This window comes from Trichocoleus sp. FACHB-40, from assembly GCF_014695915.1.
Classification (GTDB): Bacteria; Cyanobacteriota; Cyanobacteriia; order Cyanobacteriales; family FACHB-T130; genus Funiculus; species Funiculus sociatus.
In genome coordinates, this window is the sequence record NZ_JACJPF010000039.1 from 1 (window position 1) to 57217 (window position 57217).

54 protein-coding genes (1 of these 54 cut by a window edge) are annotated in these 57217 nt (G+C 45.2%); 29 read left to right on the forward strand and 25 right to left on the reverse strand.

All coding sequences use genetic code 11. The features are described 5' to 3' along the window. Positions 1-293: 293 nt before the first annotated feature. Positions 294-656 carry a hydroxyisourate hydrolase gene (uraH, locus tag H6F63_RS06165; RefSeq protein WP_190635770.1) on the reverse strand — a complete coding sequence of 121 codons (363 nt, stop codon included), beginning with the start codon at positions 654-656 and terminating at the stop codon, positions 294-296. Between the two features lie 594 nt (positions 657-1250). Between uraH and H6F63_RS06170 the strand changes: the two genes are divergently transcribed. Continuing rightward, entirely contained in the window at positions 1251-1466 is a 216-nt protein-coding gene (locus tag H6F63_RS06170) for an NAD(P)H-quinone oxidoreductase subunit O (RefSeq protein WP_190418120.1), read from the forward strand. A 75-nt stretch (positions 1467-1541) separates the two neighbouring features. Here H6F63_RS06170 and H6F63_RS06175 read toward each other — a convergent pair whose 3' ends face one another. Further along, entirely contained in the window at positions 1542-1712 is a 171-nt protein-coding gene (locus H6F63_RS06175; protein ID WP_190635772.1) for a hypothetical protein, read from the reverse strand. 40 nt (positions 1713-1752) lie between these two features. Here H6F63_RS06175 and mdh point away from each other — a divergent pair, with 40 nt between their 5' ends. After that, positions 1753-2730, forward strand: coding sequence for a malate dehydrogenase (gene mdh, locus H6F63_RS06180; protein WP_190635775.1), 978 nt, complete (start codon positions 1753-1755; stop codon positions 2728-2730). 140 nt (positions 2731-2870) lie between these two features. Here mdh and H6F63_RS06185 read toward each other — a convergent pair whose 3' ends face one another. Then, positions 2871-2990 (reverse strand): photosystem II protein Y, encoded by a 120-nt coding sequence (locus tag H6F63_RS06185; RefSeq protein ID WP_190418116.1) that lies wholly within the window; start codon positions 2988-2990, stop codon positions 2871-2873. 97 nt (positions 2991-3087) lie between these two features. Beyond that, a complete protein-coding gene (locus H6F63_RS06190) occupies positions 3088-3624 on the reverse strand; it encodes a gamma carbonic anhydrase family protein (protein ID WP_190635778.1) in 537 nt (178 codons plus the stop codon). A 115-nt stretch (positions 3625-3739) separates the two neighbouring features. Between H6F63_RS06190 and H6F63_RS06195 the strand changes: the two genes are divergently transcribed. Together H6F63_RS06195 and H6F63_RS06200 are read left to right on the forward strand one after the other, a co-directional pair. Then, positions 3740-4249, forward strand: coding sequence for a TIGR02652 family protein (locus H6F63_RS06195; protein ID WP_190418112.1), 510 nt, complete (start codon positions 3740-3742; stop codon positions 4247-4249). Positions 4250-4278: 29 nt separating this feature from the next. Then, positions 4279-4719: a VOC family protein gene (locus H6F63_RS06200; protein ID WP_190442105.1), complete on the forward strand. Its 441-nt coding sequence runs from the start codon at positions 4279-4281 to the stop codon at positions 4717-4719. A gap of 93 nt (positions 4720-4812) precedes the next feature. Here the strand turns inward: H6F63_RS06200 and H6F63_RS06205 are convergent, their stop codons facing one another. Both H6F63_RS06205 and H6F63_RS30400 read right to left on the reverse strand, forming a co-directional pair. Continuing rightward, positions 4813-10284 carry an ATP-binding sensor histidine kinase gene (locus tag H6F63_RS06205; RefSeq protein WP_190635780.1) on the reverse strand — a complete coding sequence of 1824 codons (5472 nt, stop codon included), beginning with the start codon at positions 10282-10284 and terminating at the stop codon, positions 4813-4815. Positions 10285-10640: 356 nt separating this feature from the next. Further along, entirely contained in the window at positions 10641-10763 is a 123-nt protein-coding gene (locus H6F63_RS30400) for a hypothetical protein (protein ID WP_277876354.1), read from the reverse strand. Between the two features lie 195 nt (positions 10764-10958). Between H6F63_RS30400 and H6F63_RS06210 the strand changes: the two genes are divergently transcribed. The 7 genes from H6F63_RS06210 (at position 10959) to H6F63_RS06240 (ending at position 17010) form a co-directional block, all read left to right on the forward strand. Next, a complete protein-coding gene (locus tag H6F63_RS06210) occupies positions 10959-11717 on the forward strand; it encodes an energy-coupling factor ABC transporter permease (RefSeq protein ID WP_190635782.1) in 759 nt (252 codons plus the stop codon). Positions 11718-11720: 3 nt separating this feature from the next. Beyond that, positions 11721-12083 carry a PDGLE domain-containing protein gene (locus tag H6F63_RS06215; protein WP_190635785.1) on the forward strand — a complete coding sequence of 121 codons (363 nt, stop codon included), beginning with the start codon at positions 11721-11723 and terminating at the stop codon, positions 12081-12083. 16 nt (positions 12084-12099) lie between these two features. Beyond that, positions 12100-12873: a cobalt ECF transporter T component CbiQ gene (gene cbiQ, locus H6F63_RS06220; RefSeq protein ID WP_190635787.1), complete on the forward strand. Its 774-nt coding sequence runs from the start codon at positions 12100-12102 to the stop codon at positions 12871-12873. Positions 12874-12898: 25 nt separating this feature from the next. Then, positions 12899-13708 (forward strand): ATP-binding cassette domain-containing protein, encoded by an 810-nt coding sequence (locus H6F63_RS06225; protein ID WP_190635790.1) that lies wholly within the window; start codon positions 12899-12901, stop codon positions 13706-13708. A gap of 210 nt (positions 13709-13918) precedes the next feature. Beyond that, entirely contained in the window at positions 13919-14746 is an 828-nt protein-coding gene (map, locus tag H6F63_RS06230; RefSeq protein ID WP_190418099.1) for a type I methionyl aminopeptidase, read from the forward strand. Between the two features lie 121 nt (positions 14747-14867). Continuing rightward, complete coding sequence (locus H6F63_RS06235; RefSeq protein ID WP_190635792.1) at positions 14868-15512, forward strand: Uma2 family endonuclease; 645 nt, start codon at positions 14868-14870, stop codon at positions 15510-15512. 97 nt (positions 15513-15609) lie between these two features. Beyond that, complete coding sequence (locus H6F63_RS06240; protein ID WP_190635794.1) at positions 15610-17010, forward strand: amidase; 1401 nt, start codon at positions 15610-15612, stop codon at positions 17008-17010. 244 nt (positions 17011-17254) lie between these two features. On the opposite strand, the gene H6F63_RS06245 is transcribed toward H6F63_RS06240, so the two are convergent. After that, positions 17255-18340, reverse strand: coding sequence for an EndoU domain-containing protein (locus H6F63_RS06245; protein ID WP_199297772.1), 1086 nt, complete (start codon positions 18338-18340; stop codon positions 17255-17257). A 197-nt stretch (positions 18341-18537) separates the two neighbouring features. Between H6F63_RS06245 and H6F63_RS06250 the strand changes: the two genes are divergently transcribed. Next, positions 18538-20334 (forward strand): tetratricopeptide repeat protein, encoded by a 1797-nt coding sequence (locus tag H6F63_RS06250; RefSeq protein ID WP_190635796.1) that lies wholly within the window; start codon positions 18538-18540, stop codon positions 20332-20334. A gap of 33 nt (positions 20335-20367) precedes the next feature. Here H6F63_RS06250 and crtW read toward each other — a convergent pair whose 3' ends face one another. Beyond that, positions 20368-21141, reverse strand: a complete 774-nt coding sequence (gene crtW / locus H6F63_RS06255) for a beta-carotene ketolase CrtW (protein ID WP_190635798.1) — start codon at positions 21139-21141, stop codon at positions 20368-20370. A 369-nt stretch (positions 21142-21510) separates the two neighbouring features. Next, on the reverse strand, positions 21511-21714 hold the full coding sequence (locus H6F63_RS06260; protein ID WP_190442138.1) for a chlorophyll a/b-binding protein: 204 nt from the start codon (positions 21712-21714) through the stop codon (positions 21511-21513). Between the two features lie 266 nt (positions 21715-21980). Between H6F63_RS06260 and H6F63_RS06265 the strand changes: the two genes are divergently transcribed. Further along, positions 21981-22802, forward strand: coding sequence for an SDR family oxidoreductase (locus H6F63_RS06265; protein WP_190635800.1), 822 nt, complete (start codon positions 21981-21983; stop codon positions 22800-22802). A gap of 248 nt (positions 22803-23050) precedes the next feature. On the opposite strand, the gene H6F63_RS06270 is transcribed toward H6F63_RS06265, so the two are convergent. Next, entirely contained in the window at positions 23051-25441 is a 2391-nt protein-coding gene (locus H6F63_RS06270) for a CHAT domain-containing protein (RefSeq protein ID WP_190635802.1), read from the reverse strand. 123 nt (positions 25442-25564) lie between these two features. On the opposite strand from H6F63_RS06270, the gene H6F63_RS06275 reads away from it, so the two are divergent. After that, positions 25565-25783 carry a hypothetical protein gene (locus H6F63_RS06275; protein WP_190418085.1) on the forward strand — a complete coding sequence of 73 codons (219 nt, stop codon included), beginning with the start codon at positions 25565-25567 and terminating at the stop codon, positions 25781-25783. Between the two features lie 71 nt (positions 25784-25854). Here H6F63_RS06275 and ilvC read toward each other — a convergent pair whose 3' ends face one another. Continuing rightward, positions 25855-26880 (reverse strand): ketol-acid reductoisomerase, encoded by a 1026-nt coding sequence (gene ilvC / locus H6F63_RS06280; protein WP_277874018.1) that lies wholly within the window; start codon positions 26878-26880, stop codon positions 25855-25857. 161 nt (positions 26881-27041) lie between these two features. Here ilvC and H6F63_RS06285 point away from each other — a divergent pair, with 161 nt between their 5' ends. The 3 genes from H6F63_RS06285 (at position 27042) to H6F63_RS06295 (ending at position 31096) form a co-directional block, all read left to right on the forward strand. Further along, positions 27042-27977: a DUF4349 domain-containing protein gene (locus H6F63_RS06285; RefSeq protein ID WP_190418081.1), complete on the forward strand. Its 936-nt coding sequence runs from the start codon at positions 27042-27044 to the stop codon at positions 27975-27977. Between the two features lie 668 nt (positions 27978-28645). Beyond that, the gene (locus tag H6F63_RS06290) at positions 28646-30157 is read left to right on the forward strand and encodes a SagB/ThcOx family dehydrogenase (protein WP_190635889.1); all 1512 of its coding nucleotides are present in this window, start codon (positions 28646-28648) and stop codon (positions 30155-30157) included. A 552-nt stretch (positions 30158-30709) separates the two neighbouring features. Then, positions 30710-31096 (forward strand): response regulator, encoded by a 387-nt coding sequence (locus H6F63_RS06295; protein WP_190635804.1) that lies wholly within the window; start codon positions 30710-30712, stop codon positions 31094-31096. 143 nt (positions 31097-31239) lie between these two features. Here H6F63_RS06295 and H6F63_RS06300 read toward each other — a convergent pair whose 3' ends face one another. Beyond that, the gene (locus tag H6F63_RS06300; protein ID WP_190635807.1) at positions 31240-31791 is read right to left on the reverse strand and encodes a class I SAM-dependent methyltransferase; all 552 of its coding nucleotides are present in this window, start codon (positions 31789-31791) and stop codon (positions 31240-31242) included. An 87-nt stretch (positions 31792-31878) separates the two neighbouring features. Next, entirely contained in the window at positions 31879-33270 is a 1392-nt protein-coding gene (gene mnmE / locus H6F63_RS06305) for a tRNA uridine-5-carboxymethylaminomethyl(34) synthesis GTPase MnmE (RefSeq protein WP_190635809.1), read from the reverse strand. 176 nt (positions 33271-33446) lie between these two features. On the opposite strand from mnmE, the gene H6F63_RS06310 reads away from it, so the two are divergent. Further along, positions 33447-34412 (forward strand): mechanosensitive ion channel domain-containing protein, encoded by a 966-nt coding sequence (locus H6F63_RS06310; RefSeq protein ID WP_190635811.1) that lies wholly within the window; start codon positions 33447-33449, stop codon positions 34410-34412. Beyond that, a complete protein-coding gene (locus tag H6F63_RS06315) occupies positions 34387-35523 on the forward strand; it encodes a mechanosensitive ion channel domain-containing protein (protein WP_190635813.1) in 1137 nt (378 codons plus the stop codon). Before H6F63_RS06310 ends, H6F63_RS06315 begins: the two co-directional genes overlap by 26 nt. A 165-nt stretch (positions 35524-35688) precedes the next feature. Here the strand turns inward: H6F63_RS06315 and H6F63_RS06320 are convergent, their stop codons facing one another. Both H6F63_RS06320 and H6F63_RS06325 read right to left on the reverse strand, forming a co-directional pair. After that, positions 35689-36186 (reverse strand): hypothetical protein, encoded by a 498-nt coding sequence (locus H6F63_RS06320; protein ID WP_190635815.1) that lies wholly within the window; start codon positions 36184-36186, stop codon positions 35689-35691. Positions 36187-36715: 529 nt separating this feature from the next. Then, positions 36716-36892, reverse strand: coding sequence for a hypothetical protein (locus tag H6F63_RS06325; protein ID WP_190635818.1), 177 nt, complete (start codon positions 36890-36892; stop codon positions 36716-36718). Between the two features lie 69 nt (positions 36893-36961). Here H6F63_RS06325 and H6F63_RS29895 point away from each other — a divergent pair, with 69 nt between their 5' ends. Continuing rightward, positions 36962-38785 carry a family 10 glycosylhydrolase gene (locus H6F63_RS29895; protein WP_190635820.1) on the forward strand — a complete coding sequence of 608 codons (1824 nt, stop codon included), beginning with the start codon at positions 36962-36964 and terminating at the stop codon, positions 38783-38785. Between the two features lie 47 nt (positions 38786-38832). Here the strand turns inward: H6F63_RS29895 and H6F63_RS06335 are convergent, their stop codons facing one another. Then, positions 38833-39288, reverse strand: a complete 456-nt coding sequence (locus H6F63_RS06335) for a hypothetical protein (protein ID WP_190635821.1) — start codon at positions 39286-39288, stop codon at positions 38833-38835. A gap of 367 nt (positions 39289-39655) precedes the next feature. Further along, positions 39656-42265, reverse strand: coding sequence for a DNA mismatch repair protein MutS (gene mutS / locus H6F63_RS06340; RefSeq protein ID WP_190635823.1), 2610 nt, complete (start codon positions 42263-42265; stop codon positions 39656-39658). A 439-nt stretch (positions 42266-42704) separates the two neighbouring features. Here mutS and H6F63_RS29900 point away from each other — a divergent pair, with 439 nt between their 5' ends. Together H6F63_RS29900 and H6F63_RS06350 are read left to right on the forward strand one after the other, a co-directional pair. After that, positions 42705-43028 (forward strand): polymorphic toxin type 24 domain-containing protein, encoded by a 324-nt coding sequence (locus tag H6F63_RS29900; protein ID WP_190635825.1) that lies wholly within the window; start codon positions 42705-42707, stop codon positions 43026-43028. 5 nt (positions 43029-43033) lie between these two features. Next, a complete protein-coding gene (locus H6F63_RS06350; RefSeq protein WP_190635827.1) occupies positions 43034-43510 on the forward strand; it encodes a hypothetical protein in 477 nt (158 codons plus the stop codon). An 82-nt stretch (positions 43511-43592) separates the two neighbouring features. Here the strand turns inward: H6F63_RS06350 and H6F63_RS06355 are convergent, their stop codons facing one another. The 3 genes from H6F63_RS06355 to H6F63_RS06365 form a co-directional block, all read right to left on the reverse strand. Next, the gene (locus H6F63_RS06355; RefSeq protein WP_190635892.1) at positions 43593-44717 is read right to left on the reverse strand and encodes an AI-2E family transporter; all 1125 of its coding nucleotides are present in this window, start codon (positions 44715-44717) and stop codon (positions 43593-43595) included. A gap of 98 nt (positions 44718-44815) precedes the next feature. Continuing rightward, entirely contained in the window at positions 44816-45259 is a 444-nt protein-coding gene (locus tag H6F63_RS06360) for an NUDIX hydrolase (RefSeq protein WP_190635828.1), read from the reverse strand. Continuing rightward, positions 45249-45722 carry a hypothetical protein gene (locus H6F63_RS06365; RefSeq protein ID WP_199297774.1) on the reverse strand — a complete coding sequence of 158 codons (474 nt, stop codon included), beginning with the start codon at positions 45720-45722 and terminating at the stop codon, positions 45249-45251. Before H6F63_RS06365 ends, H6F63_RS06360 begins: the two co-directional genes overlap by 11 nt. 142 nt (positions 45723-45864) lie before the next feature. Here H6F63_RS06365 and folD point away from each other — a divergent pair, with 142 nt between their 5' ends. The 3 genes from folD (at position 45865) to H6F63_RS06380 (ending at position 48417) form a co-directional block, all read left to right on the forward strand. Then, positions 45865-46737 carry a bifunctional methylenetetrahydrofolate dehydrogenase/methenyltetrahydrofolate cyclohydrolase FolD gene (gene folD / locus H6F63_RS06370; protein ID WP_190635831.1) on the forward strand — a complete coding sequence of 291 codons (873 nt, stop codon included), beginning with the start codon at positions 45865-45867 and terminating at the stop codon, positions 46735-46737. Positions 46738-46940: 203 nt separating this feature from the next. Then, the gene (gene crtE / locus H6F63_RS06375) at positions 46941-47870 is read left to right on the forward strand and encodes a geranylgeranyl diphosphate synthase CrtE (RefSeq protein ID WP_190442172.1); all 930 of its coding nucleotides are present in this window, start codon (positions 46941-46943) and stop codon (positions 47868-47870) included. A gap of 91 nt (positions 47871-47961) precedes the next feature. Then, entirely contained in the window at positions 47962-48417 is a 456-nt protein-coding gene (locus H6F63_RS06380; RefSeq protein WP_190442174.1) for a divergent PAP2 family protein, read from the forward strand. Between the two features lie 66 nt (positions 48418-48483). Here the strand turns inward: H6F63_RS06380 and H6F63_RS06385 are convergent, their stop codons facing one another. From H6F63_RS06385 to H6F63_RS06400, 4 genes are all read right to left on the reverse strand, one after another. Beyond that, on the reverse strand, positions 48484-49086 hold the full coding sequence (locus H6F63_RS06385; protein ID WP_190442176.1) for a hypothetical protein: 603 nt from the start codon (positions 49084-49086) through the stop codon (positions 48484-48486). A 195-nt stretch (positions 49087-49281) separates the two neighbouring features. After that, a complete protein-coding gene (locus H6F63_RS06390) occupies positions 49282-49611 on the reverse strand; it encodes an MgPME-cyclase complex family protein (protein WP_190442184.1) in 330 nt (109 codons plus the stop codon). Between the two features lie 158 nt (positions 49612-49769). Further along, complete coding sequence (locus H6F63_RS06395; RefSeq protein ID WP_190635833.1) at positions 49770-50495, reverse strand: pyridoxine 5'-phosphate synthase; 726 nt, start codon at positions 50493-50495, stop codon at positions 49770-49772. Positions 50496-50634: 139 nt separating this feature from the next. Then, positions 50635-51111, reverse strand: a complete 477-nt coding sequence (locus H6F63_RS06400; RefSeq protein ID WP_190635835.1) for a CRR6 family NdhI maturation factor — start codon at positions 51109-51111, stop codon at positions 50635-50637. A gap of 356 nt (positions 51112-51467) precedes the next feature. On the opposite strand from H6F63_RS06400, the gene H6F63_RS06405 reads away from it, so the two are divergent. Together H6F63_RS06405 and H6F63_RS06410 are read left to right on the forward strand one after the other, a co-directional pair. Then, complete coding sequence (locus H6F63_RS06405) at positions 51468-51827, forward strand: LuxR C-terminal-related transcriptional regulator (protein ID WP_190635837.1); 360 nt, start codon at positions 51468-51470, stop codon at positions 51825-51827. Between the two features lie 138 nt (positions 51828-51965). After that, positions 51966-52424 carry a Fur family transcriptional regulator gene (locus tag H6F63_RS06410; RefSeq protein WP_190442193.1) on the forward strand — a complete coding sequence of 153 codons (459 nt, stop codon included), beginning with the start codon at positions 51966-51968 and terminating at the stop codon, positions 52422-52424. 126 nt (positions 52425-52550) lie between these two features. Here the strand turns inward: H6F63_RS06410 and H6F63_RS29905 are convergent, their stop codons facing one another. Then, positions 52551-55787 carry a pentapeptide repeat-containing protein gene (locus H6F63_RS29905; RefSeq protein ID WP_190635839.1) on the reverse strand — a complete coding sequence of 1079 codons (3237 nt, stop codon included), beginning with the start codon at positions 55785-55787 and terminating at the stop codon, positions 52551-52553. Between H6F63_RS29905 and H6F63_RS06420 the strand changes: the two genes are divergently transcribed. Together H6F63_RS06420 and H6F63_RS06425 are read left to right on the forward strand one after the other, a co-directional pair. Continuing rightward, positions 55767-56120, forward strand: a complete 354-nt coding sequence (locus H6F63_RS06420) for a hypothetical protein (protein ID WP_190635841.1) — start codon at positions 55767-55769, stop codon at positions 56118-56120. The genes H6F63_RS29905 and H6F63_RS06420 overlap by 21 nt on opposite strands. Before the next feature lie 220 nt (positions 56121-56340). After that, positions 56341-57217: the 5' portion of a hypothetical protein gene (locus H6F63_RS06425; protein ID WP_190635843.1), read on the forward strand. The gene runs 1037 nt beyond the window's last position; 877 of the gene's 1914 nt are visible here — the first part of the coding sequence; the start codon lies at positions 56341-56343; its stop codon lies beyond the right edge, outside the window.

Here is a 57217-nt window from a genome sequence, read left to right on the forward strand (position 1 = left end):
AGTAACTGGTTTAGCCTTTCTCTATCTTGTTCTCGTGGCAGGTTGTTGTTCATGGAAGCGATATTCTATCCTTTATGTCCCCTTTGTCAATACCCCTCTACCTGAATCCTTACGCTACAAACTGTAACTAATCGTTAATTTTTAGAAAGTTGCGTGGTTTGAGTTGAGATGAGGAAACCCAACACTCTTTTTTACATTTGTTGCTTAAGGCTTGCGCTTAACCCAAGAGTATGCGTCTATAATCTACTATTTAAAACCAAAATATGTAAAACAAACGGTAAATTTGGCGGCAGTTAGCTGCCACGATAGGTACTATACGCCCAAGGCGACGCGAGTAGTGGAACATGGTAATGGGCGGTTGGATCGGCGATACCAAACTGTACCGGGACGCGATCTAAAAAAGGTGGCGTAGCGATCGCATCTGACTTTTGAGCAAAGTAGTCCCCGACTGCAAACACCAACTCGTAAACACCTATCACCAATTCACCTTCAGATAGCAGCGGCCGATCGGTGCGTCCATTAGCATTAGTACATACTTTTTTTAGTAATTTTTTTTTCCCACTTTCCGGTTCCAGCGACCATAATTCTATTGCCATATTACTAGCTGCACAGCCCTGAGTGGTATCGAGTACATGAGTCGTGAGACTAGCTGCCATAGTTTTACCAAAAAGTTAAGAGTTAGAGATATTTTATCAATTAAAAAATAAAATACACGCTTGTTAACCCTAGCCCAGCTTGTATAATACCGTACTGTTTTCTAGCACTAACTTAAGAGCCGTGAGATTTATTTCATTTTAAGAAACTTAAAGCCGTTGAAACTCTTTTGAAATCAACTTTACCTACTAACCGCGTAATCTATTTTAGGGACTATAACAATCATATAGCGGTTCTCGGTTGTGTGAGGTACAGTCTCAAAACTGGAAAGCTTGATAATACTGGATTTTGGCGTACCTCACTCGTATAAGAACCGCTATATTTTAGTTGTGAGCCAGCATTTCAGATACCCGACTTCTTTAAGAAGTCGGGTATCTGGCATTCACGAATCATTTAGGACTGGTATAGTTCCGGGTAAGCTTAAGCTTAACCCAGTGATTATCATACTTTAGCGTTTTCTGGCAACCTACTGAATGTAGGAAAAAAATGTGACTTGAAAACTCCATAAATTCCATTTTAAACTTTTAATTCCCTTGTCCGGATGATTCTCGCGTCCTCACAGACCTTAAAATAGTGAAAAACATAGAGAAAAGAGCATGGCAGTAAAGAGTGGCGATTTAGTCCGCGCAGTTCGCGAGAAGTTGGAAAACAGTCTGGAATCTCAAGCTAGTGACTCCCGCTTTCCACCCTATATATTTGAAACCAAGGGTGAAGTTGTACAAGTGCGGGGTGACTACGCACTGATAAAATTTGGTCAGATGCCAGCACCTAACGTCTGGTTGCGTATGGATCAGCTCGAACCGTTCAAGTAAACTTAAATCCTAATCCCATTTTACTTTTGTGAGGCTACACGTTTGATCCCCCCAACCCCCCTAAAAAAGGGGGGGCTAAGAAAAGCGATTACTGTAGCGGGAAAAAAGTGAGAAGGTGTAGCTTAAAAATATCTCTGTGGATAGATGACTGGTGTAGTAGCGGTGAAACAGGGCTGATAAAAATTTCTCCAAAGCGATCGCATCTACGGTAAAATCCGCGACGGTCAGGCTGTCGAAACGGGTCAAAATATTACAAACTAAACCCGTAGCGATCGCGTGTGATTATATGCCCTTTTCTCCTTTCTCCCCAACTCCGGCGAGTCATTTGCACCGCGTCTCTATCGTCGGCGGTGCTGGCAAGGTTGGGAGTACCCTAGCTCAACGGATTGCCGAAAAAAATCTCGCAGACGTGGTATTGCTAGATGTGGTTGATGGTTTGCCCAAGGGGATTGCCCTGGATTTGATGGAAGCGCGGGGGATAGAAGCTCACGATTGCCAGATTTCGGGTACGAGTGACTATGCAGATACAGCAGGATCTGATGTGGTGGTAATTACCGCAGGTTTAGCGCGCAAACCGGGAATGAGTCGGGATGACTTAATTAAAACTAATGCTAGAATTGTAGTGGAAGCGGCGAAAAATGCGATCGCTTACTCCCCAGACGCTATCTTAATCGTCGTCACCAATCCCCTTGACGTGATGACCTATCTAGCCAAGCAAGCTACAGATTTACCGCGCGATCGGGTTATGGGTATGGCAGGCGTTCTCGATTCCGCCAGATTTCAAACCTTTATCGCAATGGAATTAGGAATTTGCAGTGTCGATATCCAGGCAATGGTTCTCGGCGGTCACGGAGATTTGATGGTGCCATTGCCTGCTTACTCCACCGTCAGAGGCATTCCAATTACAGAACTGATGGATAGCGCCACGATTGAGCGATTGATACACAGAACCCGCCAGGGTGGGGCGGAGATTGTGGAATTGATGCAGACTGGCGGCGCATACTTTACCCCCGCTTCCTCAACCTGCTTAATGGTAGAAGCGATTTTACAAAACCAGTCGCGCCTGATTCCGGCGGCAGCGTATCTTCAGGGCGAATATGGATTGCAAGATGTTTTTATCGGAGTTCCCTGTCGCCTGGGACGTGGCGGTATCGAAAGCATTTTGGAACTTCGTCTGTCTGAAGCTGAACGTGATGCCCTCCATACTTCCGCGAAATCTGTGCGCGAGAGTATTGAGCAAGCGATCACTATGCTTAAACGGTAGGGTGTCCCTTGGCGTTTGAACGATTTTAACCCCAAGGGTAGGTTGCCTCGTAAGCACCTGAGAAGGTTTCAAGTTGAACTCTTAAGTGACCAAACCTGTAGGGTGGGCAATGCCCACCCTACGCAGATGAGTTTTGTTTACTATCTGTTAAGAAAACCTTGGATTTGTTTCAAGGCATACGGAAGAATGTTAAACGCAGCCCAACTAGCAGCCAGGATGACAGGCAGTAGAACCACTGCTATACGCAAATCGATATCCATTCTCAGTTCCCTCGCTTGATGCTTGAAGATTTTTAAAAAATTCTCATTTTTAATTGTTATCCGAACCGGGTCAGTTTTACACACCAACGCCAAACAATTAGTAAAGCGTTGCAAATCCCAGATCCGTACCCTTACCTGCGTGGACTAAGGCTAACTTCTGATAGCTCCTCGCGTGTTCGATAAGTTCTGCCGCCTCCTCTGGAGAGACATCGCGCGATCGCTTCGCCGGGACACCCACCATCAGCGACAAAGGCGGCACATCTTTAGTCACCACGCAGCCAGCACCGATAATACTACCAGCACCCACTCGCACACCGTCCAGCACCACAGCACCAATCCCAATCAGGCATCCTCGCTCAATATGAGCCGAATGAATCACCGCGCCATGCCCTACAGTAACCCAATCTTCCAAAATGGTTGGTTTGCCCGGATCGCCATGTAAAATAGCACCATCTTGGATATTCGTTCCTTCTCCAATTTCAATGCGCTCAATATCCGCCCGTACAACCGCCCCGTACCAGATGCTAACCCCAGAGGCAATCTTTACCCAACCCATAACAACAGCATTCGGCGCGACAAAGGCAGCTAAAGAAAGATCCGGACTAGACCAATAAGAGGAAGAGGTTGGAAACATTTGGCGTTCGTTGTTCACAGGCTCAATCAATGGACAGAATGCCCACAAGCACTCCAACAGATATAATAAAGCCACTGCGACTGTTGCATAGAGAATATATGCCGATACGCATTACATGATGAATCCAGGTTTACAGTATCCCATCTTCGGCGCGGAGATTCACTGCCCTCACTGCCGCCAGACAATTCCAGCCTTGACGCTAACTGATACCTATCTGTGTCCGCGTCATGGAGCCTTTGAGGCAGACCCGAAAACTGGTGAACTGGTTCATCTACAGTCCGGGCGTCACTGGCGCAGGTGGAATGATGAATGGTACAGGCAGCATACGCATCCAGACGGAATTCGGTTTGAAATTCACGAAGCGCTAGACCGACTCTATACCCAAGGCTACCGGGCGACGCGGGTTATTATTGCCAGTCGCTATCGGGAGTTGATTAGCGCTTACCTTGAGCGCAGTACGCCTTGGCGGGGTCAATCAGACCCGCCACGACCGAGGCTTTATGGCTTGCCAGTTGAGTTTAGTCCGGAACCAGAAGAGGAACCTTGCTGGGAAGTGATTAATTTCGATTTGGAAAAAGAACCGGGTATCCCTGTGCGATATCCTTATTTTCGGTTGTTTGAGTGATCAAGCGATTTTAGATCCAAAATTGAAAGATGCACCACGCTTCGATCAGGACGGCGAATATTCATCGCGCGATCGCATTCTACGAGCAATTAGGCTTTACAGTATGCGATCGCTTCACTACTGGCTACACCCTCGCCTGCTGGATGGAGGGTAGTCTTGGACGTATCGAACTGATCCAAATTCCGGAACCGAAACCAGCCCCCGACGCTTTTGGAGATGAGCATTACGTCGGTTACTACCACTTATCCTTTGATATTACCAACGCCGCATCTGACCTTCCGGCCTGGTTAATCTCGCTTAAAGAACGCTTTGACGAGGCAGCAAAAAATAATCCAGAACAATTTGAACCACTGAAGGTGCTTTTAGAGCCGACACAGCAAATGATCAGCGATCGCGTCTACGAAGTCGCCTTTATTGCCGATACCGATGGACTCCCCCTCGAATTTATCCGAGTTTTGAGTAACGCTTAGAGGAAAATTTTCAACGCCGAGGTACGCGCCATATTCGCCTAGAGGAACACAAAGGAAATTTGGCGTTGCTGATTTTAGATAGATAGCCCATTTCTACCCATTTATCGGGATAGAAATAACAAACTCCGAGCCATACCCTAAAGAAGAATTCACCTCCAACGTCCCCTGGTGTTTTTCTTCAACAATTTGGCGGGCAATAGACAATCCTAAACCCGTTCCTTGACCAACAGGCTTGGTTGTGAAGAGGTGATCGAAGATTTTTTGTTTCACTTCATCAGAGATACCACCTCCATTGTCCTTAATTTTAATCAAAGCTCGTTCCCCCTTTTCGCTCACAGCAGTTTGAATAGCAATTTGGTTGGGTAGGGATTGAATCTCACTAAAGCTACGTCCCTTACTTTGTTCTTCTAGAACATCAATGGCATTTGCCAAGATATTCATAAATACCTGATTTAGCTGTCCAGGGAAGCATTCGACTAGAGGCAAATTTCCATACTCTTTGACAATTTCAATTGCAGGGCGGGTTTCATTTGCTTTTAGACGATGCTTGAGAATCAGGATAGTGCTGTCGAGCCCATCGTGAATATTGAAAGGAACTGGGCGATCGCTATCTGCCCTCGAAAACGTTCTCAAACTTGTACTGATACTGCGGATGCGATCGACTCCCTCCTTCATCGAGCCAATCAATTTAGGCAAATCTTCTCGCAAATACTCCAAGTCTATATCCTCAATTTCTGCTTCAATTTCCACTCCGGGAACGGGAAACTTTTCTTGATAAAGGTCGATTAAGTTAAATAAATCCTGTACATAATACTGAGCAGGTTGCAGGTTTCCTGCAATAAAGCCTACAGGATTGTTGATTTCGTGGGCTACCCCTGCGACTAAATTTCCGAGAGCAGACATCTTCTCATTTTGTACCAGTTGCAGTTGCATCTGTTTGAGATCGTTAAGATAAAGCTCTAGTTTTTGAGCATACTCCTGAGATTGCTGATACAGACGAGCGTTCTGTAAGGAAATTGCCGCTTGGGAGCAGAGGATGTTGAGAATGCCGACCTGATCGCCCGTGAATGCCCCAGTTGTCAAATTATTTTCCAAGTACAGAATTCCCATCATTTTGCCTTGATGGAGAATCGGAGTACACAGAATGCTCTTAGGTTGCTGCTGCTTCATATAAGGGTCAGAAGCAAATGTTAATTGAGTCGTCGCATCATCGAAAACTAGGGTTTCTTTAGTCCGTTTGACGTAGTTAATGATAGTTGGGGGAATTTCTTGGCTCTGCCCAATCAAAACATCTTGCAAAATGCAGTCTTGGCGAGCGCTACAGTGAACGGCGATCTTCCAATTTCCCTCTTCGTTTAAAATTAATACTCCTGTTTGCGCTCCGGCATTTTTCACCACCACTTGCATCAGCGTAGAGAGCAACTGATCGAGCTGAATTTCGCTAGAGAGAGCTTGAGAAGCTTTGATAACTGCTGGTAAATCTATTACTGTGCTACTCGTACTCCCAGCAATTGTTTGGTTTTTGGTAGAAGATGAGGTGCCATTGGAGATAGCCCCTGCCTCGAACGAACGAGTTTTATTCTGTTGCAGAATCGGAGCAAGCAGTTGAGGGTAGCGTTCTTCTAGATCGTCAATCTTTGCTTTAGCCTCCCAACGAGAGTAGCAATAGTAGGCATCAATTAGATAAAGTTGAGCAATTTTTTCTTTCCCCCATTGTAAATAAAATTTTGCAGCCAGCTCGTTTGCTAAAGCTTCTTCATTGAGGTATTTGTTTTCTTTAGCTAGAGCGATCGCGCGATCGTAAAAATCCATCGCCTCAACTTGCTGCCCTAAAATGCGATGGCGCTCTGCCTCCACCAAATAGAACTTATGCAAGTGATTCATCGGAGCATAATCTGCCCATCGCTTACTTTTTGCCTGATTTTCTGCTACTTTTTCGAGCAGTGCCGCTTGTTTTTCTGCATCAGCCTCGGCATACACCGCTAAGTACGTTAGAGACCCGTAGAAATAAATTAGCGAATACTGAAGCCCTGCTGTTAGAGCATCCGAATATTGCTCTGCAAGCACGGCATTTTCCAGTGCTTGTTGATAGTTTTCAAACAAATAACCGAGAATCAACTTGCTAAGATAAACGGTGCAAATCGCATACTGCACGTTATTAGCTTGATGCTGCGGTATCATGATGTCTTCATCATAAGCTTCCCCAACCATACGGCAGGGATTATCGGTTTTGCCTCGCAAGTTCAAAACAGCCTGCCGAAAAATTTTCACGAAACTGAGTGCGTTTCCCTGACGAATCTGATGAATAGCGCGCTCAAAGGTTTCTGTCTCCCGCTCCATTTCCGTTAAGTCTCTGCCCATAGAGAAAGAAAGCGCCGTATAATTGTAAAGTCCATAGGCAGCATATTCTAATTCTCCTGCTTCTAGGGCAATTTGATGGGCTTCTAATAAGAATGGCAAAGACTCTTGGGGGTAGCACTTCCAAGGACGGACATAGCCATAAACAAGATTGTAGATTTTAGTTTTTAAGTCTTTGCTTTTCAGATTATTTAGCAGGACTAAAGCTACCTCACCTGATTGATAGCCGATATCAATATCTCCTCCTGTTCCTGCATGAATTAAACCGTATAAAGCATAAATAAAAGCCGATGTAGGGGCATTTCCATAAGTGAGAGATAGTTCTATTGGCTTGCACACAATCAGCGGGAATAATTTTGATGCAGACTGATAAGAAGCCGATACAACCGTACCTAAAATTCGCAGTGCTGCCAGATAATAAGAATCGGTCATCTCTGGAAGATTAATCAATTCTTCCAACGTGTGGCTGGCGAACTTGCGTTTTGTTTCATCCTGGGTTTGCTGAACTTTTTCCGGGCTGGGATTCTCTGGAAATTCTACGCCCAGTTGTTTGAGAATGAGCAGAGCAGTCTGTTCTGCTAAGGGTAAATTATTCTGAGCGATGCAACTTTGAATTTGGACTGTATAAACTTTTACAGTATCCAGAGAGGTTCGGGCTTGCTGCAATACGATTTGTGACTGTTGCTCCATTTGTGCAAAATCACCGCTCAGGAATGCCGCTTCAACTGCTTCCTCATATAGGTTCAAGGTGAGTTGGTACTGACTCTCCCAACAATCGGTTGCTAAAAATTCAATTCCATTACTCAAGCACTCAAGAGATGCTTCGTATGCTGTCGCGGCTTTTGCTTTTCGTCCAGCTACCAGATTTAACTGGGCAAACTCTTCCCGCTGCACGCGATCGCTAACCAGCTTAATTGCCATATTCAAATGGTTGACAATTTCAAAAATTCTTTCTTCCCGCTCGGTTTCGGATGTCTCCCTTAACAGCAGTTGCCCTATTTTTAAGTGGGTAGAGCGTTTTTGGTCTTCGGGAATAAGAGAATAAGCAGCTTGTTGTACGCGGTCATGCAAAAACTTGTATTTCGCTAATTGTTCATTGCTAGTTAATAAATCAGCGGGGTCTTCCTCACTACCTGGTTTAGCTAAATCTCTACTACATTCTTGATAAAATTTATAAACTTCACTAGAAGGTAAAATCAGTCCTTCTTGCAATGACTTCCACAGGTCTGACGCTGTTTCGTCCGACGATTTTTCATCCACTATTGCTAAAGTCGCTAAATCAAATTGATTGCCAATGCAGGCAGCTAACTTCAAAACTTCCTGTGTTGAAGCAGGCAACTTTCGCAATTGAAGTGCCATGAACTCTACAACATCATCTGTCATGGCTAAAGTCCGCACTGTGACAATGTCGCACTGCCAATAGTGCGCGTCATAGTTAAATGCAATTAGCTTATCTTCATGCAAAGATTTGAGGAATTGCGTGCTGAAGAATGGATTCCCTTTAGTTTTCTGATAAACCAGTTCGGTTAGAGGCAGCGCTAAGGCTGTAGAACAAGCTAGAGTATCGGCAATCAAACAATTCAAATCCGAGAGTTCGAGCGGCTCTAGAGTAATGGTATTTACCGTTGCTCCAGTTTTTTGAATGCCGGATAATGTCAGCATTAAAGGGTGTACCGGACTGACTTCGTTATCTCGGTAAGCTCCCATTAAGAAGAGATAACGCCGTTCGCGATCGCTTGTTAGGAGTTGAATCAAGTTCAACGAGGCTGAATCAGCCCATTGCAAGTCATCTAAGAAGATGACGAGCGGATGTTCTTGGATAGTGAAGACAGAGATGAAGTTCTCGAATAACCGATTAAATCGGTTTTGGGCAGCATTTCCAGTCAGTTCTGGTGCAGGGGGTTGCTCTCCAATAATCCGCTCTAGTTCGGGAATCACATCAACAACTACCTGAGCATTCTCGCCCAATGCTGCCAGGATTTGAGTCTTCCACTGCTCAACTTTAGCGTCAGTTTCGCTCAGCAATTGCCCCATCAAATCTCGAAAAGCCTGTACAAAAGCACTGAAGGGAAGGTTGCGCTGGAATTGGTCGAACTTGCCTTTAATGAAGTAGCCTCGCTGTCTCACGATAGGTTTGTGAACTTCGTTGACGACAGCAGTTTTGCCAATGCCGGAGAAGCCAGTAACGAGCATCATCTCGGCGCTTCCTGCACTAACGCGCTCAAATGCCGCTAGCAAGGCTTGCACTTCAGCTTCGCGTCCGTACAACTTTTCGGGGATGATGAAGCGATCGCACAAATCCCGCGATCCCAACTCAAAGTCTGCAATTTCACCTGTCGCTGTCCACTGGTGCAAACAATTTTCCAAGTCGTATTTGAGTCCCAGCGCACTTTGATAACGGTCTTCCGCATTTTTCGCCATCAGTTTGCTAACTATGAACGACAACACGGACGGAACGCTCTTGTTAAGGTGATGGACTGGGATAGGCTGCTGGGCAAGGTGACAGTGTACTAAGTCCATCGGATCATCCGTTTGGAAGGGCAACTGTCCCGTTAGCATTTCGTAGAAAGTGACTCCCAAAGAGTAGAAATCCGTGCGGTAATCAATCCCCCGATTCATCCGCCCTGTTTGTTCGGGAGAGATATAGGGTAAAGTGCCTTCGAGAACATTTGGATTTTGAATTTCTTGGGTTTCGCGTGGCAGCAAGGAGGCAATGCTGAAGTCAATCAGTTTTACCTCTTTGCTGGTCGGGTTGATTACTATATTGGCGGGTTTGAGGTCTTTGTGGATAACGCGGTGCTGGCACAGTCCCTCAAGGGTATGGGCAACTTGAACCGCAATGGAGAGAAACAAGGGTATCGGCAAGCTAGAAGTTTCGCCGCTTTGCTTGCTTGCTTCTGCTACAGAAGCGAGGTAGCTACACAAGGAAATGCCGCCAAAATCCTCCAAAATCAAAGCGTAGCTGTTATAGTAGCTCTCCAGGTTATAGGTCTTGATGATGCCAGGAAAATCTAGGTTTTTACCAATGATGTATTGGTTGCGAAAGTGAATGAGTTCGTTGAAGCGAGGAAACTCATTTCGCAGTAGTTTTATAACAACTGGTTGCCTGTCTGATTTTCGGACACCCCGATAAACCACAGTGCGGCTTCCCGCATAAACTTGTTCTTCAATACTGTAGCCCAAAAGCCCGATTGTTGTGTTAGCCATAGCTACTGTTATGTTTGTAGGGATTTTTAAACTTCTTTAACTTACTATTCCCACTAGAGAGGCTGTTATTTATCAACTTATTTTTTCTTAATATAACTTTACTAATTCCCTGATAAAATTATTGTGCTTTAGGTGTAAAAAAAGCAGCTATTTTTAAGCCGGATATTTCGGAAAAATTAAATTTCTTTATCTTTGAGTTCCATGTTAGCGATCGCTCAATAGTTAGTTCATCGCTGACACTTGAGTTAACCTGCTCGATGCGTATATGCTCTATAGCAATCCTATTTAAGTTGTGAACGAGTATTCACCCTAGCGTAAGGACACGGCAGTGCCTTGTCCCTACAGGGGTTTACGAATCATTTAGGATTGCTATATCTAGCAATGTAGGAATGCGATCGCGTCATTGGGCGGTTCATTTCCCCTTGAACTGTCAACCCATCTGTGAGTCCGTATAATAAATTACATTTATTTATGAACATCTACGGTTTGCTCCTCAAGCCATCTACCTTTTGAAATAAATTAGAAATCAAAGTGAAAAAATTAAAATTATCTTAAATTCTAAATTTTAAATTCTTAAGTGAATATGCCCCCCTATAGGATTGAATTTTTACCCAAAGAAAGGTTTTATTAGAGGGCTGTCACTATTAAGATTGTCCTCTAGAGAACATTTATTGATGATATTTTCAGTAGAGCTACTTAGTATTTCCTCCTCAAGTCTGTTGCATTGGATGATACAGCCGCACTTAGCCTTGCACATCCCGGATGGGTTCTTGACCCTACCTGTGATTTTAGTGACATGGCTACTTGCCATCGGATTGATTGCGATCGCCCTAAATCGAGTCCAAGCTGACTACAAAGAACGGGCAGTACCTTTGATGGGAGTTTGTGGCGCTTTTATATTCGCTGCCCAAATGATTAATTTCCCAATTCCCGGTGGTACATCTGGACACCTGCTGGGAGGTACACTAGCCGGAGTTTTACTGGGGCCGTGGGCTGGATCTCTGGTAATGGCAGCAGTCTTCATCGTTCAGTCTGTCTTATTTCAGGATGGCGGCCTGTCAGCGCTGGGAGCCAACATCACCAACATGGGATTAATTGGTACGTTTTGTGGTTACTATTTATACAAAGCAATTCGGTTTGCTCTAGGTCGGGATAGTTGGCGAGGAATGTTAGCTGGCACAGCAGTTGCAGCATGGGCGAGCGTAGTTATTGCGGCAATTTTGACCGCAGTGCAACTGGCTTTATCAGAGACAGGGCCATCATTAGGAGTAACGATATCGGCATTGGCATTTTGGCACGTACTGATTGGCATTGGAGAAGCAATAATCACAGTCATAGCAGTGAGTTTTGTTTGGAGATCGCGTCCCGATCTTTTCTTCGACCCACCCCGCAGAGCTTATTCGTCCGCATCTCGTTCGTATACAACGCGCTAAATTATGAGTAGCCTGTCTCGTGAACGCAACCGTGCTTTTATCATCGCTGGCTTAGGAACTGCCCTGCTAATTGCAATTTTCTTGTCCCCTTTCGCTAGTTCAGATCCAGACGGACTAGATAGGGTAGCTCAAGATCATAAGTTTGACAATAAAGCAGCAGAAGACGCACCAGCCCGAAAACTGCCCTTTTACAACGTTTTTGAAGAATATGCTGTCAGAGGCGTACCGGAACAAATTGCCACCCCGATTGCAGGTTTAATCGGAACTTTAGCAACGTTTGGCTTGGCTTGGGGAATTGGTAAATTAGTTGTTCGCAACTCTGCACCAACCGATGATTCAGATTATCCCAATCCACCAAGGGAATAAATAGGAAATTAGGTGAATGCTGCTACACCTTGGTGCAGTTCAGTTGGATGTTGATAGCAAGAAGAATACACCCTGGCACTCGTTAGCTCCCCGGACTCGCGTCCTGTGTACGCTGCTGCTTGTGTTTGCGATCGCGCTGACCCCAAACGGACGCTGGTGGACTTGGGCAATCTATGGATTAGGCGTTCTAACTATTATCCGGCTTAGTCGCGTAACTGGGACAGTGCTGCTGAAGCGAATAGCCGTTGAATTTGCATTCATCGGCGTTGTGCTTCTAGGCACTTTGTTCCGGGACAGTGGCGAGGTAATTTGGTCGTGGGGGCCGCTAAGAATTACCACAGTTGGTTTGATGGTTTTGGGTAGTGTCACACTCAAAGCATTGCTATCCCTAATAATGATGAACGTGCTAACTTTAACTACTTCTATTCCCGCCCTTTTAAATGCCTTAGTAGCGTTGCGGGTTCCCCCACTGTTGGTGGCAATTATTGCCTCAATGTATCGCTACATCGGTGTTTTAATCGGTGAGTTTAACGCCATGCGTCGGGCAGCAGCATCGCGTAACTTAATGGGCAGCAACCGTTGGCAACGTTTGGTAATTGGCAACATGATGGGATCGTTGTTTATCCGCACTTATGAACGCGGAGATCGGGTTTATCAAGCTATGTTAGCGCGGGGTTATCAGGGGCTACCACCTGTAGAAAAGATGCCGCCTGGAGGACGAAATGATATGATAGCCCTAACTTTGACAATAATTTTGGCGCTAATTGGACAAGCAATATATCTTTTATAAATAAGTTTTATTTTAAATTGTTGCCATGCACCATAATCCTATATCAATTAAAAATCTTACTTATACTTACCCAGACGGAACTCAAGCTTTAAAAGGAATAAATCTGTCTATCAGAGCAAATGAACGAGTAGCATTAATTGGCGCTAATGGTTCCGGAAAGTCTACGTTGCAGTTACATCTGAATGGGATTATCCTGCCCCAAGAAGGAGAGATAAAAATAGGGGAGTGGTCTATAAATTCGGAAAATATGCGACAAATTCGGAATTTTGTCGGGCTGGTATTTCAGAATCCAGATAATCAACTGTTTATGCCCACAGTTTGGGAGGATGTTGCTTTTGGCCCGATGAATCAGGGTTTGCGAGACAAAGAACTGCAAAATCGAGTGCTTCAGTCAATGGCAGCAGTTGACATGGATCCCGAACACTACGGAAATCGCAACACCGAAAATTTGTCGGGGGGGGAAAAAAAACGGATTGCGATCGCAGGCGTGTTGGCAATGAACCCGCAAGTATTAGTATTTGATGAACCTTCAGCGCAGTTAGATCCCCGTTCTCGCCGTCAATTAATTCAGTTGCTGTTAAGCTTACCCCTGACGCAACTAATTGCAACCCACGATTTAGACATGGCTTTGGAAATATGCGATCGCACGATTGTCCTGAGTCAAGGACAAATCGTGTACGATGGCGAAACGGAGCGAGTGATGAACGATTCAGATTTTTTGGTTAAACACGCGCTAGAGTCGCCACTATGCTACAGTCGCCCTTACTGTCAGCTGGAAGATGCTCCTGTCAAACCCCTCAGAAAACCTATATTTCACGCTTCCCATGAAGCTTGACACCCAGAAGCGCCCAATTACAAAAGCAATGCCGATAACCAGCCTCACGGATGGGGATCAATTAAGTTAACTTAAGATATATAGATACCTGAAAAATTAATAAAAATAGGATACCAGCAACGCTGGTTCCCGTAAGTTGAGTATCACCCCCGAATGCAGTCGGGGATGCGATCGCTTTATCTCTCTACACCACCACTCGCCATCTGTCAAATGAACATCCTGAACAATCTGCTTTTCCAACCCACTCAACCCCGAAGCGAGAAAAAACAGCGCCGTGGCATTGAAATCAAGTCACAGCGTGAAATCGAAATCATGCGACAGGCGGCGAAAATTGTGGCGACCGTTCTGAAAGAAATTCAAGAGATGGTACAGCCTGGCATGACAACAGCCGATTTAGACGCTTATGCCGAAAAGCGCATCCGCGAAATGGGGGCAACACCCAGCTTTAAAGGCTACCACGGATTCACAGGCTCCATCTGCGCCAGCATCAACAACGAAGTCGTGCATGGCATTCCCAACCCGAAAAAAGTGATCCGGACTGGCGATGTCTTGAAAGTGGATACTGGTGCCTACTTCCAGGGTTATCATGGCGACTCCTGCATCACCATCGCAGTTGGTGAAGTGACACCGGAAGCCGCTAAATTAATTCGCGTTGCCGAAGAAGCCCTCTACAAAGGAATTGAACAAGTCAAAGCCGGAAACTATCTTTTAGACCTTGCTGGTGCCATTCAAGACCATGTGGTAGCGAATGGTTTTAGTATAGTTGAAGACTTCACAGGTCACGGCGTGGGGCGGAATCTGCACGAAGAACCGTCAGTCTTCAATTTCCGCACCCGCGAGATGCCGAATGTCAAGCTTCGCGCTGGAATGACTTTGGCAATAGAGCCAATTTTAAATGCTGGTTCCAAATTTACCCGCATCTTATCCGACAAGTGGACAGCGGTAACGGTAGATAACGCTCTGTCGGCTCAGTTTGAGCATACTGTGTTGGTGACAGAAGACGGATATGAAATTTTGACCGATCGCTCCAAAGTTTAATCCATCGTTGCATAATTGACCCACATCCTCAAGGGTCGATGCTCCACAAACAAAGCCCGCACAGGCGGGCTTCTCTATTTTTCCATCTAAAATAATTTTGTAACGTGAGCCAGGTGGCAATATGTATCTAACAGCGCAAGAGTTGGAAGCACGAATGCCAGATGCTACAAAACTTTTGAGCGATGAACCAGAAATGGAAAGTTCTGTACACTACAAGCAACTAGCTTTATTGGTGAGTTGTTTAGAATGGTTGTGGCGCAATCGGAATGATTTTTTTATTGGCGCTAATCTGACAGTTTATTTTAGTCGGCAGCAATTGCGAAATAGAGACTTTCGGGGGCCTGACTTTTTTCTGGTGAAAAACACAGAAAAAAGAGAGCGCCCTTCTTGGGTGGTGTGGGAAGAAGAAGGCAAATATCCGGATCTAATTATCGAATTGCTTTCAACTTCCACAGCTAATATTGACCGGAATTTAAAAAAAGACCTATATCAAAACCGATTTCGCACGCCGGAATACTTTTGGTTCGATCCGGAGGATTTTGAATTTGCGGGGTTCCGGTTAGTAGGAGAACAGTATCAAGCCATTGTGCCAACTGCACAAGGCTGGCTGTGGAGTGAGGTACTGGATTTATATTTAGGTGTAGCTGCGGGCAAATTACGCTACTTTACTCAAGAAGGTGTTTTGGTTCCCACGCCAGAAGAGACAGCAGAACGACTAGCAGAACAGTTGCGAATCGTCGGCGTCGAGCCGGATAGTCTAGCTTAGCGCGATCGCGTGAAACAATGTCTATGGCAAGCTAAGATTTTATTGCCAAGACGCACCCCGCAGCCTTCAAAATAAATAGCGATCGCCCAAAATCACGATGAATCAAATTGATTTAGCCTTTACCCCAGCTGTAGAACAAGCGCAACTCATCCGCAGCAAACAAGTCTCGCCGCTAGAGTTGACGGAACTTTACCTGGAACGCATCCACAGGCTAGATGGCAACCTGGGTAGTTATTTTACGGTGATGACAGATATGGCGCTTGCCGATGCCAAGGCAAAAACGGAAGCTTTAGCTGGCGACACCTCAGAATTACCACCTTTTTTTGGTGTGCCGATTTCTATTAAAGACCTCAATCCAGTTGCTGGGGTTCGCTGTACCTACGGAACACCAGCGCTGAGGGACAAAATAGCCGCTTATGATGATGCTGTGGCGGGGCGGATTAAGATGGCTGGCTTTACTATTCTGGGTAAGACTGCCACTCCTGAGTTGGGTTCTATGCCTTTTACAGAAGCACCAGGCTTTCCCCCAACCCGGAATCCCTGGAATCTGGATTATACGCCGGGGGGGTCGAGTGGCGGTGCATCGGCGGCGACAGCGGCGGGGTTGTGCGCTTTAGCTCAAGGTTCTGATGGTGGCGGTTCAGTGCGCGGCCCTGCTGCCTGTTGTGGTTTAGTAGGACTTAAACCCTCAAGAGGTCGCGTATCTTATGCACCTGTAGGCGATCATCAAAATGGCATTGCCACTAATGGTTCCTTGGCTCGTACTGTAGCAGATGCCGCTGCGCTCCTCGATGTGATGTCTGGCTATATCACTGGTGATCCCTACTGGTTGCCAGATCCAGAAACGACGTTTTTGGCGGCGACAGCACAAAAGTTAAATTCTTTGCGAATTGCTTTCAGCACAGCAATTCCACCAGTAGGCGAAGCTGATGCGGTGCGTCAAGAATCGGTGCTAAAAACGGTGCGCCATTTAGAAGAAATGGGTCATATTGTGGAACCAGGATGCCCCGATTTCAGTAATTTGATTGAACCTTTTACCAAAGTTTTTCTAGCTGGTGTGGCGGCGGCGGGGATTCCCAAAGAGTATCTGCAACCCATGAATCGCTGGATGGTAGAACAATCGGGGTCGGCGGGTGAATATTTACAAGCTGTTGCCCAAATGCAAATTTCGGCGCGGCGAATTGTGGCCTTTTTTGAGAACTATGATGTTTTAGTGTTGCCAACTTATTTGCATCAACCTCTCCGGATTGGCGAATGGGCAAACTTGCCTCCAGAAGAGATTTTGCAAAGAATTATTCAGTGGGTGGCTCCCTGTCCGCCGTTCAATGCTACTGGACAACCCGCGATCGCACTTCCTACAGGTTTTGACGATATCGGTTTGCCTGTAGGCGTGCAATTGGTGGGACGACCTGCTGCGGAAGCTACTCTCATCTCTTTAGCTTCCCAGTTAGAAGCAGCTAAACTTTGGAGTGATCGTCGCCCTGATTTTGCAGTTTAAAAAAGGGTTGTCAGACAAAAGGCAAAAATACAACCTACTTGGATTTCTAACTCTTAGCCCCTGCCCTTTTATGGGGCAGTCAGGGCGGTTTCATACAATCGAAGAAAATATCGAAAATTGCGACATTTTGTAGGGGCATGGCATTGCCATGCCCCTACCGCCAACCAAAATCAAGGTTACAGAACTTTCTTTTAATAAATGAAACCACCCTGAGGTTGACGGGGCAGGGGCGGGGTTCTAGCAATTAAATTTTGCAAGCTTTCCCGCTAGGAGTAGCATCAGGATATAGAGTAACAATTGCATCTCTGCTCTTGACCAACACAGCTTTATAAGATTTTTTCGTCTCATTATCTTGCACTGTCAAAATGCAAGCTCCCTGAGCATTTCCCTGCATCTTTAATGCTTTAGTTGCATCCAAAAGCATTTCTTTGGCATCACTCACAAGAGAATAGCCTTTGATGTTATCCTTCCAAATTTGCCCATCTTTTTTGATGAGTACACCCAGCGTATAAATTACACCAGGAACTACTTCTTCATTCTGCAAATTATCAGATAACCTTCCCCCCATTTTATCTTCTTGCAATTGCAAATATCTGCCAAAAAAATGCAGCCCGCCAATTTTAGTAGGGCCTTCTAACTCCCCGCAAAAGATATGTTCAAACCCTCCTCTGTCATTCCAAGCAGCCGTTAAATCGTCGAGAAATTCTGCTTCTGTACTTCTACTTGGACGCAATTGCCCACCTACTGACTGTTGAATTTCGCGCAGGACAATCCGATTATCTGACATCAATTTTTTGAAAGCACTTGCCGTCACCTTGCTGCCAATCGGCCCGCAGGCTTTCAGGACAGCTTGATCGAAATTGCTCAGTTTGGGTGCTGGTGGTGTAATGTCTGCTTTTTGATTGCGCGGAAAGCGATGAGTCTCCACGTTATTAAGATTATCAAAAAACGGTTGTATAGCTGTTGATGGCTGCTTTACGGTAGAAGAATTAGTTGGAGTTCCACTTACACCTTCAGAAAAAGTGCCACAATCAACACTCACCCAGCGAAGTCCTGGGGTTGCACCAGGTACTTTAATAAATATAAACTTTCGTTGCCTAGAGTTGAAGCCTACTGCTTCATAACTCTGACCATTGGTAACTCGAATATTTCCCGGATTGGTACCGTTAATTCCCCGTGTTGCTTCACAAGTGCGAGTAGCCCGGAAGGTTCCAGAGGCGGGAACTTGCGCGTAAGCAGCATATATTGATAGCAGCGGGGTGATTAATATTAAGGCTAGAAGAAATTTAAGCTTTAATACCCCCAGCCTGGACCAAAAATTAAGTTTCATAATTTAAGAAAATAAAAAGATGGCAATTACGATGATAATTCAGATTGTGTACGCCTTATTCCGGAAATTTATTAGATATTCTTGTAAATATGTTGAATGGCGTGTTAGTTAATTTTCTTTTACATAACTGCCAAATGTTAGAATTGGCAATAAGATGAATCTCCGCATCTGTGCTATTATAATTATCTTCAATAGTTATGACAGAAGACGACAAGTTGAAGAAGGCAAAAGGTAAAAACGCCCTAAATTTAGGTTTAGCTTCGTTTCTGAGATGGAGACAAAACACGCAAAAGTCCAAGCAAAAAGTTCTTCCTTTCAGCTTTTTATTGTTAACTTTTTCTTATTCAATTGTTAATTTTTATTACCCCAAAAGTCTGCTAGCTCAGGAACAGTTGAAGGACTTTAATTACTGGGGGAGTCTGTGCGACTTATTAGCAGACGAAAAAAAATATGCAGAAGCGGTGGCGGCGTGCGATCAGGCGATCGCGCTCAACCCCAACCAGGCGAAAACCTGGACTGACCGCATTGAGGGACTACTAGGACAGGCAAAGTACACGGAAGCGCTAGTTTCGGCTGACAAGGCGCTGGGTATCAAACCTGACTATTCTCTGGCTTTGGCGGATCGGTGTATTGCCTTAGTTAACTTAGGGAAGTACGAGGACGCGATCGCATCTTGCGATAAGGCGCTGATCTCCGATGGAAATTGGGGAAACAACGGTACACCCCTAATAGCGTGGTATAACAAAGGGCTGGCGCAAACAAAGTTAGGACAGTACGCAGAAGCGATCGGCTCTTATGAAAGTGCCTTAGAAATTAAACCAGATTATTCTCTAGCTTTGGTCGATCGGTGCGCCGCATTATCGCAAGCCAGCAAATACACCGAAGCGATCGCAGCTTGCGATCTGGCGCTAAAAAGTGACGGCGACTGGGGAACTGCCACACCAGCGCTGGCATGGTACAACAAAGGTGTAGCCCTCAAGAAATTGGGACAGTACCAAGAAGCGATCGCCTCTTACGATCAAGCGCTGGCTATTAGTCCTACCGACGCAACCGCTTGGACTGAACATGGAGTTTTGCTGTCTGTAGTAGGTAAACCAGCACTCGCACTAGCATCGCAGCAATTTGCAGTTAAAATTAGTCCAAATTATTCTCAAGCCTTAGCCAACCAATGCGCCGCCTTCAACAAATTGGGGCAATTTAAAGAAGCCCAAGAACCCTGCGAGAAAGCCCTGCAAGGTGATGGCAAATGGGGTGAGACGAGTCCCGCGTTTGCTTGGGATCAGCGGGGGAACGCCTTAGCAGGACAAGGTAACTACGAAGAAGCTTTGGCCTCCCACGACAGGGCGATCGGGCTTAACCCTGACTATGCGGAAGCTTGGAACAACCGCAGTGTTACGCTATGGTTTTTGGGAAGATACTCGGAAGCCATTGTTTCTAGCGATCGCGCCACTACTATCAATCCTAACTATGCTCAGGCTTGGTTCAACAAAGGCAGGATACTCAGGACGGTGAAAAAGTATCCCGAAGCACTCGCCGCTTACGACAAAGCGATCAAGAGTGCCGATCCTAACTTTGCTAGTAAACTTCTGGCTGATATTTGGGCGAACCGGACGGTAGTGCTGTGGACTTTGGGAAGATATTCCGAAGCGCTTGCAAGTAGCGATCGCGCTATTAACCTCAATCCGGAATTATCTCAAGCTTGGTACAACCGTGGTGTAGTGCTGGTAGGCTTGAAACGTTATAAAGAGGCACTTACTGCTTACGCCCAAGCTATCCGCATTACTCCCACCGATGCTAATAGTTTGGCAGGTCAAGGTGTCGCCCTGTTGAACTTGGATCGACTAGAAGAAGCGATCGCTGCTTTTGAAGAAGCCTTGAAACTTGACCCCAAAAATTCTCTAGCTTTGGACAACAAAACTTTGGCGATGCAAAAGTTAGAAGAAAAAATGAAAGAAACCGCCCCACTAACTGCACCATTACCACCACTTAAATAATCAGGAATGAACCGCTAGGCGGTTCATTTCTCATCAAGCAACTTTCCGATTCATCTTATAAACCTCTGGCAACTTCCACCAAGGAACATGAGGAGCTTCGTGATGTTCCTCGTGGTAGCCAAAGTGATAGCAAGTGATAAAAGACCAGAAAATCGGGAGCGCATTCGTCTTGGCGCGATGGTTATTCGTATAACCACCTTCTGGCTCTTGGTGTGGTAAATAGGTGCCAAAAAAGAATAACTGCACCGAACTTAAAATCGAAGGAATCACCCAAAATAAAGTTAAATTGGCTTCTGCTATATGAAACGTAAAACTAATCAGGTTAAATACCACCATTAACCCTATAAGCCGTTTCCAGCTCCAGTACCCCATCATAAAATAAAGATACCAGGCAAAAAAGTTTTTGTGCTTACTGTCGTGAAAATCTGGATCTAGTTCACTGGCTGGATGGTGGTGATGTTCCCAATGCTTTTTTCTTAACTCATCAAAAGAAAAGAGTCCATAGAGGGTTAAAACTAAGGAACCTATAAAGTTATTAATTTTAAGGTTTTGCGGAACTACCACACCGTGCATTGCATCATGAGCGGTAATAAACAATCCTGTATACAGAAATGTCTGCCAAACTAATGCTACTATTTTCCATAAGACAGGAACTTGGGAAAGATCCAGGGAAAATAAGAAAATTAGGCTGCTTGCCCAGAGTGTAATAATTGCAAAAGCAATTGCAAGCCCCAGATAGGTATCTTCACTTCGCTCTATTCGCTTAATTTGCGTTGCTTGCAGTGGTGGGTGTTCGAGTTGGAGCATACATTTGTTAGTTTTCGAGCTTTTTTGTTGAGCGATTTACAAGATTATACCGATGTCCGTTCACCCTCGATAAATAGGGGTTGCAAACTACTAATCGTTAAAAAAAATGTTCTGCTTTACTAATCTTTCCGATGAGAAAAGTTAATTAATACTTAATGCCTTCTATTAGACACCACTAGGCGGGTATTAAGTACCGTAAAGCTATCTTAACTATTGTAAAGCAATTTTGGTCAGGGCGATACGGTGGAGATAGGTATCAGCCCAGTATCTCTTAGGTAGTAGCGTGTAAGGAGTGGGAGCTTACACTCAGGCTGACAGCTTCTATACTTAAGTGCAACCGCCAGGCTGAGTGTAAGGCTAGTTTAATCGTTAGCGGGCGACATGAGGAAGCAGGTGCAGTACGTCACGAACCACGCTATAGCCTGCCAAATCCCAAAGTAGGTAAGCCAAGAAGCCGATCATTGCTAAGCGACCGTTCCACAGTTCAGCTTGAGGGTTCCAGCCAAACAGGAACGCATTGCGGTCTTTGCCATTGAAAGCTTGAGCAGTAGGTTGAGTAGTGCGAGTTTCCATCGTTTACATTCCTTAATAAAGTTCTTATGGTTTCATAGTAGCTGTCTACCCAGTCATTGCTCTCTGTCTGTAGTTCCAAACTGCACTTAATTCTCAAGGATGATGAATGGGTTGATGGAACAGAGCAATCTAAGACAAAAGTACAAAAGGGTTATGAAGCTAGATAGCGATCGCAAATACAACTGTCAGAAACTCTGACGAAAGCTAGAGGGTATCGTCGCTTGAGTTGCACAAACTTAAGTGAGCAACAATTTTTTAACAAACCTATGGCTCCCACGGTACTGATCACAGGTGCTTCTCAAGGCATCGGCAAAGCAACATCTATATTATTTGCTAGTAAAGGGTATGACATTATAATGGCGGCGCGTACCCCAGACCGCTTAGAAGCCGCAGCCCAAGAAGTGCGATCGCATGGTCATCAAGCGCTAACTATTCCCACGGATGTCACAGATCCCAAACAGGTAGAAACCCTAGTTCAGAAGGCGCTGGAGCATTTTGGTACTATCGACGTGCTGATTAACAATGCCGGCCTTTACATATCTGGGCCAGTTGAAGAGTTTTCCCTAGATGATTGGCACCAGGCAATAGACCTCAACCTGTGGGGGTATATTCACACAATTCACGCCTTATTGCCCCATTTTTTGGAGCGGAAAAGAGGCACGATAGTTAATGTGAGTTCTATTGGGGGGCAAGTACCCATTGCTTACTTAGTGCCTTATTCTACTAGCAAGTTTGCCGTCACTGGTTTAACGCGATCGCTGCACGCGGAACTAGCACCAAAAGGCATTCATGTTGGTGGAATTTATCCAAATATAATCAAGAGTGATTTTATGGAACGGGCAATCTTTCGAGGCAAGAATGCGGAAGATTTCCAAGCCCGTCGGGATCAGGTAGATCAGGTGCTGAAGGTTCCTGTGGTGGAGAAACCGGAGGATGTGGCAGATGCTATCTGGGATGCGGTGAAGCATCAGCATTCTGAGGTCTTAGTTGGTTCTGCCAACCTATCGAAGGCTTCTTATAATATGTTTCCCGGCTTCATGCAGTGGGTGTTCCGGAAAACCTTTCAGTTGAAGGATAAGCAAGCATAGCGATATATAGCCATTCACGGGTTGGGTGGGATACATCTGTAGAGACATGGCAATGCCCATTGGTGTCAACTTAACGTTAGCTTGGCGGTTGAAACCGCAGCTATACAAACAAAACCCGCCTGCGCGGGTTATAAGAATCTTGATCAGAGCATTAGTCCGCGCAGGCGGACTTGGTTTTTGTAGCCGCGAATTCCATTCGCCAGGGCTTAAATTGACTATACTCGTTCCCAGTCTCTGGGAACGAGTTGTTATTTTGGTTCGCCAATTAAGGTAAATGCTGCCCAGTCTTTAGGATTAGGATTTTGCTGCTTGATTTTCAGCATCGCATTTCTTAAAGCTTCAGCTTTATCGTTTTTCTGCTTCAGTTGCTTGTAAAACTCACTCATCAAAGCATTTGTGGGAGCATCAGGCGCTGACCACATAGGCATAATTAAAGTGGGAACGCCAACTGTCATCAAGGAAGCGGATAAACCGAGAATCCCATCACCGTTAGTTCTGCCCTTGCCAGTTTCGGCTACGCTGAGGACGACTAATTCCGGACGCAGACGTTGTCCTTTTGGTTGGGCGTACAATTCCAGAATTTCCGCAGTGGTGAGTAAGCCGCTATCGGAACCAAAGGGAGCAAGCGCGATCGCGCCGGGAATGCCCTGTCGTTTAAAATCATCTAGTATCCCGTAAGTTGCCAAATGCACACTCTTGGCTTTCCGCATCTTTTCCAAGACAGCTGCCTTGGTTGCCTTATTGCCGATAAACAGGTCTTTAGTATTGAACTGTTTAGCAATTTCTATGGCTTCCTGTTCCGCACTCAAAAGCGGCGGTAACGCTTTTGGTGTCTCTCCGGGTGCGGGTGCAATTCGGGGCATTACAGGATTACCAACTACTAGGCGGTTTCCTCCCGCAGTTTTTCCGCGTTGTTGACGAGTTAAAGCTAATAACTGAATTGATGGGGAAGTTAGAATGGTGTGTTTTTGGATTAAGTAATTGCCATAGATATCCACCAAAGCCGCAAAAGGAATCGGGAACATTTCCTTTTGCGGAATAAAGATAACGCGGGCGGTGGGATCTTTTGGTAAAAGGTCAGCAATCGGTTTGATTAATAACTGATGCAGTTGCAATAACGGTTTTGGCTCAAGTGCTGATTTCCCTTCTGAGTTAGGTTTCTGTGAAGAAGGCAATTTAGCCGAATTTTCTACCTTTTTCCCTTTCAATCCTAGAGATTCCGGAATACTAGAAATAACATCTTCTACAGAAGTAATTGGATAAATTGTATTTTTAGCGCTGATTTCAATCCGGCGAAATGTCACTTCTCCTGTAGGCTGAATCACCCAAGCATACACGCCTTCATCCGGAACAATTGAATATTCAACAAATGTAGCTTTCTCTTCTTTGGCTATTTTCTGAATGTCGGCAATTGTTGGGTAAACAAGCTTTTTCGGCGCTGGTTTTAAATTATTCCCTACTGGTTCACTATCTAACCGCAATCGTAGTAAATCTACAATTGTCCTGATACGTCCTTGTTCTGCCATTTCCAAAGCTGCAACAGGTTGATTTTGAGCAATCAAAACTTGTTGTAGTCGCTGGTAGGTAGCAGTTTGCGCGTCTATATAATTATTGCCACTGCCTAATTTGGCGCGAATTGCCTCCCATGCTTTAATCGCATTATCCAGAGTTGTTTTCGCTTCTTCTGGTTTACCGGATTTAAGTAAAGCAAATCCCAGATTATTCAGCGCTTTCCCTTCTGCTAAGCGATCGCCTGTTTTTATTGCCTTTTCCAGAGGCTGCTGATATAGCGCGATCGCGCTCTCAAATTGGCCGGCATTCTGATAAGATTTTGCTAAATTATTTAAGGCGAGAAGTTCCTTTGCTGGGTCGCCACTTTTGGATGCGATCGCTAGTTGTTCTCTTCTGACTTCTATCGCCTGCGGATATTGTCCCAGCAACTCGTAAGACTCGGCAATATTATTCAGAAAATACGCTTCTTGTGTCGCATCTTTAGCTTTCCTTGCAATTACCAACTGCTGCTGGTAAAATTCGATAGCCTGCGGATACTGCCCCAAAGTTCGGTAAGCTGCTGCCAGGTTGTTTAAGGCATCACCTACGGCTTCTATATTGCCGCTTTCTCTCGCAGCTGCTAACTGTTCTTGATACAATGCGATCGCATCTTGGTATTCTCCCTCAGACTCGGAAGTTATCCCCACATTGCCTAAGAAAGCTGCTTCTCTTTTGGGATTGCCAATTTCCTTTCTCAGAGTTTCTGCGGCGGTGCGAAATTCCTTAGCTTGCTTTTCATCTCCCAGATAAAAGTAAGCAGTACCAAGATTATCTAAAGTCTTAGCCTCAGTTGCTTGATCGCCAATACTCCGCACAATTTCCAACGTCTGCTGATAGAATGCGATCGCTCGCAGATATTGCCCTACAGTAAAGTAAGTTTCTCCCAGACTCAACAGAGTATTGGTTTCTCCTGTACGCGAACCAATCTCCTGATACAGTCTCAGCGCCTGTTGCAAAGACTTTAACGACTCTTCAAATTGCCCAGTCTGATGCTGTCGAATTCCTAGCCCTAGCAGTTTATCGGCATTGAATTCAATATTATCTTGGGTTTGAGCTAAAACTGGCGGCGTTATCAGACATAAATTCACAAAAGTTGGTAAAAAGCAACCAATTAGAAATAAAAAGTAAAATTTAACCTTTGTACCGTTTAACTTTTGTGTGGTTTGAGGGAACAATAAGAGAAGAAACCTTAGCCAAATTTTCATACGGTAATGGATAAAAAAACAACAGGGATATTTGTCATTATTTTAGCCTTGGTCTTCGTTGGTTTTGGCGATAAATTTCTTCCCAAACCCTTAAGCACAGCCAGTTACAACACTCGCACCACCTTAAATAATTCTTTACTGGGAATATTCCCCAGTAAGAAACCCAGAAATCCTTATGAACGCACCGAAAAAGCCATTGAACAAGAGGAAAAAGGAGGAAAGTAGTCATTGACTAATTGCTAATGGTTCATTTTTCATCGCCATTAGCAATTAGCCATTAGCAATTAGCTATTTCTTTAAACCTTCTTCAACCAGCTAAACATCGCCCGTAAATCCTTACCAACTTCCTCAATGGGATGTTCGGATTCCTGACGGCGCATCGCTGTAAATCCAGGCTTTCCAGATTGATTTTCTAACACGAATTCCCGTGCAAATTGCCCTGATTGGATTTCTTGAAGAATTTTCCGCATCTCAGCGCGAGTTTCGTCATTCACAATCCGAGGGCCGCGTGTATAATCGCCATACTCAGCAGTATTGGAGATGCTATCGCGCATTTTTGCCAAACCACCTTCTACAACTAAGTCAACAATTAGTTTGACTTCATGCAGACATTCAAAATAAGCTAATTCCGGCTGATAACCAGCGTTGACGAGAGTTTCAAAGCCTGCTTTAATCAAAGCACTCAAACCGCCGCACAGTACGACTTGTTCGCCAAATAAATCAGTTTCAGTTTCTTCCCGGAAGCTTGTCTCTAAGACACCAGCACGAGTGCCACCGATACCTTTAGCGTAAGCCATTGCGCGATCGCGTGCTTGTCCAGAGGCATCCTGATACACCGCAAACAAACAGGGAACGCCTTCCCCTTGTTCGTAAGTCCGCCGCACCAAATGTCCAGGGCCTTTTGGTGCCACCATCACCACATCTACATTAGCAGGGGGGACAACTTGACCAAAATGAATATTGAAGCCGTGAGCAAAAGCTATTACTTTCCCTTCACTCAAATTAGGCTGAATTTCGTTGGTGTAAACTGTTTTTTGCACTTCATCTGGCAGCAGAATCATAATAAAGTCTGCTGCTTTGGCGGCATCAGCTACACTGTGGACAGCTAAACCAGCTTCCTTGGCTTTTTCGGCAGATTTACTACCAGGATACAGTCCGACAATGACGTTCACACCGCTATCTTTGAGATTGAGCGCGTGGGCGTGTCCTTGGGAACCGTAGCCGATAATAGCAACTGTTTTTCCGTTTAATAAGTCTAAATTTGCGTCGGTGTCGTAATACATCCGAGCCATAGGGGTGTCTCCTGAGCGTATGCGTCGCAAGTAGTGCAAACTCTTGATTCTATCAGATGATCAGGAGAGAATGAACCACTCAACGCAAGATAGGGAAGAGATAAGCGATCGCGTTTGTTGCATAAACTGCAACGTTTTAGCGTCCCGGTTTGGAGTCAGGCATACTGGCGTTAATTAATTTTGGTTATGTTATGAGTTGGACGCTTAAACCTTCTTTACTTTTAAGTGCATTTCTGGGAGGCATCGTTTTAACCAGTTGTGCTTCTGATATTAATACAGCTCAAGTTCAAATTCCAATGATGCTTAGCGATCGCGCAGTTCCAAGTCCCCAGGCAATGCCTGCTCCTGCGTCAGAAGCACTAGCTAACAACAATAGTACAGCACAATCTGTAGCCAAGGCTCAGGTGCCGAGAGTGCGATCGCAATTGATTAAAAATGCTGAAATAGCAGTTAGTGTAAATTCGATTGAAAAAACTATTCAACAAGTTACCAAAATTGTTCAACAACAGCAGGGAGATTTATTAGGATTTCAAGATCAAAAGCCGAAAGATGGTAATCGCCACACCGCATCTATGCAAATTCGGATTCCTCAAAATCAACTGGAAACTACTCTCGACACTCTAGCAAAATTGGGAACCGTACAGCGTCGGACTCTAACTGCTGAAGATGTCACAGATCAACTTGTGGATAACGAAGCAAGATTGCGAAACTTGCGGAAACAAGAAAGCACTTTACTCAAGATTATGGAGCGTTCTGGCTCAGTTGGGGACGTTCTGAAAGTTGCCGACCAACTCAGCAAGGTGCGGCAAAACATTGAGCAAATTGATGCTCAGCTCAAAAATCTCCGCAGTCGTGTTGCTTATTCTACAATTACCCTAACTTTAGAGGAAAATATTGCTACTACTCCCCCAGAAATACCTTTAAATTCCCAAGTTAAAGAAACTTGGAATCAGGCGACTCACTCGCTAGGCGAACTCGCAGTTGGTTTAATTCGTTTAAGTATTTGGTTAGCTGTCTTCAGTCCATTTGTATTTATTTTAGTTGCTGCTAGCCTTGGTTATAACCGCTTGAAAAAACAGCAAACTCCGCCCACACCTCCTCAGTCTGAACCACCCAAAGTCAGTTAACTTGCTTGAACTTTTTTTTTGAATAGTATATAGCAATCCTATTTGAGTTGTTAAATGCCAGTCCTTTAGATACCCGACTTCTCAAAAAAATCGGGTATCTAACCTTCAGGAATTATTTATGACTGCTATAGCAATTCAAGGGTTGGGTGCGATAAATCTGTAGGGACATGGCAATGCCATATCCCTAACCTTGGTCGCCTGAAAGTCAGAATTGCGATACACTCCACCCAACTGAGAAACGCTATATATAAATATTAGGTAATAACCGCACCATACTTAACTTCTTCAAATTGAAATAATTTACAAAAAAGGCAGAAGGCACAAGGGAAGAAGGTAAAAAGGACTTTAGTCGTGGTTTTAAAGTCCAAGAAAAAAAAGAAAAAAGTTTTATTCCAGAGATGATAATCGTCTATTGTAACTGTGCGCTACTTCCTAACCCGCAGTGCTTCCATAGTGCTTCAGTCGAGGCTTCTCCATCTCGCCATGAGCGTTAGCCCATAGACCACGAAGGGAAGAAAGAAAAGGAAGGAGCCTGTTTTTGCGTAAGTGGTGACAATCTAGTGCAGTAGGGTGGGAAGAAACTCATTCTACAAAATTTAAGCTGCATGACACTTTTGGCTCAGGGAATGGCAAGATGGAAGGCGAAGCCAAAGCGTTCTGAAAATTCTATGCCAGAACTGCAAGTATCAATCGCTCAGCATTACCATGAGCGGACTAAATATGACCCCCAGACTATAGCATCCAAGAGTCAGGGGCTGGATTGGGAACGTCAGCCAATACCTTTTAAAGAATACAAGATTGGGGTATCCCACGACCTCAAACCGTATTTGGCAGACAAATCAGAGGCGTTGAACCATGATGATGCCTGGTGGCGGCGTATATCCCGGCTGCTGTTTTGCAGCTATGGTTTGACTGCTAAGGTGCCGACGTTGGGAAATCCAATGTATCTGAGGGCTGCACCTTCTGCTGGTGGTTTGTATCCGGCGGAAATTTATTTAATTTCTCGCGGGACTCCTTTCCTTGCCCCTGGACTGTATAACTATCAGCCGCAAAGCCATTCTCTGATTCATTTCTGGGACAGTGATGTTTGGCAAAGCTTGCAAAAAGCTTGTTTCTGGCACCCAGTGTTGGAAAGTACCCAACTGTGCCTGGTGACGACAGCAATATTTTATCGCTCGGCTTGGCGATATCAAGCTCGAGCCTATCGGCGGATCTTTCTGGATACGGGGCATTTGCTGGGCAATATTGAGTTAGCCAGCACTATGAATGATTACCGCCCTCACGTAATTGGGGGATTTGTGGATCGGGAGATTAATGAGTTACTATACCTCGATCCGGAGCAAGAAGGCGCGATCTCTATCCTTCCCCTAGCAGACTTGCTGGATGTGAAACAAAACTTGCCCCTGGCTCAAACTGCTTTGCCCTCAGCTACCCAAACCGACTATCCCAATATCCCCGATGGCGAACTGCTGCACTATTGCCACAAAGCAATGCAGATAGAGGAACAACAACCGGATATTTCCCCACCACAAGATTCAAAAAACGACAAGTACAACTTTCCTTTCTGTCTCAAGGTTTCCACTGTCACACCGCCGATTAATTGCGGAGAAAACCTGCAAGACTTAGAAAACACGATTCTCAAGCGGCGTTCAACTCGTGCCTACACTGGTGCAGATTTGACTTTTGATGAACTCAAAGCTTTACTAGATTTCACCTACCAACCAGAACATTATATAGAGCAAGGTTTGGATGGTTCCCCAGACTACTTTGATTTGAATTTAATCGAGACGTTTATCGCCGTCTCTGGGGTGACAGGTTTGGAGGAAGGTTGCTACTATTACGCGCCAAAGGCTCAAGAACTGCGACAAATTCGATTCAAAAACTTCCGGCGCGAGTTGCATTATTTGTGTCTGGGGCAAGATTTGGGTAGAGATGCAGGGGCGGTGCTTTTCCACACAGCGGATCTGAAAACAGCTGTGGGACAATATGGCGATCGCGTTTATCGTTATTTACACATGGATGCTGGTCATTTGGGACAACGGCTGAATTTAGCTGCCATTCACCTCGGTTTAGGTGTCAGCGGTATCGGCGGCTTTTTTGACAACCAAGTAAATGAAGTCTTGGGCATCCCTGCTGATGAAGCAGTTCTCTACATTACCACCTTGGGGCAACCAAGATAAAGATAAAAGCTAAAAGGCTCTCATACAAAAAAAGTTTATAACGGTGCGTTAGCAAAAGCCTAACGCACCGTTATTGAATGCTAACAGTAACGGTATTGAGAACGGGCGAGGCTTGGGTTGCGATAAAAGTTTATCTCTACCCTGTAAAAATACTGGTTATAAACGACATATAGCATTTAGTTAAGTTTTGCGCTTCGAGAGGGTACTCTCTACCTAGACTGTGGCGATATTGGCAGACATTAAACCCTCTTTGGAGCTGCCGCGTTAATTTATACAATCTTTACAAATTTCCGGAATTACTTAGGTACATATAGTAGTTTAATTTGAAGATTAAGTAAAGATAGACTTTTCTAATAGTAAGATTCCAGATTGAGAGCTTAAAATATAACGAAAGCTATATTGTAAAATTAGGTGCATTTACGCAAACACTTTTTCGTCTAATAGCTGAAAATGAACAAAAGTAGGTAAGTTCCCGCTCAGAAAAAGCAATGCAACTTAGAGTAACCGTATTTTTCGCGTTAACTTTTGAATCCAGTAAATAGGTAAATATTTATGACTACAGTTCTGGTTGTGGAAGACAGTATCACGCAAAGGCAGATGATCTCTAGCCTGCTTCAAGACAGTGGGTTGAGTGTTACTGTGGCTTGTGATGGCGTCGAAGCGCTAGAGCAAATTGCCAGAAATTGTCCCGATTTAGTGGTTCTGGACATTGTTCTGCCTCGCATGAACGGTTACGAAGTTTGCCGTAAGATTAAATCTGACTCCAAAACCCACGATCTAGCTGTAGTAATGTGTTCAACTAAAAGAGAGGAATTTGATCGCTACTGGGGGATGAAGCAAGGCGCAGATGCTTATATTGCTAAGCCCTTTGAAGCGCACGAGTTAATCGGAACGGTTAAACAACTGCTGCGAGAAACAACTGCTGCAAGGCGAGGCTAGGGAACCTCTCTCTAACCCTCTCCTAAGAGGAGAGGGAAAAGGAAAGGAAGATTTTTTTACGGGAGGGGGCTTTAGCTTCTTTCCCCTGTCCCATCTCTTCTTTGAGAAGAGATGGGACAGGGATTAGGAGATTAGGTTTTGCTTTAGGCGAAAAGTATTGCCTTATAGAGACGCGATCGCACCCTGTTAAACATAATCTCCTCCACGAAGTTCCATCCCCATTCGGGCTTCAAGTGAGGACGCTTATGAGGGGTAATAATAACTATTGAGTCGGAAATCAAACTTAACTGGTAGGCGACTACTGGTAAACGTGACTCACTCAACAAATGCAAAGCAAAGCTGCAAACAATCAAACTATAATGTCGGTCATGGAGGACTCCAGAAGCAATTTCCTCAAAGGTATAGGGTTCAGCTTCTTGGAGAGTGCGTTTCAAATAAGCATTGTAGGTGTATGGATCGATGCCATCAATGTTAGTGCAGCCTAAATTTTGCAGTGTCAAAGTAACTTCACCGCTGCCACAAGCTAAATCTAATACCTTCTGTAAATCTAGCTGCCATTTATTAACTGATAGCTGTAAAACCTCTTGAACTGCCACCTCTTGAGGATTTCTATACTCATCACCAAATTGCTCGTAGAAACCTTTGACGCTATATTCTTCGTATCCTTTTCTAATAGATTGTTTTTCATTGCTCATTGCCAATTGCTAATTACAAAATCCCCAATCCCCAATCCCCAATCCCCAATCCCCAATCCCCAATCCCCAGTCCCCAGTCCCCAGCCCCTATTTCCCAATACAAAATCTGCTAAAAATTCGGTCAAGAACCGATTCTGTTACTTCCTCTCCGGTGATTTCTCCTAAAGCTTGAATGGCACCCCGTAAGTCAATTGTCCAGAAGTCGAGAGGCAGTTGATCGGCAATTGTTGCTTTCACTTGCTGTAAAGATATTTTAGCTTTTGTTAAAGCTGCCGCTTGTCGCTGATTAATCGCTAAATCCAAATCAGCTGCTTTGAGGTTCCCTGTGTGTACGGCATCTAAAATGGCTTTTTCCAACGCATCAATGCCTTGGTTCTGGGCGGCTGATGTGTATATAATGCGGTTAATATTGTCAGGATATTGCAAAGAAGCAATAAATTGCGTCTCTACAAGATCGGTTTTATTTATAACTAAAATTAACGGGCGATGTTGTACCTGTTCGTAGATTTCTTGCTCAGCTGGCGTCCAACCAAGTTGAGCATCAATGGTGAGCAACACTAGATCAGCTGCTTGGGCAGAAGCAAGACTTCGCTCAACGCCAATCTTCTCCACCCGATCAAGCGTATCCCGAATTCCCGCAGTATCCAGCACTTGCACTGGTATCCCACCCACAACTAGCTGAGATTCTACAACATCGCGGGTGGTGCCAGGGAGGTCGGTGACAATAGCGCGATCGCTCTTACTCCACGCATTCAGCAAACTCGATTTTCCCACGTTCGGTCGCCCGACAATCGCCACTTTCAACCCAGCGCGTAACAGTTCCCCTTTGTCAGCTGTTGCCAAAATTTTCGTTGTCTCTGCCAAAATTTGCTCAATTTGTGCTGTAATGTGCTTCTCATCCAGGGGTGGCAAATCTTCCTCAAAGTCAATCCTCGCCTCAATTTCTGCCAGAATGTCTAAGCAGGTGGCACGCACAGAGCGAATCGGCTTTTGCAACTTCCCCTGTAAACCAGCTAAAGCAGATTGTGCAGCTTGAGGCGATTTAGCTCCCACCAAATCGGAAATACTCTCCGCCTGAGTCAAATCCAAACGCCCATTCAAAAACGCCCGTAGGGTAAATTCTCCCGGTTGCGCTAATCTCGCCCCCGCCTCTAGACACAGTTGCAATACCTGCTGCACGGGCATAATTCCGCCGTGACAGTGGAACTCTACCACGTCTTCGCGGGTGTAAGAGCGAGGCGCTTGCATGATTAGCAACAACGCTTCATCTACCACTTGTTGCGTTTCGGGATGGCGGATGTAACCGTAGAGGATGCGGTGCGATTCCCATTGCTGTCGCCCTGGTGCGAAAAAGAGCGTATGAGCGATCGCTACCGCCTTTGCACCAGATACCCGCACAATACCGACACTACCCTGTTGCGGAACAACAGCGGTAGCGATCGCGGCGATTGTTTCCCCCTGCACAAACATCTGTGACATCTTGCCTTGAAATCAGGTCTATTCCTATTCTGCTGTAATACAGTAATTTGTAGGGAATGGTTGTAGCTTGCTTGGGCATAGCGCTACGATAGCGAAACCCAACAACTCACGCTTGTTTACTTGTTGTTGAGTTTCGCTATCGTTCGGAACCAACCTACGTTATTGGATTTTTGCCAATGCAGTTAATTTCTCCCCAAGTTGCAGCTTATCAAAAAGTCGTTAAGCCTTACGAGGGTTTATTGGTAGGTGTCATTGGATTAGCTACCCTCGACACTACCATACACTTAATCCCAGGATTTCCTCAGTCGAATTTAATAGAACTCCCAATCAGTTTATCACTAGCGATCGCAGCTAGTTGGTTAGCTTCACGGCTGTTCAAGCAGATTTTTGATATTTATCTTTTAGATGCTGCCATCAACAGCGGGCGTAAGGTCAACAGTGAAATACTTCTTCTAGTTAAACTACTAGCGAACTTAAGCATAATCTTTTTTACTATAGTCATATTTTCGGAAACTCATAAAATCAATATTTTTGGTTTAGTAGCTTCTTTAGGAATTGGCGGATTAGCAGTTGCTTTTGCTGCCCAAAAAACCTTGGAACAAATATTAGGCGGTATTGTCATTTATTTAGATCGTCCCTTTGTTGTCGATGATTACATTGGCTTACCAGATGGCATCTTTGGCAGAGTTGAGTCAATTGGCTTGCGTTCTACTAAAATTCGCACCTCTGGCAAAGGAACATTGATAATAGTACCCAATAGTTCGCTGACTCAAGTTAATATTGAAAACTTTACCGGAGCCAAAAAAGTAATGGCTCTTGTATACTTAAACTTTCATCGGACAATCGAAAAAGAAGAACAAGCCTTAATTCGGCAAGTGATTCTGAATAGTACCAGCGATATTTTTGGGATAGACTCCCGGAACACAGATGTCAATTTTAGAGAATTAAATAGTGCAAATGAGCTAAAAACGCAAGCTCAGATTGCTTTCTTTATCCTGGGTTCTAGCGATGTATCAATGGGATTGCGGCGGCAACTATTCGATATTGCTACTGAAAATATTACAGAAAAATTAAAATATTACGATATTGCCTTCGACATTGAAGACCCAACAATTTATGTGGATTCACCCATTACTATCTAATCTTAATTTTGCCGAGATCAGTAAACAGGTTTTTCAGATCGATATTTCCAAGCCAGTCATCTTCTTGCTGTTTGTTCTCTTATCTCTGCTGCTGGGAAGATATACTCCCGGCATTGCCAAATTAATCCTGCGTCGCTTTTCACCTCAGCGAGTAACAATTATTTATGACAATCTAATTGAGCCAATAAAAAATCAGTTTAAAATAGCTGGAACGTTAATTCTTATTTCTTTCTCTCTAACATGGGTGGAAGAATATAAATTTTTATACCAGTTAATCAAGCCTTTTTTAGATTTAGCTGTAATTGTTAGCGTCGCCTGGTTATTATCGCGCCTATTTCGGCAATTTATCCGAGCTTATGGAATTGATTTACTCGGCAAGTTTGCGCGGGATTTTGATGAACTGATTTTAGTAATTGAGGCTATAGTAAATGTTGTAATTGGGTTCATTTCTATTTTGGCTTTTGCCCAAAGCCAGCAATTTAATTTGATTGGCTTGATGACAAGTTTGGGGATTGGCGGGTTAGCGGTAGCTTTTGCTGCCCAAAAAACCTTGGAACAGCTTTTGGGTACAATTGTGTTGTATTTAGATCGCCCTTTTGTCCCTGGAGATTATATTCGTTTACCTTCGGTTGGCAACGTACCCGGAGGGTTATTTGGTAGGGTAGAGTCGATTGGTTTGCGTTCCACCAAGATTCGCACTGCGGCTAAAAGTACCTTATATATCGTGCCAAATTCCACATTAGCAAATCTGGAAATAGAGAATGTGACAATGGGTAAAAAAGTGATGGTTTTGCTAAACCTTGACTTTTTCCGATTGTTGGAAGATAGCGAAAAGGCACTGGTAGAGCAAGTCATCAGTGAAAGTACAAATTCTGTGTTTGGGATCGATCCAGGTAGTACCAATATTACGTTAGCGAGTAATTCCGAAAAGCAAACAACTAGAGCAAGAGTAACGTTCTTTATCCTGGGTTCGAGTGAAAACTCAATTCAACTGCGGAAGCATTTACTAGAATTAGCAAATGAGAAAATTTCTAAGGAACTAATAACGTATGGAATAGATTTTAAAATGCAGGAACCCACAATTTATGTGGAATCCCCAGTAACTATTTAATTTTGTAGTCCCAAAAACTTCTGCGCCGGGAGCAAAATCCCAACTTGAACAACTAGGGTGAGCAATGCCCACCCATTAGCCAGTGTTACGGCGATTTAATACGGGCTGTAGGCAACTAAAACATAACGAACAAAAGAAACATTTCACTCGCTATGGCTCCTTCAGTCAAGCGCTGATAGCTGTCCTCTCTATTGAGTGGCTTTTAGGAACCTCAAATCGAATTTTAGTAGCCCAGCTTTTAAAATCGGGTGCTAGCCGCGCCACCTTTAAGAGTATGTCGTCGCTCACCCACAACACTAGAGGAAAAGTAAATCGTTTGCGGAACTCATTCCGGACGTGGTTCGTCGCAGTTAGTAATTCATTAATCTCCACCACGGAGTCTAAACCATAGACCATTAAAGCTTGTGGCTGCTGGTGCTCCTCAATTGTTGCCTCTATAGTTGTATAAAGCCTTCTTACCGAGGGGTATAAAACGATTTCTTGAATTTCTACTTCTGAGATTTCTCGCAGTCGTTCCATAACTTGCTCCTGCAACTCTGGATTGTTACAGGAAACCAATATTAAAGAAAAATCTCCTTGAGAGAGGGCGATCGCCTTCACAAGTTTGGTGAGCGATCTTTTGTTGTAACAGATAACATTTTCCGAGTCGTATAGGTCTGTCATAGGGAACACCAAGTCGAGTTTCAATACCATTTTTCTATCAAAGGGTTTTGCTTTACTTCCTTACATCGGGTGATTTTTTGGTAAGTCGGTAATTTCACCGCGATTTCGGCAGTGACAGCTATCTTACTTTCGGGTGATCTCGCTCACTTAAGGCAGCGATGACAGTAAGCTAACATGGAATCGCCTCTACTTTGTGAATGTTGTCATCTATACCAATAATTTAACCGGGATACTCCACGTCCAATAAACCCTGATAGCTACTACACGTCGGCACTTTGCTTTTCCCGACGAAAAAAAAAATTTTATGAAACCTTAACAAAATTGCTGGGGAATTACGTAATTCACCGGTCAAGGAGGCGGCAGCTACCCTACCACAACGCGCTACTTCTGTGGGCTGAGGGAAGGCTATGCCTATGGTTGAGGTACCAAAAAAAAATCACTCCCAACTCTCCAGAACATAGGGCAACGCACAGAAGCGAGCTGCGGCTTGTCCCTAAACGACAAGCCGCAGCTTATTTCTGAAATCTTGCTAAAATTTGCCGAAATCTGGGTGTCGTTGCACTGTATCATTCAGAGTCTTGATGAGAACGCGGTGTCTGGAAAGCATCTCTGGCAAGATAGGTGATGCCAAAACCACCCCCTCCCAATTCTTCCAAGGTTGGTGTACTTGCCCAGAAAGCAACTTATACCGAGATATCCAAGTCATTCCCGAAGAGGGAGTTACACTTTCGTTAATTCTTGCATATCCATATTTAGATAGATGTTCAAATACTCTATGAAAAGCCGTTTTACGAGCCTAGCAGACGGGTTGGTTTTGTTTAGCCGCGCTTTTGGTCATCAGGCTTGGTTAATCTTCCTGGTTGCCTTTAGCTTTGGTGTGGTGCTAATGATACATCCCGCATTTGCACAGGCGAAATTTTCTGATGTGCAAGGATGGACGCAACCGTGTATAGAACAGCTGGCACAAAAGCAGATTATCAGTGGATACCCGGATGGCAGCTTTAAGCCGAGTGCGCCTGTGACAAGGGCTGAGTTTGCGGCGATGGTTGGTAAGGCTTTCCCCGATACAGCTGATGTCAGAAATGCGGTGCCATTTGCTGATGTTCCCGCGAACTATTGGGCTAAAAATGCGATCGCCAAAGCTTATAAAACTGGGTTTCTCTCCGGTTATCCCGGTGGGGTGTTCAAGCCGAGTGAAAAAATCCCGCGATCGCAAGCTTTAGTTTCTCTCTCGTCTGGCTTGAAATATTCGCCCTCCTCACCTGTGGCTAACACGTTGAATGGGGCATTTAGCGATGCTGCAACCATTCCTGATTATGCAAAACGCGCGATCGCAGCTGCTACAGAAAAACAACTTGTTGTCAACTACCCAGATGTCAAGCGACTTAATTCCAACCAACCAGCTACCCGTGCAGATGTGGCAGCTTTCTTGTGTCAGGCGGCGGGAACGGCCCAATTAGTTCCTTCTCAATACATTGCCAAAGTTGGAACACCCCCAATAGCGCAGTCAAAAGAGATCCGGGGCGTGTGGTTGACTAATATAGACAGCGATGTGCTATTTGAAAAAACGCGCCTCGCCAACGCTATCCAACGCCTCGACGAGTTGAACTTTAACACCCTGTATCCTACAGTTTGGAACTGGGGTTATACACTTTATCCGAGTGCAGTGGCGCAAAAAGAGATTGGGCGATCGCTCGATCCAGAACCGCGACTCCAAGGGCGAGACATCCTCAAAGAAATTGTAGACCAGGGACATCAAAAAGGCATGGCAGTTATTCCCTGGTTTGAATTTGGCTTCATGGCACCTGCTGACTCCGAACTTGCCAAACGCCACCCAGATTGGATTCTCAAACGCCGTGACGGTTCCCAAATTTGGAAAGAAGGGACACACAATCGAGTTTGGTTGAATCCTTTTCGCCCAGAAGTGCAGAAATTTATCCAAGATTTAGTTGTTGAAATTGTTAGCAACTATGATGTTGACGGCATTCAATTTGACGACCATTTCGGCTTTCCTGCTGAGTTCGGATATGATCCCTTTACTGTCGAACTTTACAAAAAAGAAAACGGCGGCAAATCTCCCCCCGCGAATGCTCAAGATCCAGCCTGGATCAGGTGGCGGGCTAACAAAATTACCGCCTATCTAAAGCAGGTATTTCAAGCCGTCAAAGACCGCAAAAAAAACGTCTTGGTTTCCGTCTCTCCCAACCCTCAAGAGTTCTCCTACAATTTCTTTTTAGCAGACTGGCAAACCTGGGAACGACAAGGGTTAATTGAGGAACTGATTATCCAAGTTTATCGAGATGACCTCGGTCGTTTTATTGAAGAATTAGAGCGTCCAGAAGTCAAAGCAGCCAAGCGTCACATTCCCGTTGGCATCGGCATTTTAAGCGGGGTAAAACCCAGACCTATTGGACTGGCACAGGTTCAAAATCAAGTCGCAGCCGTCCGTCAGAGAGGGTTTGCGGGGATGTCGTTCTTCTTCTATGAAACCTTGTGGAATAATGCGCCAGAAAAGCCAGAAATCAGACAGAATGCCTTGAAAGCCATCTTTCCCTCTGACTTAGAAAGACCGAATATTGTGGCGGGTGGAAAGCCATAAAATTAAACTCTCGTTCCCAGTCTCTGACTAGGAACGAGAAACACTATTTACTTTGCACTTTTTTGAACAAGTGAATCGACACCCTGAGCCAGCTTCACCACAGATCCAGAAGCATTTGTGCGGTAAACCCAGCGTGTTTGTCCACTTGCCACAGTTACTTGCCAGCCTGGAACTCTCATCTCGCTGCAAAGAATGCCTAAGCTATTGACACCCAGACAATCATCCGACCAAGTTTGTTGTTCGGTTGCGACAATGCGAAACTTAGACACAGGCAAGCCTGAATCCTGGGAAACGTCTTGCAAAACCGCATTAGTAACTGATTTTAATAAACTATGCTGAGGTAGGGGAGATTTGGAAAGAGCAACTTTGGTAGTGGGGAGCGTCAGCCTAGCCGTCAACGACAAGATACCCGTCAACACCAAAGTCTGGATAATTAAACTAAACTGGTTAGTCTTTTGCTCGATATTCCCGGCGGTCGAGCCAGAGGTGGTAATTTGTTCCATAGCAAGGGAAGCTAAGTTGGTGCTGGATTACAAAGGGTACTAATTGGTAGAATTTGCAACCCGATGCTTACAGGCTCCGGAAACACTTAAAACTTTTATCTTGAGTTGAGTTTTAATGTGCTTGTAAAAAGCTTTTCTCTGGGCTTTGGAGCGGTATTTCAATATTAGACTACAAAACTAAGGCGTCTAGTTCCGCAATTTTTCTGGTTTTACTGTAACTTCATTAATTACTTATAAATACTGAGTTTTGTACTTAAGTTAGGTAATTATAATTAAGTATGCCCGGAGTTCCAAAATTTTAAAAACCAGCTTTATAAAAAAACTGGTTTTTAAAAACGGTATTTTTCACTTACTATTCAACTTGCTCTTATTCTTCAAACTGTCCGCGTTTACGAAGTCCAATCGCAATTTTGCTGTGCTTTTCAATTTGGCTCATCACCTGCTTGGCGCGTTGAATCACGGGTGCTGGCAAACCCGCCAAACGCCCTGCCTCAATGCCATACGACCTGTCAGCGCCTCCCGGCTGAACTTGGTGTAAAAAGATAATTTGGTCAGGTAACTCCTTCACCGTCACCTGATAATTAGCAACATTCAGCAAAATCGAAGCCAACTCATTAAGTTCGTGATAGTGGGTAGCAAAAATTGTCCGCGATTGAATTTCACTTGCTAAATATTCAGCCACCGCCCAAGCAATCGAAAGACCGTCAAAGGTAGCCGTTCCCCGGCCAATTTCATCCAGAAGAACCAGAGACTTTGCAGTAGCATGATTGAGAATATTCGCCGTCTCATTCATCTCTACCATAAAAGTAGATTGACCCGTCGCCAGATCGTCCACCGCACCAACACGAGTAAAAATGCGATCGCATATTCCCAAAATAGCCGACTTCGCAGGCACAAAACTCCCAGTCTGCGCCATCAACTGAATCAAACCTACCTGACGCAAATAACAACTCTTCCCACTCGCATTCGGCCCCGTTAAAATCACTAAATCCGGTCTTTCCTCCTCTGCGTCCTCTGCGCCTCTGGAGTTCGTATCCTCCCTTCTCCCCAACCCCGTCGAATTTGGCACAAAAAACCCCGAAGGCAAAGACTGCTCAACCACGGGATGACGACCATCAATAATCCGAATTTCCCGACCTTCCACCATCTGAGGACAGCAATAACCCTGATAAACCGCCACCTCAGCCAAACCGCACAACACATCAGCCGCCGCCACAGCACGAGAAATAGTGCGAATTTGTTCCGCGTATTGCCCCACCTCTTCCCTTAAAGAAGCGAAAATCTCATATTCCAGGCGATTTAAATCATCCCGCGCCGTCAGAATCCGCGCCTCTCGCTCCTTCAGCTCCGGAGTAATGTAGCGTTCCTCATTCGTCAGAGTTTGCTTGCGAATGTAATTATCCGGAACTTGGTCAGCTTTCGTGCGGGAAATACTGATGTAATAGCCAAAAGTCTTATTAAAGCCCACCTTCAGCGTAGAAATCCCAGTCCGAGCTTTCTGTGTCACCTCCAAATTCGCCACCCATTGCTGATCCTCTACCGCAAGGCTTCGCATTTCATCCAACTGGGCATTAACTCCGGGGCGAATCAAACCGCCTTCCTTGATATGTATAGGAGGCGATTCTACCAAGTGAGCGCTGAGTCTGTTTGCCAGATGTTCCAATTCCTGCGGCACCTTCTGTAAGGCTCTCAGAAAGGGAGAGGAAGTATCAGCCACCAATTCGGATAAATCCGGCAATTTTGCCAAAGAATCAGCCAAAGCCACCAAATCTCTAGCACTAGCTGTACCAGAACCAGCGCGTCCTGTCAAGCGTTCTATATCATAAATTTGCCGCAACAGCTGCCGCAAATCTTGGCGGAGAAAGCTATTTTCAAATAATTCTTGGATCGTATCTTGTCGCGCCCGAATGCCTTTAATATCTAACAGAGGTTGTAGCAACCATCGCCGCAAAGCACGTCCACCCATCGCCGTGCTAGTTTTATCCAACGCCCACAACAAAGAACCGTGAAAGGTTCCATCCCGCACCGTTTGCGTAATTTCCAGGTTGCGGCGACTTTGGTGGTCGAGAATCAGATAATCGGTGAGGGTGTAGGTGCGGAGAAACTGGAGAGGTACGAGGTTTTCTTTTTGCGTGTCTTCTAGGTATTCCAGCAAACCACCAGCAGCGCGGACGGCTAGGGGGAGATGTTCGCAACCCAAACCTTCAAGACTCCGCACTTTAAACCGTTGCAACAATCTATGTCTAGCTTCACCGGAACTAAAAGGAATTTGCGATCGCAACGCATAACAAAACGACGGCGGTAAATATTCCGGTAAATGCTCGGATTTCTCCCCAGGTCGCAGTAAACTCCCCAAATCCGGCGCATTAGTAGGAATCAGCACTTCTGACGGCTGCAAACGCATCAATTCCTGTGTTAAATGCTCCAATTCACTCGACTGAGTAGTTACAAATTCTCCTGTGGAAATATCTGCATAAGCCAAACCCCAGTGATTTCCCGCAATTACTATCGCTGCTAGGTAATTATTGCGACGAGCATTTAGCATCCCCTCTTCCAGCAACGTACCTGGGGTAATAACTCGCGTTACTTCCCGCTTCACCAGCTTTCCGGGATCGGTATCAGCGGAGTCTTCTACTTGATCGCAGATAACCACCGCATACCCTTTTTCCACCAGTTGAGTAGTGTAGCGTTCCCAAGCATGGTGTGGTACGCCAGTCATGGGGACTCTACCAATTTCTCCCGCTTGCTTGCTGGTAAGTACCAGTTCTAATTCTCTTGAGACTGCGATCGCATCTTGAAAAAAAGTTTCAAAAAAATCTCCCACCCGATACAGCAACAGCGCATGAGGATACTTATCCTTGATTTCCACATAGTGCTGATACATCTTACTCAGCTTGCTTCGATCTACCTCTTTCGTGTCAGCATTACGGATTTTAGGTTGATCGGGATCGGTCGGGGTAGACGCAGAGTAACTCATACAGACGCTGACGATATGCTTGAACCTTTATAGACTTTACCGCAAAGAGTTGATTGCAGTTGCTTGCAGTTTGTTTACATAGCTCAGCGAACCGCCAAATCATCGCGCCGTCATTAGTGCCTAATCTCCTGAAATTCCGACAAAAAACGCTAAAATAGCGGCTGGCTTGGCGAATCATACTTTGTTGCTGGCTCGTGAGGAACGTTCAGAGCAATTAGCAGGACAGTTGCGCCAAAGGGGAATTAATTCCGATGAAGTTTGATTGTTGAGTTAGTTCTGAGCGCGATCGCTAATTTTAATGTAACAAAGTAGACACGATCGCCTTGCTCTTACAGAGTATCTTATCAGGGCTAATATAAGCAGAATTAAGCGTTGCTGTCTTGCTTCAATCCAGCCAAAACACAATGATACAATCTTCAACTAAAGCTAGGATCTTTAGGTGTCTAAACCAGTTGACTGGACGATTGGTATTCCAGCTAGCAACCTCATAACCAGCGGAACGCAAGTTAGCGGCAATTTCCGGCTCGACGGAGCAAGTGCGAGAGAGATATTATATCGCATGGATGGTAGCAACATCACCAGCTATATTGTCTACGATAATAACGGACGTGCAATTAAGCGAGTAGACGTGACGGGAAAAGCTCATGCGGGTATAGCTACACCTCACGTCGTTGAATACAGACACAACAAAAGCCCCGCCGGGAAAATTTACCCGTACCCTGAGAAAACAGCTCGACCAGCTACACCGGACGAGATACCTTAAAGACTATGCTCACCGAAAAAATATCATTAAATCCAAATACAGACCATCTGAAGAACTTCCAGCGTTGGAAACAAGCAAATGGCGATGAATTTTCCCTGTGGGACTATCTTTCCAGGGTCTCTAGAGTCGAATTAGCCATAGCTTTTACAAAACTATTTTGGCCAGATTTTGTAGAACATGAAAACGGTATCTTTTTGTTTGAAGCCTTCAATACCCAAGTATACGAACAGTGGAAAACAGAACTAGGGAATGACATCGCTTCGATTGAGCGCGTGATGAACCATCAGCACATTGATGACATTTTGCAAGGGGCTGAGAAAGTAGGTATTGAAAACTTATTGTATTTGGGGCAATCTCTAACCCAGATGTGGGAAACCCGTTTGAAATTGCTTTATCCCCACCGACGGTTTCAAATGATTTGTAATCAGGATGAATCCACTGTTGTAGTAACTTTTTATCAACCTTTCATAAGCCAACCGTAGCCGATTACAGTGTGATTTTTTAAGTTTGTCTTTAACACTCTCAATGTTAAAGAATGGAATCTTTTGATGGATGCGATCGCTATCAATTCCCCGCATCCCCAGCTAAGCTTTTAGGTGCTATTACAGGAGGGGTATTTAGAGAGGTAGATTCGGACTCAATAGCATCTAAATTGTCAAATTTTGCATCGCGTAAGTTATCGGCGGTACTCTTGATAAAACTCGCTAATGGTACCGCCGTCAAAACGCCCAGTAACCCTCCTAACTTACCGCCTAGTAGCAAAGAAATAACTACCCAAACCGGATTTAAACCTGTTAAATTACCCAAAATGCGGGGAGCAACAAAATTAGCATTTATTTGGTCGATAGCAAAGGCTACAGCTAAAACTTCTACGCCTAGCCAAAAGTTTTGTAAGGCTACCAAAAGACTAACTATAGCGATACCTATTCCAGTACCGAAAGGGAAAAGAGCAAAAAATCCAATGATAATGCCAAAAAGTAGTCCTAAAGGCACTTTTAAAGCTACAAATGCTAGTGTTAAAGCAGATCCCACTATAGTTGCTAATGTCACCTGACCGATGAAATAATTGTGGAAATCTTCCCGGAGGGATTGTCGCACTTGCACTCCAAAGCTAGGAGGAAACCATTTAAAAACTCCGTCCCAAAGGCGCTCTCCGTTTAATATCAGGTAAAAAGTTAATACTACGGTAAGCAGCACATTAAAGACACTACCAATAGTATCAAAAGCAAAATTAACAACTCTACCTGTTATGCTTTGAAGTTGGTTAGATAATCGGTCTGTCAGTTGAGTAACTAACCCGCTTAAATTAATCGGCAATTGTTGTTCCAAAGCCCAATTTTGGAAAGTTTGAAGTTGTTGTCTACCAGAATCAATCCAACTAGGTAAAATGTTAGCCAGTTCATTTAGCTGTTGCAGAATCAGCGGCACTAAGGTTATACCCAAACCTACTAAAATTACCGCAGCGAGCAAAGAAACTACAACAACGGCGGTGTTTCTTTTTACTCCCCGTTTTTGTAAAAATTGAATTGGATAGTCCAAAACAAAAGCCAGCAGCAGGGCGGCAACCAAAACGCTTACTAATGGTTGAAGATACTTCAAAACTAGGAGCAATAGCCAACCATTAAGAACAGCGAGGGGAAATGCCAATCCTAATACAACCCATCGCGGAAATTTGTTTTGTGATTGCATCATCGTAACTTTCGGAACTTTTGTCATTGCTAATTGAAGGATTGCTAATTTCTAATTGTTGAACAGGCATTAGCCATTAGCAAAAAATTAAAAGCCGGCTAATAGGTTAAGTTGGGAAACTTCTCAATAAAATCCAGTAAAATTTTTTTGTGAGGAGTCCCTAAAGGTCGGACTTGGTTTGCTTTTTCAGAGTAACGTTCGCCCAGGCGAATTTCTTCAGGTGTTAATAAATCCATATCCCAACCTTCTCCTAACACCAACTGGTCAAGCTCTACCTCTAGTGGTGCATAAAAAACGTGGCGAACAGCGTAGTCGTCGGGATAGTAGTCAAACAAGGTGGGGTTAGGCGGAACATAGGAGATTTCTTCGAGTAATTCCCGTTTTAATGCTTCTTCCGGGGTTTCTCCAGGTTCCATATGTCCACCAAAAAATCCCCAGTGTCCGGGGTAGAGAATATTGGGGATGTTGTCGCGCAGTTGCAGGAGAAACTTGTTTTGGCGATATAAGATAGCGATCGCTACCTCGGCTGGCTTATTGTTCATAGCTCCCTTCTGGTAATATAGGCGATCCTTTCTTCGCTGGTGTCCGTTCTAGCTGTTGAAGCTGCTGAAGGTAAACTTCTCCTAAATCTTTCCCAGCTACGGGAATGCTTTGATACTGCACTTTACCCTGAATTAAAACTTCATCCCCCTCCACCGGGAGCATTTCGCTACTTAAAACCCAAATTTTCCCAGTTGTATCTTGCAACTCGTAAGCACCGCTTCCTAACATTGGAGCTGGAGATCCCACCTTACCTTGCAGGTAAACCGTTGAGTCACCCTGCTGGTTTTGCTGGATATCGCCGATTTTGGTGACAGGGACGCGGTTACTAAATATACCGAATCCTGACTGAGGTAATTTACCACAGCTAAACAATCCCCCCAACAGCAGCGTAGCCGTGGTTAATTGCAATACCCTTGTTTTTAATGGCATCATCTCCATGCTCTTGAGTAACGTCTTTTCCATGCTAAGTGCCAAATAGGTTTAACACACATCCTCAATCATTTCGCATCTTGTAGATTGAAATCTGGGAAACTATCGTAGAGGACGCAGTAACCGTATTACAATTTCATCCGCAAATACTACATAGATTTCTCACCGAACCTCAATGGATGCCAAAACTGCCCAGTTGCTAGATGGTAAAGCTCTAGCCGAACAAATTTACACGCAACTACAACAGCAAATTCAGCAAATACAGCCGACTGTGGGACGCGCTCCGGGATTAGCAGTGCTGATGGTTGGTGACAATCCAGCCAGTGCTGCTTATGTGCAGAATAAAGAGCGTGCTTGCGCCAAAGTGGGTATCGCCTCCTATGGGCAGCATTTCCCTACTGAAACCAGCTTTTCAGAACTAGAAAAAGTAATCCAAGCCCTGAATCAAGATGACCGAGTTGATGGCATTTTAGTTCAGCTGCCGCTACCGGATCATCTAGATGCTGTGGGGCTACTGCACCAAATTAATCCAGATAAAGACGCTGATGGACTGCACCCACTAAATCTGGGACGACTGGTGCGTTCTGAACCGGGTTTACGCAGTTGTACGCCAGCAGGGGTGATGCGGCTGTTGCAAGAATACCAGATTGATGTAAAGGGGAAACAGGCTGTGGTGGTGGGGCGCAGCATCCTAGTAGGGAAGCCTTTGGCTATGATGCTCTTGGAAGCGGATGCCACTGTAACCATCGCCCATTCGCGATCGCACGATCTCCCAACCATTACCCGCAATGCTGATATTCTAGTGGCAGCAGTGGGACGGCCAGGATTAATTACCGCCGAGATGGTCAAACCCGGTGCTGTCGTGATAGATGTTGGCATCAATCGCGTCACCAACGATGCTGGGAAATCTCGCTTGGTGGGAGATGTTGACTTTGATTCTGTTCAAAGAGTCGCCCAGTTTATCACCCCAGTTCCCGGCGGTGTTGGCGCGATGACCGTCGCCATGCTGTTGCAAAATACAGTCTGGAGCTACAGTCAGCGGCAATAAAGTGCTTCGGTTCTAGTGCTGAGCTAATCCCAACTCAATACTTTCAGGGATACCTCTTTCCAACCAGAAGACGGAATCATTAGGTTTGTCTTATCCCTGGAAGTATTGAATCCCACCTCCCAACTCATAACTCTTAACTCTTTGTGTCCCAAAGCCCCGTAGAATAATTACGGAAAAGATACCAGCACTCAAGGAATCAAGGGATGGTTGCGACGGATGACCTTCATGCCCCAAAAGGGGAAGCCCCGGCTTTTGACCTATCGGCTTACCTGAGCGAGCGGCAGGGCTTTGTCGAAGCCGCTCTAGACAGTTCCCTGCCTGTCACGTATCCAACGCAGATTTATGAGGCAATGCGCTACTCGCTTTTGGCGGGAGGAAAGCGCCTGCGTCCAATTCTTTGCCTTGCCACCTGCGAACTGGCAGGAGGTACTGTAGAAATGGCGATGCCTACTGCCTGCGCCCTGGAAATGATCCACACCATGTCATTGATTCACGATGACTTACCCGCGATGGATAATGACGACTATCGTCGGGGAAAACTGACAAACCATAAAGTATATGGTGAGGATATCGCTATTCTGGCAGGGGATGGATTGTTAGCTTATGCCTTTGAATTTATTGCCTCCCAGAGCGATAATGTACCCGCCCAGCGGCTGTTACAGGTAATTTCCCGTTTAGGCAAAGCCGTTGGCGCTGCTGGCTTAGTTGGCGGTCAAGTTGTTGACTTGGAATCAGAGGGAAAGCCGGATATTCAAGAGGAAACGCTTAATTTCATTCATACCCACAAAACAGGTGCGCTTTTAGAAGCTTGTGTGGTTTGTGGAGCGATTTTGGCGGGAGCCGAGTCGGAGGACTTGCAAAGATTGTCTCGCTATGCTCAGAATATTGGGCTGGCGTTTCAGATTGTGGATGACATTTTGGATATCACGGCGACTCAGGAGGAGTTGGGAAAAACTGCCGGGAAAGACCTCCAGGCACAAAAAGCAACTTATCCTAGCCTTTGGGGAATTGAGGAATCTGCCAGTAGAGCTAAACAACTGGTTAAAGCTGCCAAGGACGAATTAGCACCTTTTGGGAAAAAAGCCGAACCTCTGATAGCGATCGCAGATTTTATTACTACTCGCACTCACTAACAAAAATGAAGGATGAATCAAATTCTCTTCATCCTTCATCGGTAAACTCAATCCTTCCTATGCCAATCTTTCCTACCCAACGCAAAACACAATGCAGGACTTTGCCCATATCCTAGAAAACCATGTGCTAGTGGTTGCTACCCTGGCTTGTTTAATCGCTCAAGCATCCAAGATAATCGTTGAATTAGTCCAACATGGCAAGGTAAATGTGCGCGTCTTAGTAACCACTGGTGGAATGCCTAGCGCTCATTCAGCATTAGTAACAGCCTTGGCTACCGGAATTGGGCAAACGCTGGGATGGGCTAGCACTGAATTTGCTCTCGCCACGATTTTTGCGGTCATCGTCATGTATGATGCCGCAGGTGTCCGTCAAGCTGCGGGTAAGCAAGCTCGTATTCTTAACCAAATCATCGACGAACTCTTCCAAGAACACCCTAAATTTAACGAAGACCGACTCAAGGAGTTGTTAGGACATACACCGTTTCAGGTGATTGTTGGTTCAGCATTAGGTATCGCCGTCTCCTGTATAGCTGGGCCTGCTTATTAGTCAGTTGTTAGGGAATTGGAAAGTTATTAAAACCTTTTAACTCTCCAACTTCCCAACGCCAACAAACTACTGACTAACAACTGACTTGAGTAGCGTAACTCGGCGACTATCTACAAGCATTGTTAAAAAACCGCGATCGCTTAGTTTCTGCAATGTCGAACTCGCCTCTTGAGGGCTATTTGTATAAACTGCCAATAAGTAGGGACGTTGCCCATAAGAAACTAAGCCCACACTGTTTCCCAACACTTGCCGCATTTGCGTAGCTACTTCCGGTTTATTGAAGTAATCTACCAACACCGCATAACCAGAACCTAAAGCTTGTGGTCTATATGTTGGTAGGTTCGGATTTAACGGTATCTCTGGCGGTCGCAGAACAAAGGCAGACAAACCCACAATTTCATTAACATATCGCGCCCAACTATTGGCATCATCAAGGGTTTTGAAACCACCAATGCGCGTCATCATGTCTTCAAAATATCTACACGTTGAAGTATTGATATTTGGGGGCAAGGTGCGTTGAATTTGTTCTTGACTTGTGCTTGTCTGGTTCACCAACACCAAATACTCGCCCTGTCGCGGCGGCTGGCAAGTTGGAGAGGGCGATTGAGCCGATGCAATTTTTAAAGGCAAAAAGCAAAAGGCAAGAGGTAAAAGAAATATTTTTTTCATGATTTAGCTGGCACAAGGTAAAAAGAAAAAGGCTTTCATGCAAAAGAAATGTTTTTTCATGGATGAGCTTTTTTCTCTTTTTATTCACTTTTTGCTTTTTCTTTGTTACTAGAGATTGGTGAGGAAGCGATCGCATTAGGCTGGAATTCTTACCCAGTCCCTAGTCCCTAGCCCTTAGCCTCCAGTCCCTTCAATTCAGGACACTGGTGAAAGGGAAGCCAACGGATCGGGAATAGACTCGTTGGGTGCTTGAAATTCCCCAGCAAGTACAAACTCTAACCGCAGCTTTAACCAGGTAATAAATTGGGAATTTGTAGAAATCACAGCAGCGGCAGGTTGGGGACACTTAGCTTTGATTGTTGCCATTTCTGGTGCCTCCAGAAATGCAGGTTGTTTAACTAACCAAAAATCAATTTCTTTTTCTTGTTCCTTGTAGTTGCGGATGCGCTCTTTCAACACTTCGTCAAAGGGTTCTTCTTCTAGTAAAAAGCGTTGACTTGCCAAAACGTAGTAGTAAGTTTGCATTTTTATTGATGGGGATTGGGGATTGGGGATTGGGGATTGGGGATTGGGGATTGGGGATTGGGGATTGGGGATTGGGGATTGGGGATTGGGGATTGGGGATTGGGAAAAAGTCTTACCTAGTCCCTAGTCCCTAGTCCCTAGCCCCTAGTCCCCAGCCTCTAGCCCCCAGCCCCTCGAATTGCTTGTTTCATCTCTCGCACTGCTCGTTCCATACCGACGAGCGCTGCGCGACTGATGATGGTATGACCTATATTGAGTTCTTCCATACCCTCAAGGCAAGCTACGGGATAAACGTTCCAGTAGGTGAGTCCGTGTCCCGCGTTGACTCGAATGCCAGCTGCGATCGCAATTTCGCATCCTTTGGCTAAGGCGGCTAATTCCTTCTCCCTACTGGCTTCATCTTTCGCCTCAGCGTAGCAACCCGTGTGCAGTTCGATAAACTTTGCCTTCATCGTTGCAGCTGCCTCGATTTGGGCTTTTTCGGCATCGATAAATAGGCTGACAGGAATTAAAGCATTTTGCAAGCTTGTCACTATCTCGCCTATCTTGTCGATTGAGGATGCGACATCTAATCCGCCTTCGGTCGTTACTTCTTCCCGTTTTTCGGGAACGAGGGTGACATAATCAGGTTTGATGTCGAGAGCGATCGCTACCATTTCCGACGTAGGGGCGCACTCCAAATTCAAATGAGTCCGCACTGTCTGCCGCAATAATCGCACATCCCGGTCTTGGATGTGCCGTCGATCTTCGCGCAGATGCACGGTAATGCCATCAGCACCACCCAGTTCCGCCAGCACCGCAGCTGCTACGGGATCTGGTTCTACTGTCCGCCGTGCCTGCCGAATGGTGGCAATATGATCGATATTCACGCCAAGTGTAGGCAAGAAAAGAACCCCTCCCTGTCAGAGTCTTCCGCAATTCATATTATCAGAAGTCGTTTGTGGCTAGGGGAGAAGCATTCGTGCAAAAAACCTTATGGCTTCGCCACAAATTCTCGCCACGAATTGCTTCTCCCATACTGATTTAGCGCACCAGTTCAAAAAAAGCATCATCCAACTCGTAACCCAGCATTTTAGCCATTGACTTCAGCCGCGATTGGCTGGGTATTCCCATCTGCTGCATCCAATCGGACAAAACAAAGATTTTTTGCATCACAAAAATCTCTAGGGCTTCTGGGTTGTACTGAATCCCTTCTGTACGATGGAACTGGTGTGGTATCAGCATGGCGGCATAGCGGGCAAATTCGCCAGATTTCCAATCCAGCAGAAACGGTATCCAGGGATAGCGACTATCCAGGCGAAGAAACCAAAGTCGCACTTCTGGGATTTCTGAAAGTTCTCGTGGATCTTCCGGTTCGCGGGGGTAGTCGATGTCAAAAAGCAGCTGCTGTTCCCCAGATGCGATCGCCTCTTCTTGCAACAGCTTTTCGATTACTGTTTGCACTGGCGACAGATCCAAACCGTGAATGATGTTAGAATTTAGCGCGATTGTCGTCGTCATTTAACCATGTTTGGGTGAGACATTCCAAATACTGACAACAGCGCTATCTAGCGCTGGCTTCTCCCTCCATTGTTACAGCATCGTTACGCTCTCACCTGTTAGCTTTTTGTTATCGCCGCTGTTAGAAGTGTGTTAACAGTTACTTTTTTTATTAACGCCCAGCTTGGTTACTACAATATCAGCCAAGCTCCGAAATCTGCTTTCGGTTCAGTGTAGCAATAAAGTGTTAGCAATCTAGTATTTTCCCTAAATTTTATGAAGAATACATACATATTTTGCCTTTATTCCCGATAAGTTGCGTAAATTCACGAATTTTAACTGTTAAATAAAAACTAAGTATAAGACGAGGATAGGTAATGATTCCGCAAGAAATGCTGAAACACCTCGTAGAGCAAGTAGATGGTTCTTCTCCATCGAAAGTGCTTCAAAAATCTGAGCAGACGGTGAATGAGGTAATATTTGAGTCAGATGTTGACGGAATACGCTATTATGTGGTAAGATGCAACCCTAATTTTAGCAATCAGATTACTTTAAGCCCGCGTGAAGTGGCGATCGCGCGTTTGGTGGCACAGGGTCTACCTAACAAGTGCATTGGGAACCAGCTTGGCATCACCCATTGGACTGTCGCTACTTATTTGCGGCGAATTTTTAGCAAACTAGGTGTAACTTCTAGAACAGCTATGATTGCGCGGCTTATAGAAAAAAATTTGCTCTAAGAATAAAATCGCCTGAGTATTCTATCGTATAGGGTGCTTTACTTTCCCTCAACTTATAAACACTGGACATTCACAGAAAAACTAGGTTAAAGTTGAAATGAGTTTGTCTTAGCAGATAAAAGTGTAAAAGTCCAAAGTATGCAAAAAGAAGCGGCACCTGTCAAACCTATACGCTCCTTGGAGGATGCCTTAAATCGGTGTCAGACGCTGGGTATGCGCGTCAGCCGTCAACGCCGCTTCGTTCTGGAATTGCTCTGGCAAGCAAAAGAACACCTTTCGGCGAGAGAAATCTATGACCGCTTAAATCAGGAAGGCAAGGATATCGGTCATACGTCTGTGTATCAAAATTTAGAGGCGCTATCGGCCCAAGGCATTATTGAGTGTATTGAGCGTGCAGATGGTCGCTTGTACGGTAATATCAGCGATGCTCACAGCCATGTAAACTGTTTGGATACCAATCAGATTTTAGATGTTTACGTGGAACTACCGGAATCCGTGCTTAAAGAAATTGAACAACAGACAGGGGTTCGGATTACTGACTATTGTATTAACTTCTACGGGTACAAAGGTAAGGAATCAGACTCGCAGCCTGTATAGTCATTTGTAATTATTTTCAACTCAATACTAAACTCTTGGTAGGGAATAGTTGAGGCACCTTACCCAACAGGATGAAGCAAAAGTTGGGTTTTGCAGTAGCTCAACCATTCCCAACGCTGTGAGTACCTAGTTGCGATTCAGAGGATTTTCTGCGATCGCTGTCTCATCATGGTACTCGTAATCTGCGTCTGTAGGATCTTCCTTTGGCAGAGTCGATCCCTCCAGCCCGTAAGTGTCTGCTACTACTGTCTCATCTTCTTCGCTCTCCTGATCATCAGGCAAGAACGGTTCTCCTTCGGCACTCTCTATCGGAAAAGCTGTAGATTCTGTTTCCACTTTAGTTTGATTGCTGCCCATCGATGGGAAGTAAGCTAAACTTTGACGGTATGCCTGAAACTCCTCTAAGGAAAATATTGCTCCATTTTTCCTGGCATAGTGATGGTTTTGGTCATCTAGTAAAGCTTCAAACAGACAAGCATGGTTAACATTCGCTTGGGTAAGATTAGTTTTTAGCAGGTTAGCACCTGACAAATCAGCCCCTTCTAGCTTAGCTCCTGATAGGTTAGCTCCTGATAAGTTAGCTCCTGTCAAGTTAGCCCAAGATAAATTCGCTTGCTGAAGGTTCGCAGCTGCTAAATTTGTTCCAGTTAAATCAGCCCAGGACAAATTTGCTTGTTGCAAGTTAGCATCTGCAAACCAGGCATGATTTAAGTAGGCAGCAGTAAGTTGCACTTGCAAAAGGTTGTGTCGCGCCCGTTCCCAGAAAGCTGTAGGAGACAGGACAGCGGTGCGACCGATGAAACTCAGCAAGGCGTCGGGGTCAAAATCCAGAGGCTGGTTGGGATCGCCGCAAGGCAAAAAGGGCATTCGACTTTGGCGGGCGATCGCGCACAGCAACAAAAATACATTCACCCCAACCGCAGCATCGATTTGCAGCACTTTTAGGGGGTTGTGCAGTGCTTGGAACTGGGCATAAACCTGATGGGCAATTCCTTCATCCAACCAGCGACCCCGACAGTAAGCGCGATAGAAGCGATAAAGGCGTTTAAACAGCGTACCAAAACTAAAGTGTACTTCTTTGCGTTCTTGCTGTCGCCGCAGCCGCTCAACCACCATTTCTTCTATTTCAAATGACAACAAGCCATAACCTAGTAATTGGTAAAGATGCTGGGCTACAGCAAGCGAGGATTTGATTGTAAAGTTGACTTCACCGTAGGTATCTTGAAATTGATCGGTGAGGGCTTGCAACTGGAGGGCAATTTCTTCTACACAGAGGTATTCTCCCAGGTTGGGATGAGAGAACTCAATGCTGGGGATTTGAGATTGGGAATTGGGGATTTGGAAGAAAAATATTGGTAAGTTGTCTTCTAAGTGCTTCGACTTTAGCGCTGATTTCGTCACCTTATTTTTAGAGGTTTGCACAATCGAAAGTGCTGTAACTTGCATTACTTGGCGCACGTCTTCGGGGCGACGGTTGGCTAAGAGATTAGCGATCGCATCCGTGCTGCGGTAGGCATGGGCTAGACCTTCCTTTACTACAAAAGGTATCGTGGTACTGCCAGCATCCGGGTATGCTAACAGCCAACAATAAATCCGGTCGTAAATTTCAAATTTGACCTCGGATAATGCCCGATGAAAAATGCTGTCGTCAAGCAAACCGTCTCGATGTAAAACACCCATCAGATAAAGCATTAAAGGCTGTCCGACAAGGGTGTTAGCTACTGAACTAGCACCGCCTGGAGTTCTTTCTGGAGTTGGAGTAAAGGCACTTCTTTGTTTTAAAAAAGAAAAATATCCCTGTGCGATCGCTTTTGATTGTAGTTTCGCCCAATTCTTGAACCACTGGCGAAATTCATCTTGTTCTAGCGGCTGGATGGTTATTCGCCGCATCAATGGGAATAGAGAGTAAGGAATTTCTTCGCTTCCCCTACCCCATTCCCCGATTCCCCGGCGACTGGTGAGAATAATTTTGTGGCGAGGAGTACCTTTGGTTAAGGAGAGCGATCGCGCCTGAAATGAAGTTACCTGGTTCAGGAAGGCAGCGAAATGATATCCTGTGCGATCTGAGCGGGGCAATTCATCCAAGCCATCCAGAATCAACAAGCAGGGAGGATGCAGCACTGAAAACCAACCATCTGCATCTTGGAATCTGCCCAAGGGGAAGGCGGAATTCAATGTTTCTTCTAGAGTTTTCCCCAAAGTGGCATCCTTGAGGCGGATTAACACTGGCATCCACTTGGGATAGAGTTGCTGGGCAACGTATGTTGCGAATATCTGGCAGAAACTGGTTTTGCCCATACCCGGATCGGCTTCGATCACGGTAATAGTTTTCTTATCCTCCAGTTGCAGCGTCACCCACTCCATTAAATCAACTGGTGGCGAAGCGTCATTAGTGATCGCAGCCTTCCCCAAAGGCGGCTTAGTTGTAACTAATATCTCCTTGCCTTTTAGCGGCACGTATAAATCTTTTAAAGAAAAGGGTTCTGCCAGTAACGGATTTGAGAGAGATTGGAGTAGCGCCGCCCGATAGCTTTCCCGGTGTCGGTTGAGAGGAAAGGATTGAGGGGGGAAATTTAATTCCGGTTCCTCAGAATTAAGAGTTGTTGAGAACCGAGAACTCTGATCGTTGCTTCCTGAAACTGGGATGTTATCATAACCAGTTACTAAACTTCCCAACTGGACAAACTTTTGTAGTTGTGCCAAGGGGAGAGCATTTTGGGCGATCGCTTCCAGCAGATAACCAGGCAGTCCATTAGCCAAGCGTTGGGTAATTAGTTTAGCTTCTGTTTCCTCGGCACCATTGGCGATCAACCAGGCGATGCAGGTGCTGTTCATCTGCTGCACTAGAAACGAGTTGCCAATTTGCAAGAGGGCTTGTTCTGCCTGAGTATCGCTCAAGCGTCCGGGGCGCAGGGTTTTTAGAAAAGCTTGCAAATGGACATCAGCCAGGGGTGAATCCCACACCTGCCCATACAAGTCTTCCGATCCTCCTGGTATCCCGGCACGGGATAGCCACGGCCTTCTAAGTAAAGATTCTTGCTCTAAAATTCCTTGTAAAGCATTGATATAGGCAATTTGGAAGGTGAGCCAGGTGCCTTCGTTGCGCTTGAGGGGCTTTTTCTGACTTAGAATGTGCAGCAACCCAACACTCAGCTGGGAGACTACTCCTGCCACTAGACTCGCGGTTCTCAGGGGCAGTTCTAGGACTTCTGCCAAGGCGCTGATATCAAAAGGTGTCAGGCTCTTAACTTCCATGTCCTGTGCAATGCGAAAGGCAATTCCGGCGATTTGCGTGCCGGGGTGCCTCAAGGTCGCCAGTTCAATCTGGCGCTCCGCCAGCCAATGCCGAATGCTCAGGCTCATGGCACCTCTATCAAAGGAAATAAATCAATATGCCTCTTCTTAGTTATGTTAAAGGGCAGCAGCGATCGCCACAGCAGCGATCGCTTGAGTAAAAGTTTTGTCGGGAGAAAGTTGGAGGAAGGCATAAGTAAAAACGGCCCTGATGAGGCAAGACAGGCAAAAGGCAAAAATGAAGAATCCTTCTCAAAGCTTTTTGCCGCCCCCCACGCCCTCCACCTGGTTCGCCAGCGAGGGAAAGTTAAAGAAATTTTATTGCTGGGAGGTTGGGAGGATCGCCTTTTTCCTGTTTTAGGGGGAGAGGGGGTAAAAGGGTTCAGGAAGGACATTCGTTAAATTGAAATTACAGACGGCTTCAAGCGGGGGAGAGGCATTCAAGCGAAAAATCTGTGGCTCTAATCCTAAATTCCAGCATAAAGGCTTAGGCTGTACAATCTCAAAACTTTTATTATCAGTCTTAGACCTTTTACAGTAGCGACGATTTAAATCCAGATAAAGTTGGCATCGCTTTTTGTTGCAGAACGCAGAATAAGGACAGGACTCAAGGGTAGTGGTTGTGAGAAGACAGTTACAAGAATTTCAAGTACGAGCAGCTAATAGGTTGCGCTCTGGGCAAGGGCGTAAACTGGTGATCAGAGTTGTCCCGAATGCCAAAGCATCTGCCACGAGCGTTAAGGATGACGATTCTCCAGAAATTGAATCTAATGTTGAGGTTATCCAAACCTCTATGGCACCGCCTAAAAAACGTGGCGGCTTATCGCGTTTGTGGTTGTTTTGGTTGACTTTGTTGTTAGGTTTGGGAGGGACGGTAGCAGGGGCGTTCTTTTGGCTGGCAACGATACCGCCGCAGGCTAACTGCAAAAATATCTCGCCTATAGCTCCGGAAACCGATCGGCTGTTTTGCGCTCAGCAGGCGGCCGAGACTGGTAAGTTAGATAAGTTGCTCGAAGCAATAACGTTTGTTCAAACTTTACCGCCGGATCACTCGCTCTACTCTCAAGCGCGCGGGATGATGGAGGAGTGGTCGAAATCAATTTTAGGGTTTGCCCAGGCAAAATTTGACGAGGGAGATTTAGCCGGAGCGATCGCTATTGCCCGCAAGATTCCTTCTGCAAGTCCTTTTCATCCCCAGGTGAAAGAGAGGATGCAACAATGGCAACTGGAATGGCGGCGGGGCGAGGAAATTAGTAAAAAATTCCATGTTGCTTTAAAAGAGCAAAAATGGTTTGAGGCTTCCCAGCTAATACAAAATCTATCTGCGTTAAATAGCCCTTACTGGGATGACGAAATAATCGAGCGACACGTCGATCGGATGTCCTTAGAAAGAGACGCTTGGCAGCAGTTGGAAGAGGCGCGAAATTTTGCCGATAGAAAGACGAGTGAGAATCTGGCACAAGCGATCGCTTTGGCGGGAAAAGTAGACTCTAAAAGCT

Excerpts from the sequence above, each read along its gene's own strand:
- uraH (WP_190635770.1), bottom strand. The coding sequence starts at position 656 with ATGGCAGCTAGTCTCACGACTCATGTACTCGATACCACTCAGGGCTGT.
- H6F63_RS06170 (WP_190418120.1), top strand. The coding sequence starts at position 1,251 with ATGGCAGTAAAGAGTGGCGATTTAGTCCGCGCAGTTCGCGAGAAGTTG.
- mdh (WP_190635775.1), top strand. The coding sequence starts at position 1,753 with ATGCCCTTTTCTCCTTTCTCCCCAACTCCGGCGAGTCATTTGCACCGC.
- H6F63_RS06185 (WP_190418116.1), bottom strand. The coding sequence starts at position 2,990 with ATGGATATCGATTTGCGTATAGCAGTGGTTCTACTGCCTGTCATCCTG.
- H6F63_RS06190 (WP_190635778.1), bottom strand. The coding sequence starts at position 3,624 with ATGTTTCCAACCTCTTCCTCTTATTGGTCTAGTCCGGATCTTTCTTTA.
- H6F63_RS06195 (WP_190418112.1), top strand. The coding sequence starts at position 3,740 with ATGATGAATCCAGGTTTACAGTATCCCATCTTCGGCGCGGAGATTCAC.
- H6F63_RS06200 (WP_190442105.1), top strand. The coding sequence starts at position 4,279 with ATGCACCACGCTTCGATCAGGACGGCGAATATTCATCGCGCGATCGCA.
- H6F63_RS06205 (WP_190635780.1), bottom strand. The coding sequence starts at position 10,284 with ATGGCTAACACAACAATCGGGCTTTTGGGCTACAGTATTGAAGAACAA.
- H6F63_RS30400 (WP_277876354.1), bottom strand. The coding sequence starts at position 10,763 with ATGTTCATAAATAAATGTAATTTATTATACGGACTCACAGATGGGTTG.
- H6F63_RS06210 (WP_190635782.1), top strand. The coding sequence starts at position 10,959 with ATGATATTTTCAGTAGAGCTACTTAGTATTTCCTCCTCAAGTCTGTTG.
- H6F63_RS06215 (WP_190635785.1), top strand. The coding sequence starts at position 11,721 with ATGAGTAGCCTGTCTCGTGAACGCAACCGTGCTTTTATCATCGCTGGC.
- cbiQ (WP_190635787.1), top strand. The coding sequence starts at position 12,100 with ATGCTGCTACACCTTGGTGCAGTTCAGTTGGATGTTGATAGCAAGAAG.
- H6F63_RS06225 (WP_190635790.1), top strand. The coding sequence starts at position 12,899 with ATGCACCATAATCCTATATCAATTAAAAATCTTACTTATACTTACCCA.
- map (WP_190418099.1), top strand. The coding sequence starts at position 13,919 with ATGAACATCCTGAACAATCTGCTTTTCCAACCCACTCAACCCCGAAGC.
- H6F63_RS06235 (WP_190635792.1), top strand. The coding sequence starts at position 14,868 with ATGTATCTAACAGCGCAAGAGTTGGAAGCACGAATGCCAGATGCTACA.
- H6F63_RS06240 (WP_190635794.1), top strand. The coding sequence starts at position 15,610 with ATGAATCAAATTGATTTAGCCTTTACCCCAGCTGTAGAACAAGCGCAA.
- H6F63_RS06245 (WP_199297772.1), bottom strand. The coding sequence starts at position 18,340 with ATGAAACTTAATTTTTGGTCCAGGCTGGGGGTATTAAAGCTTAAATTT.
- H6F63_RS06250 (WP_190635796.1), top strand. The coding sequence starts at position 18,538 with ATGACAGAAGACGACAAGTTGAAGAAGGCAAAAGGTAAAAACGCCCTA.
- crtW (WP_190635798.1), bottom strand. The coding sequence starts at position 21,141 with ATGCTCCAACTCGAACACCCACCACTGCAAGCAACGCAAATTAAGCGA.
- H6F63_RS06260 (WP_190442138.1), bottom strand. The coding sequence starts at position 21,714 with ATGGAAACTCGCACTACTCAACCTACTGCTCAAGCTTTCAATGGCAAA.
- H6F63_RS06265 (WP_190635800.1), top strand. The coding sequence starts at position 21,981 with ATGGCTCCCACGGTACTGATCACAGGTGCTTCTCAAGGCATCGGCAAA.
- H6F63_RS06275 (WP_190418085.1), top strand. The coding sequence starts at position 25,565 with ATGGATAAAAAAACAACAGGGATATTTGTCATTATTTTAGCCTTGGTC.
- H6F63_RS06285 (WP_190418081.1), top strand. The coding sequence starts at position 27,042 with ATGAGTTGGACGCTTAAACCTTCTTTACTTTTAAGTGCATTTCTGGGA.
- H6F63_RS06290 (WP_190635889.1), top strand. The coding sequence starts at position 28,646 with ATGCCAGAACTGCAAGTATCAATCGCTCAGCATTACCATGAGCGGACT.
- H6F63_RS06295 (WP_190635804.1), top strand. The coding sequence starts at position 30,710 with ATGACTACAGTTCTGGTTGTGGAAGACAGTATCACGCAAAGGCAGATG.
- H6F63_RS06300 (WP_190635807.1), bottom strand. The coding sequence starts at position 31,791 with ATGAGCAATGAAAAACAATCTATTAGAAAAGGATACGAAGAATATAGC.
- mnmE (WP_190635809.1), bottom strand. The coding sequence starts at position 33,270 with ATGTCACAGATGTTTGTGCAGGGGGAAACAATCGCCGCGATCGCTACC.
- H6F63_RS06310 (WP_190635811.1), top strand. The coding sequence starts at position 33,447 with ATGCAGTTAATTTCTCCCCAAGTTGCAGCTTATCAAAAAGTCGTTAAG.
- H6F63_RS06315 (WP_190635813.1), top strand. The coding sequence starts at position 34,387 with ATGTGGATTCACCCATTACTATCTAATCTTAATTTTGCCGAGATCAGT.
- H6F63_RS06320 (WP_190635815.1), bottom strand. The coding sequence starts at position 36,186 with ATGACAGACCTATACGACTCGGAAAATGTTATCTGTTACAACAAAAGA.
- H6F63_RS06325 (WP_190635818.1), bottom strand. The coding sequence starts at position 36,892 with ATGACTTGGATATCTCGGTATAAGTTGCTTTCTGGGCAAGTACACCAA.
- H6F63_RS29895 (WP_190635820.1), top strand. The coding sequence starts at position 36,962 with ATGAAAAGCCGTTTTACGAGCCTAGCAGACGGGTTGGTTTTGTTTAGC.
- H6F63_RS06335 (WP_190635821.1), bottom strand. The coding sequence starts at position 39,288 with ATGGAACAAATTACCACCTCTGGCTCGACCGCCGGGAATATCGAGCAA.
- mutS (WP_190635823.1), bottom strand. The coding sequence starts at position 42,265 with ATGAGTTACTCTGCGTCTACCCCGACCGATCCCGATCAACCTAAAATC.
- H6F63_RS06350 (WP_190635827.1), top strand. The coding sequence starts at position 43,034 with ATGCTCACCGAAAAAATATCATTAAATCCAAATACAGACCATCTGAAG.
- H6F63_RS06355 (WP_190635892.1), bottom strand. The coding sequence starts at position 44,717 with ATGCAATCACAAAACAAATTTCCGCGATGGGTTGTATTAGGATTGGCA.
- H6F63_RS06360 (WP_190635828.1), bottom strand. The coding sequence starts at position 45,259 with ATGAACAATAAGCCAGCCGAGGTAGCGATCGCTATCTTATATCGCCAA.
- H6F63_RS06365 (WP_199297774.1), bottom strand. The coding sequence starts at position 45,722 with ATGGAAAAGACGTTACTCAAGAGCATGGAGATGATGCCATTAAAAACA.
- folD (WP_190635831.1), top strand. The coding sequence starts at position 45,865 with ATGGATGCCAAAACTGCCCAGTTGCTAGATGGTAAAGCTCTAGCCGAA.
- crtE (WP_190442172.1), top strand. The coding sequence starts at position 46,941 with ATGGTTGCGACGGATGACCTTCATGCCCCAAAAGGGGAAGCCCCGGCT.
- H6F63_RS06380 (WP_190442174.1), top strand. The coding sequence starts at position 47,962 with ATGCAGGACTTTGCCCATATCCTAGAAAACCATGTGCTAGTGGTTGCT.
- H6F63_RS06385 (WP_190442176.1), bottom strand. The coding sequence starts at position 49,086 with ATGAAAAAAATATTTCTTTTACCTCTTGCCTTTTGCTTTTTGCCTTTA.
- H6F63_RS06390 (WP_190442184.1), bottom strand. The coding sequence starts at position 49,611 with ATGCAAACTTACTACTACGTTTTGGCAAGTCAACGCTTTTTACTAGAA.
- H6F63_RS06400 (WP_190635835.1), bottom strand. The coding sequence starts at position 51,111 with ATGACGACGACAATCGCGCTAAATTCTAACATCATTCACGGTTTGGAT.
- H6F63_RS06405 (WP_190635837.1), top strand. The coding sequence starts at position 51,468 with ATGATTCCGCAAGAAATGCTGAAACACCTCGTAGAGCAAGTAGATGGT.
- H6F63_RS06410 (WP_190442193.1), top strand. The coding sequence starts at position 51,966 with ATGCAAAAAGAAGCGGCACCTGTCAAACCTATACGCTCCTTGGAGGAT.
- H6F63_RS06420 (WP_190635841.1), top strand. The coding sequence starts at position 55,767 with ATGCCGAATGCTCAGGCTCATGGCACCTCTATCAAAGGAAATAAATCA.
- H6F63_RS29905 (WP_190635839.1), bottom strand. The coding sequence starts at position 55,787 with ATGAGCCTGAGCATTCGGCATTGGCTGGCGGAGCGCCAGATTGAACTG.